58 protein-coding genes, 1 other RNA gene and 2 pseudogenes (1 of these 61 cut by a window edge) are annotated in these 55097 nt (G+C 63.5%); 17 read left to right on the top strand and 44 right to left on the bottom strand.

The features are described from left to right. Positions 1-342, bottom strand: partial view of an ABC transporter transmembrane domain-containing protein gene (locus tag X741_RS154575; protein ID WP_023766116.1) — the 5' end (the start) only. The gene continues 1458 nt to the left of window position 1, outside the view; the window shows 342 of its 1800 coding nt (coding positions 1-342); it begins with the start codon at positions 340-342; the stop codon falls past the left edge of the window. Between the two features lie 206 nt (positions 343-548). Here X741_RS154575 and rpmE point away from each other — a divergent pair, with 206 nt between their 5' ends. Further along, positions 549-770, top strand: a complete 222-nt coding sequence (gene rpmE / locus X741_RS154580; protein ID WP_010912060.1) for a 50S ribosomal protein L31 — start codon at positions 549-551, stop codon at positions 768-770. Positions 771-824: 54 nt separating this feature from the next. Here rpmE and X741_RS154585 read toward each other — a convergent pair whose 3' ends face one another. After that, positions 825-1532 (bottom strand): hypothetical protein, encoded by a 708-nt coding sequence (locus X741_RS154585; RefSeq protein ID WP_023777644.1) that lies wholly within the window; start codon positions 1530-1532, stop codon positions 825-827. Between the two features lie 160 nt (positions 1533-1692). On the opposite strand from X741_RS154585, the gene X741_RS154590 reads away from it, so the two are divergent. Further along, entirely contained in the window at positions 1693-2802 is a 1110-nt protein-coding gene (locus X741_RS154590) for an AraC family transcriptional regulator (protein ID WP_023777643.1), read from the top strand. A gap of 16 nt (positions 2803-2818) precedes the next feature. Here X741_RS154590 and X741_RS154595 read toward each other — a convergent pair whose 3' ends face one another. Then, entirely contained in the window at positions 2819-3460 is a 642-nt protein-coding gene (locus X741_RS154595; RefSeq protein WP_023777642.1) for a TetR/AcrR family transcriptional regulator, read from the bottom strand. Positions 3461-3571: 111 nt separating this feature from the next. Here X741_RS154595 and X741_RS154600 point away from each other — a divergent pair, with 111 nt between their 5' ends. After that, complete coding sequence (locus X741_RS154600) at positions 3572-4051, top strand: DUF1772 domain-containing protein (RefSeq protein ID WP_023777641.1); 480 nt, start codon at positions 3572-3574, stop codon at positions 4049-4051. Between the two features lie 57 nt (positions 4052-4108). Further along, on the top strand, positions 4109-4258 hold the full coding sequence (locus X741_RS1000000168230) for a hypothetical protein (protein ID WP_023777640.1): 150 nt from the start codon (positions 4109-4111) through the stop codon (positions 4256-4258). An 18-nt stretch (positions 4259-4276) separates the two neighbouring features. Here X741_RS1000000168230 and X741_RS154605 read toward each other — a convergent pair whose 3' ends face one another. From X741_RS154605 to X741_RS154615, 3 genes are all read right to left on the bottom strand, one after another. Beyond that, positions 4277-4594: a SelT/SelW/SelH family protein gene (locus X741_RS154605; protein WP_023777639.1), complete on the bottom strand. Its 318-nt coding sequence runs from the start codon at positions 4592-4594 to the stop codon at positions 4277-4279. Continuing rightward, positions 4591-5340, bottom strand: a complete 750-nt coding sequence (locus tag X741_RS154610; RefSeq protein ID WP_023766112.1) for a YebC/PmpR family DNA-binding transcriptional regulator — start codon at positions 5338-5340, stop codon at positions 4591-4593. The genes X741_RS154605 and X741_RS154610 overlap by 4 nt, the downstream gene beginning before the upstream one ends. A 203-nt stretch (positions 5341-5543) precedes the next feature. Next, positions 5544-5867 carry a helix-turn-helix domain-containing protein gene (locus X741_RS154615; RefSeq protein ID WP_023766111.1) on the bottom strand — a complete coding sequence of 108 codons (324 nt, stop codon included), beginning with the start codon at positions 5865-5867 and terminating at the stop codon, positions 5544-5546. A 51-nt stretch (positions 5868-5918) separates the two neighbouring features. Here X741_RS154615 and X741_RS154620 point away from each other — a divergent pair, with 51 nt between their 5' ends. From X741_RS154620 to X741_RS154630, 3 genes are all read left to right on the top strand, one after another. Then, on the top strand, positions 5919-6401 hold the full coding sequence (locus tag X741_RS154620) for an SRPBCC domain-containing protein (RefSeq protein ID WP_023777638.1): 483 nt from the start codon (positions 5919-5921) through the stop codon (positions 6399-6401). 24 nt (positions 6402-6425) lie between these two features. Continuing rightward, the gene (locus X741_RS154625; RefSeq protein ID WP_023777637.1) at positions 6426-6818 is read left to right on the top strand and encodes a VOC family protein; all 393 of its coding nucleotides are present in this window, start codon (positions 6426-6428) and stop codon (positions 6816-6818) included. Positions 6819-6944: 126 nt separating this feature from the next. Next, positions 6945-7418 carry an SRPBCC family protein gene (locus X741_RS154630; protein ID WP_023777636.1) on the top strand — a complete coding sequence of 158 codons (474 nt, stop codon included), beginning with the start codon at positions 6945-6947 and terminating at the stop codon, positions 7416-7418. On the opposite strand, the gene X741_RS154635 is transcribed toward X741_RS154630, so the two are convergent. The 6 genes from X741_RS154635 to ssrS form a co-directional block, all read right to left on the bottom strand. After that, the gene (locus tag X741_RS154635) at positions 7415-7702 is read right to left on the bottom strand and encodes a BrnA antitoxin family protein (RefSeq protein ID WP_023777635.1); all 288 of its coding nucleotides are present in this window, start codon (positions 7700-7702) and stop codon (positions 7415-7417) included. The genes X741_RS154630 and X741_RS154635 overlap by 4 nt on opposite strands. Further along, a complete protein-coding gene (locus X741_RS1000000170850; RefSeq protein WP_245272695.1) occupies positions 7683-7865 on the bottom strand; it encodes a BrnT family toxin in 183 nt (60 codons plus the stop codon). Before X741_RS1000000170850 ends, X741_RS154635 begins: the two co-directional genes overlap by 20 nt. 179 nt (positions 7866-8044) lie before the next feature. After that, positions 8045-8812, bottom strand: a complete 768-nt coding sequence (locus tag X741_RS154640) for a TerC family protein (protein ID WP_031249992.1) — start codon at positions 8810-8812, stop codon at positions 8045-8047. 70 nt (positions 8813-8882) lie between these two features. Next, a complete protein-coding gene (locus tag X741_RS154645) occupies positions 8883-9707 on the bottom strand; it encodes a YmdB family metallophosphoesterase (RefSeq protein ID WP_023777632.1) in 825 nt (274 codons plus the stop codon). Between the two features lie 70 nt (positions 9708-9777). Then, positions 9778-10365 carry a 5-formyltetrahydrofolate cyclo-ligase gene (locus X741_RS154650; protein ID WP_023777631.1) on the bottom strand — a complete coding sequence of 196 codons (588 nt, stop codon included), beginning with the start codon at positions 10363-10365 and terminating at the stop codon, positions 9778-9780. 95 nt (positions 10366-10460) lie between these two features. After that, positions 10461-10616: non-coding RNA, 6S RNA (gene ssrS / locus X741_RS1000000168220), on the bottom strand. Between the two features lie 147 nt (positions 10617-10763). Between ssrS and X741_RS154655 the strand changes: the two genes are divergently transcribed. The 4 genes from X741_RS154655 (at position 10764) to msrB (ending at position 13825) form a co-directional block, all read left to right on the top strand. Continuing rightward, complete coding sequence (locus tag X741_RS154655; protein WP_023777630.1) at positions 10764-11603, top strand: MoxR family ATPase; 840 nt, start codon at positions 10764-10766, stop codon at positions 11601-11603. Between the two features lie 78 nt (positions 11604-11681). After that, positions 11682-12128: a GNAT family N-acetyltransferase gene (locus X741_RS154660; RefSeq protein WP_023777629.1), complete on the top strand. Its 447-nt coding sequence runs from the start codon at positions 11682-11684 to the stop codon at positions 12126-12128. A gap of 6 nt (positions 12129-12134) precedes the next feature. After that, entirely contained in the window at positions 12135-13325 is a 1191-nt protein-coding gene (locus X741_RS154665; RefSeq protein WP_023777628.1) for a VWA domain-containing protein, read from the top strand. 95 nt (positions 13326-13420) lie between these two features. Then, positions 13421-13825: a peptide-methionine (R)-S-oxide reductase MsrB gene (gene msrB, locus X741_RS154670; RefSeq protein ID WP_013892492.1), complete on the top strand. Its 405-nt coding sequence runs from the start codon at positions 13421-13423 to the stop codon at positions 13823-13825. Positions 13826-13891: 66 nt separating this feature from the next. Here the strand turns inward: msrB and X741_RS154675 are convergent, their stop codons facing one another. The 13 genes and pseudogenes from X741_RS154675 to X741_RS154730 form a co-directional block, all read right to left on the bottom strand. Next, positions 13892-14185 carry a hypothetical protein gene (locus X741_RS154675; protein WP_023777627.1) on the bottom strand — a complete coding sequence of 98 codons (294 nt, stop codon included), beginning with the start codon at positions 14183-14185 and terminating at the stop codon, positions 13892-13894. Then, complete coding sequence (locus X741_RS154680; protein WP_023777626.1) at positions 14186-14626, bottom strand: hypothetical protein; 441 nt, start codon at positions 14624-14626, stop codon at positions 14186-14188. It abuts the gene before it with no gap. A gap of 192 nt (positions 14627-14818) precedes the next feature. After that, entirely contained in the window at positions 14819-15079 is a 261-nt protein-coding gene (locus X741_RS154685; RefSeq protein WP_010912082.1) for a DUF2312 domain-containing protein, read from the bottom strand. A 162-nt stretch (positions 15080-15241) separates the two neighbouring features. Further along, positions 15242-18789, bottom strand: a pseudogene (pyc, locus tag X741_RS01000000166490) (pyruvate carboxylase). Between the two features lie 294 nt (positions 18790-19083). Further along, a complete protein-coding gene (locus X741_RS154690) occupies positions 19084-20202 on the bottom strand; it encodes a branched-chain amino acid ABC transporter substrate-binding protein (protein ID WP_023766095.1) in 1119 nt (372 codons plus the stop codon). Between the two features lie 137 nt (positions 20203-20339). Beyond that, positions 20340-20687: a DUF6867 family protein gene (locus tag X741_RS154695; protein WP_023777625.1), complete on the bottom strand. Its 348-nt coding sequence runs from the start codon at positions 20685-20687 to the stop codon at positions 20340-20342. 105 nt (positions 20688-20792) lie between these two features. Next, a complete protein-coding gene (locus X741_RS154700; RefSeq protein ID WP_023777624.1) occupies positions 20793-21521 on the bottom strand; it encodes an ABC transporter ATP-binding protein in 729 nt (242 codons plus the stop codon). Beyond that, entirely contained in the window at positions 21521-23146 is a 1626-nt protein-coding gene (locus X741_RS154705; RefSeq protein ID WP_023777623.1) for an ATP-binding cassette domain-containing protein, read from the bottom strand. The genes X741_RS154700 and X741_RS154705 overlap by 1 nt, the downstream gene beginning before the upstream one ends. After that, positions 23146-24741: a high-affinity branched-chain amino acid ABC transporter permease LivM gene (gene livM / locus X741_RS154710; protein WP_023766092.1), complete on the bottom strand. Its 1596-nt coding sequence runs from the start codon at positions 24739-24741 to the stop codon at positions 23146-23148. The genes X741_RS154705 and livM overlap by 1 nt, the downstream gene beginning before the upstream one ends. A 4-nt stretch (positions 24742-24745) precedes the next feature. Then, a complete protein-coding gene (locus tag X741_RS154715) occupies positions 24746-25648 on the bottom strand; it encodes a branched-chain amino acid ABC transporter permease (RefSeq protein ID WP_023766091.1) in 903 nt (300 codons plus the stop codon). Between the two features lie 334 nt (positions 25649-25982). After that, positions 25983-26984: a 4-hydroxyproline epimerase gene (locus X741_RS154720; RefSeq protein ID WP_023766090.1), complete on the bottom strand. Its 1002-nt coding sequence runs from the start codon at positions 26982-26984 to the stop codon at positions 25983-25985. Positions 26985-27014: 30 nt separating this feature from the next. Continuing rightward, complete coding sequence (locus tag X741_RS154725; protein ID WP_023777622.1) at positions 27015-28265, bottom strand: FAD-binding oxidoreductase; 1251 nt, start codon at positions 28263-28265, stop codon at positions 27015-27017. Between the two features lie 141 nt (positions 28266-28406). Next, positions 28407-29300 (bottom strand): dihydrodipicolinate synthase family protein, encoded by an 894-nt coding sequence (locus X741_RS154730; RefSeq protein ID WP_023777621.1) that lies wholly within the window; start codon positions 29298-29300, stop codon positions 28407-28409. 102 nt (positions 29301-29402) lie between these two features. Between X741_RS154730 and X741_RS154735 the strand changes: the two genes are divergently transcribed. Beyond that, complete coding sequence (locus tag X741_RS154735; RefSeq protein WP_023777620.1) at positions 29403-30062, top strand: GntR family transcriptional regulator; 660 nt, start codon at positions 29403-29405, stop codon at positions 30060-30062. Between the two features lie 14 nt (positions 30063-30076). On the opposite strand, the gene X741_RS154740 is transcribed toward X741_RS154735, so the two are convergent. Continuing rightward, complete coding sequence (locus X741_RS154740) at positions 30077-30373, bottom strand: hypothetical protein (protein WP_023766087.1); 297 nt, start codon at positions 30371-30373, stop codon at positions 30077-30079. 284 nt (positions 30374-30657) lie between these two features. Continuing rightward, complete coding sequence (locus X741_RS154745) at positions 30658-32154, bottom strand: CoA-acylating methylmalonate-semialdehyde dehydrogenase (protein ID WP_023777619.1); 1497 nt, start codon at positions 32152-32154, stop codon at positions 30658-30660. 378 nt (positions 32155-32532) lie between these two features. On the opposite strand from X741_RS154745, the gene X741_RS154750 reads away from it, so the two are divergent. Next, positions 32533-33414, top strand: a complete 882-nt coding sequence (locus X741_RS154750; RefSeq protein ID WP_023777618.1) for a LysR family transcriptional regulator — start codon at positions 32533-32535, stop codon at positions 33412-33414. A gap of 30 nt (positions 33415-33444) precedes the next feature. Here the strand turns inward: X741_RS154750 and X741_RS0134490 are convergent, their stop codons facing one another. Continuing rightward, on the bottom strand, positions 33445-34014 hold the full coding sequence (locus tag X741_RS0134490; protein ID WP_031249988.1) for a hypothetical protein: 570 nt from the start codon (positions 34012-34014) through the stop codon (positions 33445-33447). Between the two features lie 195 nt (positions 34015-34209). On the opposite strand from X741_RS0134490, the gene X741_RS154755 reads away from it, so the two are divergent. Continuing rightward, complete coding sequence (locus X741_RS154755; RefSeq protein WP_023777616.1) at positions 34210-34653, top strand: hypothetical protein; 444 nt, start codon at positions 34210-34212, stop codon at positions 34651-34653. Next, positions 34650-36812, top strand: a complete 2163-nt coding sequence (locus X741_RS154760; protein ID WP_023777615.1) for a phosphatidylserine/phosphatidylglycerophosphate/cardiolipin synthase family protein — start codon at positions 34650-34652, stop codon at positions 36810-36812. Before X741_RS154755 ends, X741_RS154760 begins: the two co-directional genes overlap by 4 nt. Positions 36813-36832: 20 nt before the next feature. Here X741_RS154760 and X741_RS154765 read toward each other — a convergent pair whose 3' ends face one another. From X741_RS154765 to rsfS, 8 genes are all read right to left on the bottom strand, one after another. After that, positions 36833-38089: a D-amino acid dehydrogenase gene (locus tag X741_RS154765; RefSeq protein WP_023766082.1), complete on the bottom strand. Its 1257-nt coding sequence runs from the start codon at positions 38087-38089 to the stop codon at positions 36833-36835. Positions 38090-38181: 92 nt separating this feature from the next. Then, positions 38182-39321: an alanine racemase gene (gene alr, locus X741_RS154770; RefSeq protein WP_023777614.1), complete on the bottom strand. Its 1140-nt coding sequence runs from the start codon at positions 39319-39321 to the stop codon at positions 38182-38184. Positions 39322-39398: 77 nt separating this feature from the next. After that, on the bottom strand, positions 39399-39914 hold the full coding sequence (locus X741_RS154775) for an RNA pyrophosphohydrolase (RefSeq protein WP_023777613.1): 516 nt from the start codon (positions 39912-39914) through the stop codon (positions 39399-39401). A 50-nt stretch (positions 39915-39964) separates the two neighbouring features. After that, a complete protein-coding gene (locus X741_RS154780) occupies positions 39965-41146 on the bottom strand; it encodes a divergent polysaccharide deacetylase family protein (RefSeq protein WP_023777612.1) in 1182 nt (393 codons plus the stop codon). 194 nt (positions 41147-41340) lie between these two features. After that, a complete protein-coding gene (locus X741_RS154785) occupies positions 41341-42672 on the bottom strand; it encodes a S41 family peptidase (protein ID WP_023777611.1) in 1332 nt (443 codons plus the stop codon). A 1-nt stretch (position 42673) separates the two neighbouring features. Then, positions 42674-44029, bottom strand: a complete 1356-nt coding sequence (locus X741_RS154790; RefSeq protein ID WP_023777610.1) for a murein hydrolase activator EnvC — start codon at positions 44027-44029, stop codon at positions 42674-42676. Positions 44030-44197: 168 nt separating this feature from the next. Further along, positions 44198-44680: a 23S rRNA (pseudouridine(1915)-N(3))-methyltransferase RlmH gene (rlmH, locus tag X741_RS154795; RefSeq protein WP_023777608.1), complete on the bottom strand. Its 483-nt coding sequence runs from the start codon at positions 44678-44680 to the stop codon at positions 44198-44200. Positions 44681-44750: 70 nt separating this feature from the next. After that, the gene (gene rsfS / locus X741_RS154800) at positions 44751-45128 is read right to left on the bottom strand and encodes a ribosome silencing factor (RefSeq protein WP_023777607.1); all 378 of its coding nucleotides are present in this window, start codon (positions 45126-45128) and stop codon (positions 44751-44753) included. Between the two features lie 240 nt (positions 45129-45368). On the opposite strand from rsfS, the gene X741_RS154805 reads away from it, so the two are divergent. Beyond that, complete coding sequence (locus tag X741_RS154805; RefSeq protein ID WP_023777606.1) at positions 45369-46220, top strand: mechanosensitive ion channel domain-containing protein; 852 nt, start codon at positions 45369-45371, stop codon at positions 46218-46220. On the opposite strand, the gene X741_RS154810 is transcribed toward X741_RS154805, so the two are convergent. From X741_RS154810 to obgE, 5 genes and pseudogenes are all read right to left on the bottom strand, one after another. Then, positions 46221-47519, bottom strand: coding sequence for an MFS transporter (locus X741_RS154810; RefSeq protein ID WP_023777605.1), 1299 nt, complete (start codon positions 47517-47519; stop codon positions 46221-46223). 105 nt (positions 47520-47624) lie between these two features. Then, the gene (locus tag X741_RS154815; protein WP_031249985.1) at positions 47625-48212 is read right to left on the bottom strand and encodes a nicotinate-nucleotide adenylyltransferase; all 588 of its coding nucleotides are present in this window, start codon (positions 48210-48212) and stop codon (positions 47625-47627) included. Positions 48213-48462: 250 nt separating this feature from the next. Then, positions 48463-49757, bottom strand: a pseudogene (locus X741_RS01000000166485) (glutamate-5-semialdehyde dehydrogenase). Between the two features lie 3 nt (positions 49758-49760). Next, entirely contained in the window at positions 49761-50897 is a 1137-nt protein-coding gene (gene proB, locus X741_RS154820) for a glutamate 5-kinase (RefSeq protein ID WP_023777603.1), read from the bottom strand. 3 nt (positions 50898-50900) lie between these two features. Beyond that, positions 50901-51932: a GTPase ObgE gene (gene obgE, locus X741_RS154825; protein WP_023777602.1), complete on the bottom strand. Its 1032-nt coding sequence runs from the start codon at positions 51930-51932 to the stop codon at positions 50901-50903. A gap of 128 nt (positions 51933-52060) precedes the next feature. Between obgE and X741_RS154830 the strand changes: the two genes are divergently transcribed. Further along, entirely contained in the window at positions 52061-52924 is an 864-nt protein-coding gene (locus X741_RS154830) for an endonuclease/exonuclease/phosphatase family protein (protein ID WP_023777601.1), read from the top strand. A gap of 181 nt (positions 52925-53105) precedes the next feature. On the opposite strand, the gene X741_RS154835 is transcribed toward X741_RS154830, so the two are convergent. The 3 genes from X741_RS154835 to X741_RS154845 all read right to left on the bottom strand — a co-directional run bounded on the left by X741_RS154835 (position 53106) and on the right by X741_RS154845 (position 54866). Then, positions 53106-53693 carry a GNAT family protein gene (locus X741_RS154835; protein ID WP_023777599.1) on the bottom strand — a complete coding sequence of 196 codons (588 nt, stop codon included), beginning with the start codon at positions 53691-53693 and terminating at the stop codon, positions 53106-53108. Between the two features lie 118 nt (positions 53694-53811). Next, positions 53812-54081: a 50S ribosomal protein L27 gene (gene rpmA / locus X741_RS154840; protein WP_013892455.1), complete on the bottom strand. Its 270-nt coding sequence runs from the start codon at positions 54079-54081 to the stop codon at positions 53812-53814. Between the two features lie 98 nt (positions 54082-54179). Further along, entirely contained in the window at positions 54180-54866 is a 687-nt protein-coding gene (locus tag X741_RS154845) for a 50S ribosomal protein L21 (RefSeq protein ID WP_023777598.1), read from the bottom strand. Positions 54867-55097 lie beyond the last annotated feature (231 nt).

Genomic DNA, 55097 nt, shown 5'->3' with positions numbered 1-55097 from the left:
CGTCGTCACATGGGCAAAGACATCGCGCCTGATATCGGCGACGACGCGCTCGCCTAGCGTGATGACGAAATAGTAGCGGCCGGCCGAAGCCGCCGCCAGCACGGCAGCCATTGCCACAAGGGCGGCGAAATATTCGGCGATGAAGATGGTGTTGGCTGAGGAGAAACCATGGTCGATCATGCGCCGCACGGCCAGCGGCAGCGCCAATGTCGTTGCCGCCGCGATGGTCAGCGAGATGAGGGCACCGACAACCAGCGTGCGGTAATGCGTTATATAGGGGAACAGGCGGCTGAGCGGCTTGAGCGAGCGTCGACGCTCGTCTGCGCTGCTGGATTGCGCCATCTCGATGTTTCCTCTAGCCGCCTCGGTGTGTGCGCCTCAATATGCGCTCGCCGCGGCCTTGTGATTCAATTCCGGCTGATGTATAGGCACGCCGACCGTTTTAGAAGCCGTGGCTCCTCAATAGCTGCGGCTTCGAGTTTTAAAAAGGGGCGCATCGACGCAGGCCATTGGCCCGTCAGTGGCGCCGGCAAGCCAGGAACCGAACCATGAAGAGCGCTATTCATCCCGACTACCACACCATCAAGGTCGTCATGACCGACGGTACCGAGTACACGACCCGTTCGACCTGGGGCAAGGAAGGCGATACGATGAACCTCGATATCGACCCGACCACCCACCCGGCCTGGACCGGCGGCCAGCAGACCCTGCTCGACCGCGGCGGCCGCCTGTCGAAGTTCAAGAAGCGCTTCGAAGGTTTCGGCCTCTAAGCCCAGTCGGCATTGCCGCAGATCAAAAACCCGCCTTCGAGGCGGGTTTTTTGTTCAACGAATGGTGGCACGAACAAAGTCACCCTTGATGACAACCGAGGGTTTGGCGCCGGCGGTGCTGACAAGCGAACTGTCGACCAAGGACGCCGTCGCGGCGACCGAATAGCTGATCGCAACCCCCTGCCCGAAGGACAGCGTGGCATCCAGCGCCTTGCCGGTGATGGCGATGTTTTCGTCCTGCCTGACGCTGCCGAAGGCGAGATTGGTTTTCAGCGCGTCGCCTCTGAGGTCGACGGTCGAGGCATGCCCATCCAGCGAAATATCGGCCGCCTTGCTGGTTATGGCGATCGTGGAGAAATCCCCCGACATGTTGGCCTGCAGCGCCGCCTGGTCGATCGACACCGAACTCTCGGGCTGAATGTTGGCGTTGATCTCGACCCTGCAGTCGGAGGGATCCAGCCATGAGGAGGGGGCAACGTCGATACGCAATGTCGAGGCCTCCAGCTTCATGTCGCTGGCAAGGCTGCAGTCATTGGCGAACCAGCTCGAATACCAGCGCGCGAACCAGCCTTCGCGGCGGCTGCCGATCGTCGCCTGGTAAGGCGCAGAGGCCGAAGTGGTGAGCCTGACGGAACTGGCTTCGCCCGATATGACGACGGCGCTCACGCCGGCGAGATCAAGGGTCTTGCTGGCATCCCCGCTTGCTGGTGACGCAAGCACGACGCTGCAGAATGAAAGCAGGCCAAGAATTGCGGATTTCATTGATATCTCCGATCATGTGTGGCGGTCCCGGCTGGACCGTGGCGCTGTCGGAATGACCCGGGACGTCGATTTCCGCGACCTCGATCGCGATCCGGGACGACCGTGAACGCAATCCAGGTCATTGTCGGTCGCTGCCAGCCTTGGGACCACGCTTGCGATCATGATCTTCATTCCCCTGCCGTTCGTCGTCGCCCTGCTGCTCGTGATCCTGCTTGTGCAGATGATCCGCGCAAAGGAGACCGATCTGCGCGAGCACATCGCCTTCATGCTACTGATGGCCGCCTATGCCTTGCAGTCGGTGCTGATCGGCATCCGCTGGGGTTATGATGTCAGGGCCATGATGCCGGTCCAGTCGGTGCTGGCGACGCTGATCGCACCGCTTGCCTGGATCGCCTTCAGCGGCTTGACGAAGGAACGATCGGAGCATCGCCTGGCACGGCTGTGGCCGCATCTGCTGCCGGCCTGCCTGGTTGCCTTGCTGCTGATCTTCTGGCGCGAGCCGGTCGGCCCAGTGATCATCCTGGTGTTCCTGTCGTATGGGCTGGCGCTTCTCTGGCTTGCACTGGCCGGCCCGGATGTCCTTGTCGAATCGCGCCTCGACGGCGTCTCGCGGTCCTACCGGTCGCTGTGGGTGACGGCGCTGGCGATCCTCGCGTCACCGGTCACCGACATCATCATCAGTTTCGACATGCAATGGACCGGCGGATCTCATTCCGGCGCGGTGATTGCCGGCGGCAACGTGCTGGCGCTGTTGCTTCTCGGCGGTGCTGCCGCGGTCGCCAGCGAAACCGCCGCACCGGACGAAGACGAGGAAGAAGAGGATGAGCCTCGGGGGCAAACCGCGCCGCGGATAACCAGCGAAGACTCCGCGGTCGCGGCGGCGGTCGACGCGCTGATGCAGTCGAAGGCACTTTACAAGGATGTCGATCTCAACCTTGGGCGCATCGCCAGGCGGCTCGGCCTGCCGGCAAGGCAAGTGTCGTCGGCGATCAATCGCATTCACGGATCGACCGTGTCGCAATATGTCAACAACCAGAGGATCGACGAGGCCCGCCGCCTGCTGGCGACGACGGACGAACCGATCACCCGCATTATGTTCGACGCCGGTTTCCTCAGCAAATCGAACTTCAACCGCGAGTTCCTGCGCATCACCGGCCTGAGCCCGAAGGCCTGGCGGCTTGAGCACCAGCCGTCGGGCGGTGCGATGTTGGTCACATCCTTGCCGACCGCGTCCTTGCCGGCCACATCTTTGCCGGAGGGAGGAAGATGAACATGCGCAGGGCCACTCAGTCTCCGGTCAATTCCCGCAGCGCCATGCGCTTGTAGGCGGCGACCAGCCTGTCGCCCTCCTGCCGCTCGACCGAGATCGCCAGCCGCATCGCGGCTTCGCCCATCTGCCACACCAGAAACGCGATGGTCTCCAGCGCCACCGGATCGGCTCGCGGACGCAATCGCTTCAGCACCGCCAAAAGGAATTCAGCATTGGCCCGGCTGTCGGCGAGTTCCAGCTGGCGCAGCGCCTTGTCGGCCTGCGTGCCCGACCAGATGTCACGCATCACCGGCTCAGCCAGGAACAGCCGGTAGTAGATGTCGACCAATTCCGAGAAAGCCCGCCGCAGGCCTTCTGCATCACGGACATCCTTGAGCGCCGCTGAAATGCAGGCCTGGCTCTCGGCAGTGTAGCGCTCGGCCAGCGCCCAGATGATCGCCCGCTTGTCGGGAAAGAACTGGTAGAGCGAGCCGATCGAAACCCCTGCCCGTTCCGCCACCTCGCCCATGCGCATGGCATCGCTGCCCTGCTCGGCGATCAGCGCCGAGGCGGCGGCCAGCATGCGCTCGACCCGCTCGCGGCTGCGCTGCTGGGTTGGCGCGCGCCGTGGCGACGCAAGCTGTTCCTGCGGCGAAACAGGCGCTGCGGTGTCCTCCATGATGGCTCCGATTTCAACAAAATGGCCAGGCAATGGCTTGACTCGAAAAATACGAGGGTTTATCACGTTTTGCAAATGTGAGGATTATTCATATTTTCTGGAGCAACCGACATGATCGCGAAATCTCTCCCCACCTTGATCTTCTTCGCCGCAATCGGCTCCGGCGTCGTCGGCGGCGTGTTCTTTGCCTTTTCCAACTTCGTCATGCCAGCGCTCGCCCGCCTGCCTGCGGCGAGCGGCATCGCCGCGATGAACTCGATCAACGTCACCGTCATCACCCCGGCTTTCATGACCGCACTTTTCGGGACCGGACTGATCTGCCTTGTGCTTATCGCCGGCGCCATCATCGGTTGGAGCCAGCCGGGCTCGTTCTGGCTTCTCGCCGGCGCGCTGATCTATCTCGTCGGCAACCCGATCGTGACCATGGTCTTCAACGTGCCGCTCAACGATGCATTGGCGGCCGTCGACCCGGCCAGCAGCGAAGGCGCAATGCTGTGGTCCCGCTACCTTGATGAATGGGTGATGTGGAACCATGTCCGCGCCATCACGGCAATAGCCGCTATGGCATCTCTCTGGTTCGCCGCGCGTTGACGGCAGGAGTCATTTCCAGCGCCTGAAAAGTTCAGGACGATCGTCGGGAGACGCGTTTTGAAGGATCAATATTCGACTATGGCCTTCGGCATGGCAATCGGAGTTGGTATCGGCGCCGCGATCGGCACCGCCCTTGACGACTTTCCGGTGGGCATTGCCATGGGCATCGCGATTGGCGCCGCCTTCGGTGCATGGCGAGGAAAATGACGGCAGCGCTGGCGACCTCTACGCCTTTGTTTTCCGATCGGCATGACCGAGGTCGCGATCCGGGTCGATGACGTCGCGCACCAGCTGCTTCAGTTTGGCCGCATCCGGAAAGCCGCCGTCGCGCTTGCGGTCCCAGACCAGCACCTCGTTGCAGGAGATGGTGAAGATGCCGCCGGTGCCGGGCACCAGCGTCACTTCACCGAGATCCGTGCCGAAGGTGGAGAGCAGCTCCTGCGCCATCCAGCCGGCGCGCAGCAGCCATTGGCACTGCGTGCAATAGGTGATGCGGATGCCGGGCAGCCGCTTTTCGTCCACGCCGGGTTGAGCTGCGCTCATGCCGCGCTGAGCTTGGCCAGCGTCGCCTCATCGACTTCGAAGTTGGCGTAGACGCTCTGGACGTCGTCGTCATCCTCGAGCGTGGCGACCAGCTTCATCAGCGACTGTGCGCGCTCTTCGTCGACCGGAACGGTGTTCTGCGGCTTCCAGATCAGCTTGACCGATTCCGCTTCGCCGAGCGAGGCTTCCAGTGCCTTCGACACCTCGCCGAGGTTCTCGAAGGCACAATAGATCGTATGGCCTTCCTCGTCCGACTCCACATCGTCGGCGCCGGCTTCGATCGCCGCGTCCATGACCTTGTCGGCACTGCCGGCCGACACCGGATAGTAGATCTCGCCGGCACGATCCCACATGAACGACACCGATCCGGTTTCGCCCATCGCCCCGCCGGCCTTGGTGAAGGCGGCGCGCACGTTGGAGGCCGAGCGGTTGCGATTGTCGGTCAGGGCCTCGACGATGACGGCGACGCCACCGGGACCATAGCCCTCGTAACGTACGGCTTCGTAGTTTTCGGCATCGCCCATCGAGGCCTTGTTGATGGCGCGCTGGATGTTGTCCTTCGGCATCGACACCGCCTTGGCGTTCTGGATCGCCAGGCGCAGGCGCGGGTTCATCGAAGGATCGGGCGTTCCGCTCTTGGCGGCAACGGTGATTTCGCGCGCCAGCTTGGAAAACATTTTCGACCGCACCGCGTCCTGACGGCCCTTGCGGTGCATGATGTTCTTGAACTGTGAATGGCCAGCCATGGCACCCCTGTCGTGTTCGGCTAGAGCATGCTGCGACGAGGTGGCTCACCTCGCTTTTGCAAAATGCTCGAATTCAAAATTTCAGAGCGTCCCGGGTGCAACTCGCGGAAGCACGGCGTTCTCTGTCGGAATGGCCGGCTTATAGATAAATCGGCTCAATTCGTCCAGCCGCGCCGCGTTCGCAACGGGAGAGACAGCGCGGCTCACGCCTCGAGATCGGATTTCAGCCGGTCGATGATGCTGAGCGCGTGGCCGGCATACTGGCTGATCCAGCGATCGTGGATCTGCTTGATCGGCAGCGCGTTGAGATGGTTCCAGCGCTCGCGTCCCTCGCGGCGCGCCACGATCAGCTCGGCCTCCTCCAGCACCTTGAGATGCAGCATGACGGTGCAGCGGTCGATGTCGGGAAAGGCATCGCACAGCATCCCCGTGGTCTTCGGCTCTTCCTTCAGCTGGTCCAGCATTTCGCGCCGGCGCGGATGCGCCAGCGCCTTGAAAACATTGTCGTCTTGCGATCGGCTTGACATGTTATGTTTCTATAACATATCCTCGGGTCAAGCAAGGAAGGAGTTGTGGATATGTCTCTTGGATTCAAGGTTTCCGGACGCATCGGCAAGCCCGTCGCCGAAGTCTTCGACGCCGTCGTCAATCCGAAGAAGCTGAGCGGCTATTTCACCACCATCGGCGGCGCTAGCGCACCGCTTGAAGTCGGCGCGGGCGTCGTCTGGTGGGGCAAGGTGCCGGTCGAGGTCGACGAAGTGGTCAAGGACAGCCGCATCGTGCTGCGCTGGGATGCCACCGACGCCGACGGCAAGCCCGCCTACAAGACCCGTATCGAGATGAACTTCGAGCCGCTGGACGATGGCGGCACCTTCGTCACCATCGCCGAAAGCGGCTGGCAGGAGGGCGCGGTCGGGCTGAAGAAATCCTACCTCAACTGCGAGGGCTGGTCGCAGATGCTGGCCTGCATGAAGGCCTATGTCGAATATGGCATCAATTTGCGCGACGGCTATTACCGCAGCGAGATGAAGGGCGAACCCGCCAACGAGACCAATGTCTGATCTTAATCAGGACGGAGCCCCGCGATGACGAAAGTAACGCCATTCCTGATGTTCGAGGGCAAGGCCGAAGAGGCCATGACCCTTTATTGCGAGACCATTCCCGACAGCGAGGTCCTTGACGTCACGCGCTACGGCGCCGGCGAGGATGGCCCGGAAGGCGTGGTCAAGCTGGCGCGCGTGTCCATCGCCGGCCTGGAGGTCATGGCCTTCAACAGCCCCGTGCATCACGCCTTCACCTTCACACCCTCGGTCTCGCTCTACGTGGACTGTTCCTCCGAAGAGGAGCTGAACCGCATTGTCGAGATCCTGGCAAAGGACGGCGTGTTCCTGATGCCGCCTGACAATTACGGCTTCAGCCGCCGCTTCGCCTGGCTGAACGACAGGTTCGGCGTCTCCTGGCAGATAAATCTGGCCTGAGGCAACTTGGGGGTGAGGCAACTCCGGGATGGCGCTTGGCGTTTGCTGTCTGGAACCGCGTAAACGCCGGTCGCGGTGCGATGAACGACCTTTCGTGCGATGAACGACCTTTCGAAGGAGGCCACCATGGAAATCCGCGAAACACCAACCGCCGAAGCAGGCATGCTGATCCGGCGGCCCGTCGCCGAGGTGTTCGAGGCCATCGTCGATCCGGCCATCACCACCAAATTCTGGTTCACTGACGGCAGCAGCCGGCTGGACAGCGGCAAAGAGGTTCGCTGGGAATGGCGCATGTATGGCGTCTCGACGACGGTCAATGTCAGCGAGATCGTCAAGAACGAGAAGATCGTCATGCAATGGAGCGATCCGCCGACCACGGTGGTCTGGACCTTCACCGAAATGCCTGATGCGACCTTTGTCGAGGTCCGCAATTTCGGCTTTGCCGGCAATGGCGACGAGCAGGTGAAGGAAGCCGTCGGCTCGACCGGCGGCTTCACGCTCGTCCTGGCCGGCGCCAAGGCCTGGCTGGAGCAAGGCCTGACATTGGGCCTGATCGGCGACCGTCACCCAAAGGGCGTGCCGGGGAGTGAACCAACTTAGGTTCTACGCCGTTCCTGTTCGATCACATGATGGCGGAGCACGCGATTGATTTCGGTTTGATAACCGCCGCTCCCGACATGTTCCTTGAACCAAGATAGCACATCAGCATCGAGTCTGATGGTCACCGGCTGTTTGAGTGGTCGGTAAAGATGTCCGCGGCGAGCATGAACCCAATTCTCCGCCGGAACCTCCGGGATATCGGAAGTATCAATCTCGCTGTCAGGCAAGTCAGCCAGCTTGGCGAGTTGATCGCGCTGACCCCGACTAAGGTTCTTCTTGCTCATAGCGCCTCCTTTCATGCGGTTTCGCTTTCCGGGCGCCAACAATCCTAATCCGTTCTTCATCTTCGCGATCAGGATACGTGTGGACAACCAGCATGACCACTACGGCTCCGATCGCCCCGATCGCATGCCACCGTTGTTCGCCATCTTCAAAGCGGTCAGGCACTATGAGATGAAGCGGATCATCGAACACTTTTGGGCCAGATCGAACGCGATGCCGTGCTTGGCAAGGTTGCGCCTAGCTTTTTCAAAGTCCCATTCGAACTGCAAAACAGCACCGTCGATTTACAGTAATGTACGTACAATTTCGTAAGATATCCAGTTAGGCGTCCGGCAAGTGCCGCCTCAGTGCCGGTCGCCGGATTTCGCCTTCTTGCGTCGCCGCGCCAGCATGTTGAGGCCCTCGACCAGCGCCGAAAAACCCATCGCCGCGTAGATATAGCCCTTGGGCACGTGATAGCCCATGCCGTCGGCGATCAGCGTCATGCCGATCATCAGCAGGAAGCCCAGTGCCAGCATGACGATGCTCGGGTTCTTGGCGATGAAGTCCGCCAGCGGCCCGGCCGCAAGCATCATGACGCTGACGGCGACGATCACCGCGATGTACATGATGGCTATCTCGTCGGTCATGCCGACTGCGGTGATGATCGAATCTATCGAGAAGACGAGGTCGAGCAGCAGGATCTGGAAGATCGCGCCGGCAAGGCTGATCTGCAGCGTCTCGCCCATCATCGAGTCCTTGTGGTCGTCGGGATCGACCGTGTGGTGGATTTCCTTGGTTGCCTTCCACACCAGGAACAGGCCGCCGGCGATCAGGATCAGGTCGCGCCAGGAAAAGCCGTGCCCAAACGCCGTGAACACCGGCGTCGTCAGCTGGACGATGATCGAGATGGTGGCGAGCAGCACCAGCCGCATGATCAGCGCCGCCGAGATGCCGAGCCGTCGGGCACGGGCGCGTTGCGCCTCCGGCAGCTTGTTGGTCAGGATCGAGATAAAGATCAGATTGTCGATGCCGAGCACGATCTCGAGCACAACCAGCGTCAACAACGCGACCCAGGCCGTTGGATCGGAAACAAATTGAAAATGCGGCGCAAGGAACTCGATAAGCTGCATGGAGGTCGTCCCCTCTACGATCTAGAGCAGTGTCGCCGGCAGTTAGGTATTGCGAACGCCTATATCAATGTCACGTCCAGAAGGACGGAGCCGTTTCTTCCAGGCGCGGCCCGCGACGAAACGGCGCGATTTTCTCGGTCAGTCCCGTCCGGTCGGAAATGGTGACGCCGACGCCGCACAATGTCGCCGGTCCGTTCGCCGCCTCGAACCGGCCTTTCGGCACTTTCGACAGGAACCGGTTGAGCGGCTCCTCCTTGTCCATGCCGAGCGAGGAATCATAGTCGCCGCACATGCCGGCGTCGGACAAATAGCCGGTGCCGCCATTGAGGATCTGGTGGTCGGCGGTCGGCTGGTGGGTGTGGGTACCGACGACGAGGCTGGCGCGGCCATCGACGAAATGCGCGAAGCACATCTTTTCCGAGGTTGCCTCGGCGTGAAAGTCGATCACCACGGCATCCGCCTGCTCGCCGAGCGGACAGGCGGCAAGCTCGCGTTCACCGGCCTGGAACGGATCGTCGAGCTCGGGATGCATGAACACCCGGCCCATGATGTTGGCGACCAGCACGCGCGCGCCGCTCCTGGCGATGTAGACGCCGGAACCGCGCCCGGGCGTGCCCTTGGGGAAGTTGGATGGCCGCAGGAAGCGTTCCTCGCGTGGCGCGAAGGCCAGCGCATCGCGCTGGTCCCAGACATGGTTGCCGGTGGTGACGACATCGGCGCCGGCGGCGATGGTCTCGCGGAATATCTCCTCGGTGATGCCGAAACCGCCGGCGGCATTCTCGCCATTGACGATGACGAAATCGAGTTTGAAGTCCGAGATCAGGCCGGGCAGTTGTTCCCAAACCGCCGTGCGTCCCGTCTTGCCTACCATGTCACCGAGGAAGAGAAGTCTCATATGATCCCGCACCGAAAGTCAGCGAAGCAAAAGCTGCATGACGCCAGTGAAAGATCATGCGTCCATTTATCTACAATTTTGGCGTGAAGCGGCGCAACCCGGTCTCGGTGAGTATTTCCGGGATGATGATGTCGTGGGGTTCGTCCGGAACCTGCGGAACTTCCTGGCAGTCGAAGGCGATGCCTATCAGCCGGGGCGCATGGCCATTGTCGACCAGTCTGGCGATGGCGCGATCGTAGTAGCCTGCGCCATAGCCGATACGATGGCCGCGCGCGTCGAAAGCGGCGAGCGGCACCAGCATCACCGAGGGGTCGAGCACCTCGGCCTCGTGGTGCGGGCCGACCGTGCCAAAACCCATCTCGACCATCGGCGCACCGCGCACCAGCTCGCGAAAGACGATTGTCGTCCTGTCGAGAATGGCAGGCAGGCAGAGCCTTGCTCCTTTTTCGCGCAGGGCGAACATCAGCGGCCGCACATCGACCTCCGAGCGCATCGGCCAGAAGCCCGACACGATCTGGCCGGGTTCGATGGTGAGCTGGTCGCGCGCCGTCTCGGCCATTTCGAGCGCAACTTCCACACGCCAGAATTCATCAAGCGCATCGCGGCGGCCGAGAGCCTCGAGCCGCAGCTGTTTTTTCAGGTCTTTGAGAGATGTCATGCCGCGACGATAGAAAAGGTCAAATCTGGATGAAGTTTTAGGAGCGACGTTTTCTACCGCAACATCCACCGGAATGCGCGGAGATGGGCAAGAAGTGACGATCCACACAACCGGTGGAGAGAGCGATCCCGGGAACCTACAAAGTAGGTGGGCGCCGTGTGAGAAAACCCACGGGTCTTCCCAGGGACAGCTCCCTAAGGATCGTTAAGGCCCCGGGGAAAATGTTCTCCTGCCGGGAAGCGCAGACCGTCCCGCCCAATATAGGCCGCCGGTCGGCTAAGCGCCAGAGAATTGGCGTTCTTTCCCCGCGGGTCTTGCACAGTCGTCACGGACACCCCCACCCTTGCGCGGGCCGAGCCGCCTCCTTACGGTCGCCTGGAATGAATCAAGGAGCAGAAATGCGTTTCGAAGGCACGGAGGCCTATGTCGCCGACAAGGATCTGATGGTGGCGGTCAACGCGGCGATCGCGCTGGAGCGGCCCTTGCTGGTCAAGGGCGAGCCCGGCACCGGCAAGACCGAACTCGCCCGCCAGGTGGCGGCGGCACTCGGCCTCGACCTCATCGAATGGCACGTCAAATCGACGACGCGGGCCCAGCAAGGTCTTTACGAGTATGATGCCGTGTCGCGGCTGCGCGACAGCCAGCTCGGCGATACCAGGTTCAACGACATCAAGAACTACATCAAGCGCGGCAAGCTCTGGCAAGCCTTCGCCGCCGGCAAGAAGGTCGTGCTCCTGATCGACGAGATCGACAAGGCCGACATCGAGTTTCCCAACGACCTCCTGCAGGAGCTCGATCGGATGGAGTTCTTCGTCTACGAGACCGGCGAGACCATCCGCGCCGCCGTCCGTCCCATTGTCATCATCACCTCCAACAACGAGAAGGAGCTGCCGGACGCCTTCCTGCGCCGCTGCTTCTTCCACTACATCCGCTTTCCCGACGTCGAGACGCTGCACAGGATTGTCGACGTCCATTATCCCGGCATCAAGCACGATCTGGTGCGCGCGGCGCTCACCCAATTCTACGAGATCCGCGAAGTGCCGGGGCTGAAGAAGAAGCCGTCGACCTCCGAGGCGCTCGACTGGATCCGCCTGCTGGTCGCCGACGATATCGCGCCGGAGGATTTGCGCGCCGACCCGAAGAACGCGCTGCCCAAGCTGCACGGCGCATTGCTGAAGAACGAGCAGGACGTTCATCTTTTCGAGCGGCTGGCCTTCTTGGCGCGCAGGCAGGGTTAGCGCTTTCCCCGGCTGTGGACCGTTGCCGTTAGCCGAACAGGTGGGCAGCTTCGACCTGACCCCTTCGGAGGAAACGAAATGACCGAGATCACCGTCCGCCCGCTTGCCCAATCCGACCATGCCGACTGGCGGCGGCTGTGGACCGACTACCTGACCTTCTACGAGACCAAGCTGCCGGAAGAGATCTACGCCATCACCTGGAAGCGGCTGTTCACTCCGGGTGAGTTCGAGCCGAAAGGCTTCATCGCCACACTGGGCGGCAAGGCGGTCGGTCTCACGCACTACCTGTACCACCGCTCCGGCTGGTCGGAGAAAAACAACTGCTACCTGCAGGATTTGTTCGCCGACCCGGACGTCCGCGGCAAGGGCATCGGTGCGGCACTGATCGAGGCGGTCAAGCAGGAAGCCGGCAAGATCGGCGTCAAGAATGTCTACTGGATGACGCACGAGACCAACACCACCGCGCGCAAGCTTTACGACCACGTCGCCCGCCGCACGGGCTTCATCGAGTACGATTTGCTATAATCGGCCATGTTCATCCCTTTCTTCCTCGAACTGAAGGCCGCGCGCGTTCCCGTCTCGCTCAGGGAATATCTGTCGCTGCTGGAGGGTCTGGAAGCCGGGCTGGTCGACTTCGACGTCGAAGGTTTTTACTACCTCGCCCGCGCCGCCCTGGTGAAGGACGAGCGCCATATCGATCGCTTCGACCAGGTGTTCGCGCATATCTTCAAGGGCATCGAGGCGCTGGGCGGATCGGATGCGGTGGATGTCGCCAATATTCCCGAGGAATGGCTGCGCCGGCTTGCCGAAAAGCACCTGACCGAGGAAGAGAAAAGACTGGTCGAGGCGCTCGGCGGTTTCGACAAGCTGATGGAGACGTTGAAACAGCGGCTCGAGGAGCAGAAGGGCCGCCACCAGGGCGGTTCGAAATGGATCGGCACCGGCGGCACCTCGCCCTTCGGCGCCTATGGCTACAATCCCGAAGGCGTGCGCATCGGCCAGCATGAAAGCCGCAATCGCCGCGCGGTGAAGGTGTGGGACAAGCGTGAATTCCGGAATTTCGACGATGCCGTCGAACTCGGCACCCGCAACATCAAGATCGCGCTGAAGCGGCTGCGCCGCTGGGTGCGCGAAGGCGCCGAGGAGGAATTCGACCTGCCCGGCACCATCCATGCCACCGCCGAGCACGGCTATCTCGACGTGCAGACCCGGCCCGAGCGGCGTAACGCCGTGAAGCTTTTGATGTTCTTCGATGTCGGTGGCTCGATGGACGATCACATCAAAAGCGTCGAGGAGCTGTTTTCGGCCGCCCGCGCCGAATTTCGCCAGCTCGAATATTTCTATTTCCACAACTGCCTCTACGAGGGCGTGTGGAAGGACAACCGGCGCCGCCATGCCGAAACGGTCCCGACCTTCGACTTGATCCACAAATACGGGCCGGACTACAAGGTGATCGTCGTCGGCGATGCCTCGATGAGCCCTTACGAGATCGCCCATCCCGGCGGCTCGGTCGAACACTGGAACCCGGAAGCCGGCGCTGTCTGGCTCGGCCGTCTGCTGCGGCAATGGCCGAACGCGGTATGGCTCAATCCGGAGAGCGAAAAGAACTGGGGCTTTACCCATTCGATCGCGATGATCCGCGACATCTTCGGCGGCCGCATGTTTCCGCTGACGCTGGCCGGGCTGGAAGGCGCCACGAAGCAGCTTTCAAGGAAGCATTGAGTGCGCCAGAACTGGGCATGTCCGTAACAAATGCCTATCTTGGTGCGAATATGAGCTTGCAACCAATAACGAGCCGCCAAGGCTGAGGAGATCACATGGACACCCACACCTATCCCGTTACTCGCACCGACGCCGAATGGCGCGCCCGGCTGACGCCGGAGCAATATGCGGTCATGCGCGGCCACGGCACCGAGCGTCCGGGAAGCTGCGCCTTGCTCTACGAGAAGCGCGCCGGCACCTTTTCCTGCGTCGGCTGCGACCAGCCGCTGTTCGAATCCAAGCTGAAGTTCGAGAGCGGCACCGGCTGGCCGAGCTTCAACGATCCGGTGCCAGGTTCGGTCGAGAACACCATCGACCGCAGCTACGGCATGGTCCGCACCGAATGCCACTGCGCCCGCTGCGGCAGCCATCTCGGCCACGTCTTCGAGGACGGCCCGCCGCCGACCGGCCTGCGCTACTGCATCAACGGCGTGGCGCTGAAATTCGAACCGGCCGCCTGAACGGCAGCCTATAGCTCCGGAAAAGGGCGGCCCGGGCCGCCCTTTTTTAATGTCTGGTGCCGTTCTTCAGACGACCACGGTGGCAATAAGCCAGAGTGCGGAGCCCAGCAGCATCAGTGAGGCCTTGGCGCCGCTCTCGGCCGTCCGCCACACGGCCGACGTCAGGAAGATGTTATAGGGCACCGGCGCGAAATGCACCGCCAGAACCAGCCACAGCGGCAGCTTGAGGCCGAGCAGGACCAGCGCCAGCGCCGAAGACGCCATATTGATCAATGTCCCGGCGAGCATCATGTCGCGCCAGAACAGCCGGTCGAGCGGCACCTGGCCAAGCCAGCGCGAACGGAAGAAATCCGCGATCACCTAGCCCTGCCCCAGGACTTCAACAACGGCGCGCTCGACACGTGAGCATTCCGTCACCAGCCAGTCGGTCATCGCCGGCCAGTTGTCCTCGGCATAGCAGTTCACCCGCCACATCGAATTGATGCCGAGGCCCTCGCAACTTTGCTCCGGTCTGAGCTTCAGCCTGTCTTCGATCGCCGGCTGGAACGGCTTCAGCCGCGACCAGCTTTGCGTGGCGCCGAACTTCTCGTTGCGGCCGAAGAAGACGCCGACATGATTCTGCGCGGGCGCGACATACATGGACAGGACCAGGGCAAAATCGGGCAATCCGCGCTGCCAGAACCAAGGCCCACGCCGCGCCAGCCGCGCCCTTTCTTCCGGATGCCGTTCAGCGAACTGCGACCAGAAGCCGCGATGGCGGAATTCCGAGGCGCGACGGCCGCCAAAGTCGAATTCGCTCATGGTTCGATGCCGCTCCAGCATCACCCAGGTTTAGATCGTTGCCGAGCCCTTAGAGGCTGTTTCGAAATTCGCTCTGGCGAGTCATATGGTGGTGGTTTCGAGAACCGGAGCGGAGCGGACATTGGTCCATGAGCACCGGAAGCGCAGAAAACGCCATCAGATGGCCGCCAGAGTAGAATTTCCAAACAGTCTCTACACCATGCCGAGCGCGGCCATATACAGATCGAGGATGGCGTCTTCCTCCTGGCGCTCGGCCTGATCCTTCTTGCGCAGACGGATGATGGTACGGATCGCCTTGGTGTCGAAGCCGGTGCCCTTGGCCTCGGCGAACACTTCCTTGATGTCGTCGGCGATCGTCTTCTTTTCTTCCTCGAGCCGCTCGATGCGCTCGATGAGGGCACGCAGCTGGCCGGCGGCAACAGTCTGGCTGGTCTCGGTGATATCGTCGGCCATGTTTTTCTCCAAAAAATCGGTTCTGCGCCGCGACTCGGGGACCGTGCCACGGCGAATTTCAGCGGTTCGATGCCCGACCGGGGGCACGGGGTCAAGCGGTTATCGAACAGCGCGCCAAGGGCTGCCGACAGAAGCCGACAGCCTGCCCGCTTGAGTGAGCCTTCAGGCGAAGGCGATCAGCAAATCCTTGGCATCGATCTGGTCGCCGGCCTTGACCAGCACCTCGGCGACCGTGCCGTCGCGCTCGGCATGCAGTGCCGTCTCCATCTTCATGGCCTCGATGGAGAGCAGCACGTCGCCGGCCTTCACAGCCTGGCCGGCGGCGACCGCAAGCGCGGAAACCACGCCCGGCATCGGCGCGCCGACATGCGCCTCATTGCCGGGTTCGGCCTTGCGGCGCGCCTTGGCGGCGGAGGCGCCATGCGCCCGGTCCGGCACCTTGACGCGACGCGGCTGGCCGTTGAGCTCGAAGAACACGGTGACCATGCCCTTGTCGTCGACATCGCCGATGGCCAGGCACCGTATCACCAGCGTCTTGCCCTTCTCGATGTCGACGAAGATCTCGTCTTCCGATTTCATGCCGTAGAAATAGGTCGGCGTCGGCAGGACGCTGACCGGGCCGTAGGCTTCCTGCGCCGCGGCGAAGTCGGAAAACACCTTCGGATACATCAGCCACGAGGCGAACTCGTATTCCGAGAGTTTGCGCTCGAGCTTCTCCTCGATCTCCTTGCGGCTGGCCTTGAGATCGGCGGGCTTCAGCAGCGAGCCGGGCCGCGCCGTGATCGGCTTATCGCCCTTCAGCGCCTTTTTCTGCAGCGCTTGCGGCCAGCCGCCCGGCGACTGGCCGAGATCGCCGCGCAGCATCGAGACGACCGAGTCCGGGAAGGCGATGTCCCTGGCCGGGTTCTCGACATCGGCGACCGTCAGATCCTGGCTCACCATCATCAGCGCCATGTCGCCGACAACCTTGGACGACGGTGTTACCTTGACGATGTCGCCGAACATCAAATTGACGTCGTGATAGGTCTGCGCCACCTCGTGCCAGCGCGTCTCCAGCCCAAGCGAGCGCGCTTGTTCCTTGAGGTTGGTGAACTGTCCGCCCGGCATTTCGTGCAGGTAGACTTCCGAGGCCGGTCCTTTCAGGTCGCTTTCGAAGGCGGCATACTGGTTGCGCACCGCTTCCCAGTAGAACGAGATTTTGCGGATCCATTGAGGGTCGAGGCCCGGATCGCGCTCGGTACCCTTCAGCGCCTCGACGATCGAGCCCAGGCAAGGCTGCGACGTGTTGCCGGAGAAGGCATCCATCGCCGCGTCGACGGCGTCGACGCCGCTCTCCACCGCCGCCAGCACCGTCGCCGCCGACAGGCCCGACGTGTCGTGGGTGTGGAAATGGATCGGCAGGTCGGTCGCCTCGCGCAGCGCCTTGAACAGCACGCGGGCAGCGCTCGGCTTCAGCAGGCCGGCCATGTCCTTGACCGCGATGATGTGGGCGCCGGCGGCCTGCAATTCCCTGGCCAGCCCGACATAGTATTTCAGGTCGTACTTGGCCCGCGCCGGATCGAGAATATCGCCGGTGTAGCACATCGCCGCTTCGATCAGCTTGCCCTCGGCGCCGACCGCGTCCATGGCGACGCGCATGTTCTCGACCCAGTTCAGGCAGTCGAAGACGCNATCGCCGCTTCGATCAGCTTGCCCTCGGCGCCGACCGCGTCCATGGCGACGCGCATGTTCTCGACCCAGTTCAGGCAGTCGAAGACACGGAACAGGTCGATGCCGCCGCTTGCGGCCTGCTTGACGAAATGCTGCACGACATTGTCGGGATAGTTGGTGTAGCCGACGCCATTGGCGCCGCGCAGCAGCATCTGCAGCAACACATTGGGTGCCGCCTCGCGCACCAGCGACAGCCGCTCCCACGGGTCCTCGGTGAGGAAGCGCATCGCCACGTCGAAGGTCGCGCCGCCCCAGCATTCCAGCGACAGAAGCTGCGGCAGGGCGCGCGCATAGGTGCCGGCGATGCCGGCTATGTCATGCGTGCGCATGCGGGTCGCCAGCAGCGACTGATGGCCGTCGCGCATCGTCGTGTCGGTGACCAGCACTTCCTTCTGCTCGCGCATCCAGGCGGCGAACTTTTCCGGGCCGAGCACATCGAGCTTCTGCTTGCTGCCGGCGGGGACGTTGCCGTTGAGATAGGGCACCACGGGCGGCGCCGCATCGGCCTTCGGCATCGGCCGGCCGCGTGTCTCGGGATGGCCGTTGACGCTGACGTCAGCCAGGTAGTTGACGAGCTTGGTCGCCCGGTCCTGCCGCTTGACCTGCTGGAACAGCTCCGGCGTCGTGTCGATGAACTTGGTCGTATAGGAATTGTCGGCGAAGCTCGGGTGATTGATGATCGCTTCGAGGAAGGTGAGGTTGGTGGCGACGCCCCGGATGCGGAACTCGCGCAAGGCGCGGTTCATGCGCGCGATGGTCTCGGCAGGCGTCGGCGCCCAGGCCGTCACCTTCTCCAGCAGCGGATCGTAGAAGCGGGTGATGACCGCGCCGGAATAGGCGGTGCCGCCATCAAGGCGGATGCCGAAGCCGGTGGCGCCGCGATAGGCGGTGATGCGACCGTAATCCGGGATGAAATTATGCTCGGGATCCTCGGTCGTGATGCGGCACTGCAAGGCGTGGCCGTTCAGCCTGATGTCCCTCTGCGCCGGCACGCCCGATTCCGGCGTGCCGATGGCGAAGCCGTCGAGAATGTGGATCTGGGCTTTGACGATATCGATGCCGGTCACCATCTCGGTGACGGTATGTTCGACCTGGATGCGCGGGTTGACCTCGATGAAATAGAACTTGCCGGTATCGGCATCCTGCAGGAACTCGACCGTGCCGGCGCCGATGTAGCTGGTTTCTCGCGCGATCTTCAGCGCGTGGCCGCACAACTCCTCGCGCTGCGACATTTCGAGATAGGGCGCGGGCGCACGCTCGACGACTTTCTGGTTGCGGCGCTGGATCGAGCAGTCGCGCTCGAAGAGATGCACGGCGTTGCCGTGGGTGTCGCCAAGCACCTGCACCTCGACATGGCGGGCCCGCTCGATCAGCTTTTCGAGATAGACCTCGTCCTTGCCGAAGGCGGCTTTCGCCTCGCGCTTGCCTTCCGTAACCTCGCGGGCGAGATCGGCCTCGGCGCGGATGGCGCGCATGCCGCGTCCGCCGCCGCCCCACGAGGCCTTCAGCATCACCGGATAGCCGATCTCCTTGGCCAGTTTCTTGACCGCGTCCATGTCGTCGGGCAGCGGATCGGTGGCGGGGATCACCGGCACGCCGACCTCGATGGCCAGATTGCGCGCCGCCACCTTGTTGCCGAGCCGGCGCATCGTGTCCGGCTTCGGCCCGATGAAGGTGATGCCGGCCTGCGCGCAGGCCTCGGCGAATTCGGGGCTTTCCGACAGAAGCCCGTAACCCGGGTGGATCGCATCGGCGCCCGAAAGCCTGGCGACGCGGATCACTTCCTCGATCGACAGATAGCTCTCGATCGGCCCCATGTCCTTGGTGAGATGCGGGCCGCGCCCGACCTGGTAGCTCTCGTCGGCCTTGAAGCGGTGCAGCGAATATTTGTCTTCCTCGGCCCAGATCGCCACGGTTTTGAGGCCCAGCTCGTTGGCCGCGCGAAAGACGCGGATGGCGATTTCTGACCGGTTGGCGACGAGGATCTTCGTGATGGCCAAGGACTGGGCTCCAGCAGCGGAAGGGAAGAGAAACCGGCGCCATGATTAGCGTGAAAATGCTGCAGTGCAAACAAAATCAACGCGCATTTAAACCGATTTAAATCAATTATCCGGCCAACACTCGCACGCATTCGCTCGAACGGGCGGAACAAGGGCGACAATTTCGATCCTGGATGCGATCTCTCCGGCCTAAGGAGAGCCGGCGAAGAAAGGTCATCGGCCACCGGAATGCGCCAAAGAAAATGCCCGGCGCGTGGCGCCGGGCATCATTGGTCTCAGATCTGTCTGAGTGGATTACGACTTCGGGAACCAGGAATACTTTCCGTCGTCCTTCTTCTTCCACTCGTACATGATGTAGCCTGGCAGCTTCGGGTCGCCCTTGGCGTCATAGGCAAGATCGCCCAGAACGGTCGGGAACGGACCATTTTCATGCATCGCCTTGGCAACGGCCTGCGGGTCGTTCGTCTTGGCGGCAGCGGCCGCCTCGGCGACCACCTGCACGGCGGCGTAGGCGTAGAGCGTGTAAGCTTCCGGCTCGAAGCCCTGCGCGCGGAACTTCTCGACGAGTTCCTTGTTGGCCGGGATCAGGCGTGGGTCGGGGCCGAACGTGTTGAGCGTACCGGCAACGGCGTCGCCCGCGATCGCCGCAAGCTCGTCCGTCACGATGCCGTCGCCCGACATCATCGGTGCCTTCAGGCCCTGGTCCGCGGACTGGCGGATGATCAGGCCGGCTTCGGTATGCAGGCCGCCCCAGTAGATCAGGGTGACGCCGGCTTCCTTCATCTTGGCGATCAGCGCCGAGAAGTCCTTGTCGCCGACATTGATGCCTTCATACATGACTTCCTTGACGCCAGCGGCATTCATTGCCTTCTTGGTTTCGTCGGCAAGGCCCTGGCCATAGGGGGTCTTGTCATGAATGACGGCGACCTTGGCATCCTTGAAATTCGCGGCGATGTAGGCGCCGGCGATGGCGCCCTGCTGGTCGTCGCGTCCGCAGGTGCGGAACACGTTCCACAGGCCGCGCTCGGTGAACTTCGGGTTGGTCGCGGCCGGCGTGATTTCGACGATGTTGTTTTCGGCGTAGACTTCCGAGGCCGGGATCGAGACGCCCGAGTTGAAGTGGCCGATCACGAACTTGACGCCGTCGCCGACGAACTTGTTGGCGACCGAGATGCCCTGCTTCGGATCGGAGACGTCGTCACCGATTTCGAGCTTGATCTGCTCGCCATTGATGCCGCCCTTGGCATTGATCGCAGCGACGGCCGCCTCGGCGCCCTTCTGCAACTGTGCGCCGAAGGCCGCGTTCGGGCCGGTGATCGGACCGGCGACGGCGAACAGTACGTCAGCCCACGCATTGCCGCTGAACGCGATAAGCGCGGTCAGGGCCACGGCGGACAAAAGTGACTTTTTCATTTAAACGCTCCCATTAACGGAGTGGGCGTGGATGAAGCTTTCATGCGATGCCCACCCTTATCGCAGAAAGCATAGTTTGCCGATTTTCAGGCACTTGTCACGCCGTTTCATCCCTGACGCGGCGTTAATGATGAACGTCAACCTTTCGGTTTCCAGCTCAAAATCGAAGCTCTTTCGTAGAGCCAATTATACTGTGTGACCATCTGGTTGGTTCGTGTGTATTGATAGCCGACGAAGCCCAATATCATCAGCACGATGGTGTCTACGACATAGTAATGCAGCGAGAACATCGTGCCGTCGAACAGCGCATGATGGATGAAGCGGATGCCGATGCCGAGCCCCAGCAGATAGGCGAACAGCTGAATAAAGCTGCGCCACGTCTGGGCGCTGGCCTTGCCGGTCATCCAGGCAGCCCAGCCGCCGAGCAGGCAGGTGACGAAGAAGAACTGCCAGATCGACGGTTCCTCATAGAGAATGCCTTGCATGGTGAAGTCTCCCTGGCATGATCCCGACAAGTTCCAGACTTTCGGACAAAGATCATGTGACAAACAATTTGGAGCGGAATGCCGGATGCACATCCCGCTCCAAACTCAATGATGTCCGCCTTCGAGATAGGCGGCGCGCACTTCCGGATTGGCGAGCAGTTCCTTGCCGGTGCCGCTCATCGTCACATTGCCATTGACCATGACGTAGCCGCGCGTGGCGAGCTTGAGCGCGCCGAACGCGTTCTGCTCGACCAGGAACACCGTCAGCCCTTGCGTGCGGTTCAACTCGCGGATGGCGTCGAAGATCTGCTTGACGATCAGCGGCGCCAGCCCCAGCGACGGTTCGTCGAGCAGCAGCAGTTTCGGCCGGGCCATCAGCGCGCGTCCGATCGACAGCATCTGCTGCTCGCCGCCCGACAGCGTGCCGCCACGCTGGGCGATGCGCTCCTTCAGCCGCGGGAACAGCGTGAACACTTTCTCGACGTCCTCGTCGTAATGTTTGAGGTTGTCGAGGCTGGCGCCCATCTGCAGGTTTTCCATCACCGTCATGCGCGGGAAGATGCGGCGCCCCTCCGGCGATTGCGCGATGCGCATGCGTGCGATCTCGTGCGTCGGCAACTGGGTAATGTCGGTGCCGGCGAAGGTGATCGTGCCCGCGCGAGCCCGTGGCGCGCCGAAGATGGTCATCATCAGCGTCGACTTGCCGGCGCCGTTGGCGCCGATCAGCGCCACGATCTCACCCTCCCTGACGGTGACGTCGACGCCATTCAGCGCCCGGATGTTGCCGTAGTAGGTCTGCACACCCTTGATATCGAGCAGCGTTGTCCCGGCCATCACTTGCCCCCTCCGCGCTTGCCTGCGGCAGGCTTGGCAGCAGTCTTCCCGGAAGCCGCGTTTGCGGTCTTCGAAGCCACTTTTGCGGTCTTTTCTGAAGCCACGTTTGTGGTCTTCGAAGCCGCTTTTGCAGCCTTCCCGGAAGCATGGCTGGTCGCCACCCTGCCCGCATCGACGCGGCGCGAGAATTCCGTATCCTTGCCCTGGCCGAGCAGCTTGGCCTGCTTGACCCATTCCTCGCGCGCGATGCGTCCATCGAAGGCGAGATAGGCTTCGACCGCCTCGACATCGGCCTTCTTCCAGGCGCCGATCTGGTCGAAATGGAAGATCCCGTGTTCGTTGAGCTTCTTCTCGTTGACCGTACCGATGCCTTTGATGCGGGTCAGGTTGTCGGCCTTGCCGCCACGTGGGGCAGCGAGGCGGTTCGAAACGCCTTCGGCCTTCGCCGCGGGCGCCTTGCCCATCGTTTTCGTCTCGGCCGTTTTCGTCGCGGCCGTTTTCTTGGCCGCCGGTTTCTTCGCTGTCGTTTTCGCCGCCGGCTTGGCTGCCGGAGCCGGGTTGGCGACGATTGGCCTGCTCGTCACGCTCGCCGCGCGCGCATCGACCTGTGCCGCCTTCGAGGCGCCCTTGGACACCGTGACGCGCTCACCTTCGCTGTGGCTAACCGTGTCGCTCACCGGCCCGGCGAGATACGACGATGACGTGCCCGGCCCATGCGCGGAATCCGGACCGGTGTCTAGCTGTTCGATGACGTCCTCGTCGCCGACTTCGGTCAGCACCGTCTCGACCTCCTCGTCGTCGACGCCGAGATAGGCAGCGATGACGCGTGGATCGGTTCGCACCGACTGCGGGTTGCCGTCGGAGATTTTGCGGCCATATTCCAGCACCACGACGTGGTCGGAAATCTTCATGACCACCGACATGTCGTGCTCGATCAGCAGGATCGAGGTGCCCGATGTATTCTTGATGTCCATCAACAGCGCATTGAGCGCCAGCGATTCCTTCGGGTTGAGACCGGCTGCCGGCTCGTCGAGGCACAGAAGCTCCGGCCCGGTGCACATGGCACGCGCGATCTCGAGCCGCCGCTGCGCGCCATAGGGCAGATCGCCGGCCGGATCGTCGGCACGGTCGACGAGGTCCGCCTTCTCCAGCCAGTGCTTGGCGAGCTCCACCGATTCGGCCGAGGCCTTGCGATAACCACTGAAGCCGAACAGGCCAAGCACCGTATAACCGGATGCCTTCATCAGCTTGTTGTGCTGGGCAACCAGAAGGTTCTCCAGCAGCGTCATACCCGAGAACAGGCGTATGTTCTGGAAGGTGCGCGCCACCTTGGCGCGCGCCGGGATCTCGTGGTTGGGCAGCCGCTCCAGCAGGTAGCTCGAGCCGTCGGCCCGGTTGAGCGTGATCATGCCTTCCGATGGCTTGTAGAAGCCGGTGATGCAGTTGAACACGGTGGTCTTGCCGGCGCCGTTGGGACCGATCAGCGCCGTGATCTCGCCGCGCCTGGCGGTGAAGGACAGGTCGCCGATGGCGACCAGGCCGCCGAACTTCATCGACAGGTGTTCGACCTGCAGGATAGCGTCGTTCATGCCGGTGTTGGTCTTCTCGATCGGGTTCGCATTCATCAGCCGTGTCCTTCCTTGGTAAAGGACCCGGAGACCGCCCTTCGCTCTTTCAGGAAAGCCGTCGGTTCGCGACTGCCGACGAAGCCACGCGGCTTCCACAGCATGACGATGACCATGGCCATGCCGAACAAAAGCATGCGGTATAGTTCGGGCGTGAAGTCCGGCCCGAAGATCTGCTTGAGGAAGTCGAGTTCGCGCAGCGCCTCGGTGCCGCCGATCATCACCATCGCGGCAACCGCGATGCCGACCAGCGATCCCATGCCGCCGAGCACGACGATGGCCAGGATGATGGCCGATTCCAGGAAGACGAAGGATTCCGGGCTGACGAAGCCTTGCCGCGCGGCGAAGAAAGAGCCGGCGAAGCCACCGAACATGGCACCGGTTGCAAAGGCGGTCAGTTTGGTGGTGGTGGTGTTGATGCCGAGCGAGCGGCAGGCGATCTCGTCCTCGCGCAAGGCTTCCCATGCACGGCCGACCGGCAGACGGCGCAGCCTGATGGTGACGAAGGCGGTGAGCAGGCAAAGGCCCAGGATCAGGTAGTAGAGGAAGATCTTGTAGTAGGCGCCTGATTGGGCGATGCCTAGCACCTTGGCAATGTAGTTCGGGTCTGACACGTTGAACGACATCAGGCCGAAGAAGCTGACCTTGGGAATGCCGGAAATGCCGGCCGACCCGTTCGTGACCTCGCGCCAGTTGATCAGCACCAGGCGAATGATCTCGCCGAAAGCCAGCGTGACGATTGCCAGATAGTCGCCGCGCAGGCGCAGCACCGGGAAGCCGAGCAGCACGCCCCACAGCGCCGCCATGGCGCCCGCGGCCGGCAACAGGATCCAGAAAGACAGGCCGAAATGCGTGGCGAGAAGTGCATACGCATAGGCGCCAAGTGCGTAGAAGGCGACGTAGCCGAGGTCGAGCAGGCCAGCGAGGCCGACGACGATGTTCAGGCCCCATGCCAGCATCACATAGATCAGGATCTGGATGCCGAAATTATCGACCCATTTCAGCGAACCCTGCATCCCGCCGACAATCGACCAGGCGTTCAGCGACAGCACCGCGATCACCAGGATCGGGTACAGCACCAAGGCCGTGATGCCCAATTTGGTGAAGTTGGCATGGATGAAGGCGCGGAAGTAGTAGATCACGCAAGCCAGCACGTAGATGACCGCAACGGCGCGCAGGAATTGCAGATAGCCAGCCGGTTCTGCTCCCACCCATCCGGCGAGAGAACTGTTCAATGCAAACAGCAGCACCGCCGCGACAACGGCCGCGATAAACCACGGCAGTTGGAAGAACCGTGACGCCACGCTGGCCGGCAACAGGCCGGTGGCAACATTGGTTATCTTCTGGCTGGCCATGAACGGCTGGCCGTAGGCGACATAGAGGAAGCGTCCGACGGCCGTGGCGATGACCACGGCCGCGAGCAGGCCCCAGCGCGTCGTCACGACCAGTTCATTGGACATGTTCTGGCCGGTCTTCAGCCCGATGAACAGCACGAACAGGCCAAACGAAATAGCGCCGGCATAGAACGCTTCCTTAAGGGCGCGTTGGACAGGGGTGGCGACGGTGTCGCGCTCGGGAGATACGGTGACCGCCATGATCTCAGACCTTTTCGACTTCTGGCCGGCCCAGAATGCCGGAAGGCAGGAAGATCAGCACGATCGCCAGGATCGAGAACGCCGCGACGTCCTTGTAGTCGATCGAGAAATACGCCGACCACATGCTTTCGATGAAGCCGATCAGCAGCCCGCCGAGTACGGCGCCCGGCAGCGAGCCGATGCCGCCGAGCACTGCGGCCGTGAAGGCTTTCACACCAGGCGTGAAGCCGTCGGAGAAGGCAACAACCCCGTAATACATCAGGAACAGCGTGCCGGCGACGGCGGCGAGGGCGGCGCCCATGATGAAGGTGATCGAGATGGTGCGGTCGACATCGATGCCAAGCAGCGCCGCCATCTTGCGGTCCTGTTCGCAGGCGCGCTGGGCGCGGCCAAGCGAGGTCTTGTTGACCAGGTACCAGAACAGCGCCAGCAGCAGCGCGGTGACGATGACGATGATGATCTGCTTCAGCGACACGCTGACACCGTTGATGTTGTAGACCTCGGAGACCATCGGCGGGATCGGCTTGTTGCGCGGTCCTTGGGTCACCTGGACGAAGTTCGACAGTGCGATCGACATGCCGATAGCGGTGATCAGCGGCGCCAGGCGGAACGAGCCGCGCAGCGGCCTGTAGGCGACTTTCTCGATCGTCCAGTTGTAGAGGCTGGTGAGCAGCATCGCCACGATCATCATGACCAGCAGTGCGATGACCACGGGCACCGAGTAGAACAGCGCGCCGAGGATGAGGAACACGATCAGCGCCGCGAAGGCGCCCACCATGAAGATATCGCCATGGGCGAAGTTGATCATGCCGATGATGCCGTAGACCATCGTATAGCCAATCGCGATCAGCCCATAGATCGATCCCAGCGTCAGCCCGTTGATAAGCTGCTGGACAAAATACTGCATGTGTACATGGCTCCCCTGGAATGTCGCCCATGCAGACGCATTCCTTTTCGTATTTCCCCTAGTCGTAAAGTTTCGAGGCCGGATTGCAACGTGATTTTTCAATCGTCATGCGTGTTTTGGCGGCACGCCGTCCGATTGCCCGTTTTTTCGCTCCCGACCCCTGGACTATCGCGGACCCTACCATTGGCATAACGCAATGTCTTTGACGATTCGACCTCATCATGCGCCCCGCTTCGAAGAAATCGCCGTCAAAATTAGGTGATGAGAAGAATCGTTGCGTTCCTGACAGAATTCCCTTTTGCGTTTGCGCGCCTTCCCTAGCGTGATGAATCGACTATTTGACGATGAACCCATGCGCGAACGGATCGCGGTCATCGATGAAGATCGTGTTCAATCCGGTCGTGCGCGCCCAGCCGCCGATCGAGGGAATGATCGCCGGCTTTCCCGCGACCGTGACCTCCTTTTCGACCTTGCCCTTGAACAGCGAGCCGATGATCGATTCATGGACGAAGCTGTCGCCGGCCTTGAGCTTGCCCTTGGCGTGAAGCTGCGCCATGCGTGCCGAGGTGCCTGTGCCGCAGGGTGAGCGGTCGATCGCCTTGTCGCCGTAGAAGACGGCGTTGCGGGCGTCGGCTCCCGCGACCGTTGGGCTGCCGGTCCACAGCATGTGCGACAGCCGGTTGATGCCTGGGTTCTCAGGATGCACGAAAGTGTATTTCTCGTTGAGCCGCTGCCGCACCACCGGGCTCCAGGCGATGAAGTCGCCGGCGGAATAGTCGGCCATGTCGCGGTAGTTCGCCTGCGGCTCGACGATGGCGTAGAAATTGCCGCCATAGGCGACATCGACGGTGATCTCGCCAAGCCCGGGACACTCGACCGTCAAACCTTCGGCATGAAGGAAGGACGGCACGTTGGTGATGCGCACCTCCTCGACATATTCGCCGACCTGTTTGTATTCGGCGATGACCAGGCCGGCCGGCGTGTCGAGCCTCAGCACGCCTGGCGTCTTCGGCTTGATCAGCTCGTGCTCGATCGCCATCGTCACCGTGCCGATGGTGCCGTGGCCGCACATCGGCAGGCAGCCGGAGGTTTCGATGAACAGGATGGCGATGTCGCAATCCTCGCGCGTCGGCGGGTAGAGGATCGAGCCGGACATCACGTCGTGACCGCGCGGCTCGAACATCAATCCGGTGCGGATCCAGTCATACTCGGCGAGGAAATGCGCGCGCCGTTCCATCATCGTCGAACCCTGCAGCAATGGTCCGCCGCCGGCGACCAGCCGCACCGGATTGCCGCAGGTGTGGCCGTCGATGCAGAAGAAGGATTTCTTGGCCATGTCGTTCCTCGAAAATCAAACCCGAAAAAATCAAAACCGTTGTGGACTGAAGGGGGCCAGATCGACAGGTGGAGTCTGCCCCAGGACGAGCCCCCGGATCAACCGCCCGGTGGCGGCCGCCTGGGTCAGGCCGAGATGGCCGTGGCCGAAGGCATAGACCACCGGCCGGCTTCCTTGCGCCTTGCCGATGACCGGCACCGAATCCGGCAGCGAGGGCCGGAACCCCATCCATTCGCGCCCGCCCGAGGGATCGAGCCCCGGCAGGAATTTCTGCGCCTTCCGCAGCAGCGCCTTCGACCTGGCATAATTGGGCGGCCGTTCGATGCCGCCGAGTTCGACCGCACCGCCGACGCGCAAGCCGGTTTCCAGCGGCGTGATGACGAAGCCATGGCCGGAGAAGATCAGCATCCGCTTCACGTCGAAGGCGCTCGTCGGCAAGGTCGTGTTGTAGCCGCGCTCGGTTTCGAGCGGAATGCGGTCGCCGAGCTGCCTGGCCAGAAGGTGCGACCAGGCGCCGGCGGCGATGACGAGCTGCCTCGCACGCCTTGTGGATCCATTGGCCAGCGTCAGCGTCGCACCATCCTGGTCCGCCGCGACACGGTCGATCCGAGCCATTTGAAAACGCGCGCCCTTGGACGCCGCATAGGCCCACACCGCCTTGCCGAGCAGCTTTGGGTCGGCGACCGTCTTCCAGCCCGGCACGAACGTGCCCTTGACGAAGCGTGGCGACAGGCCCGGCTGCAGCGTCGCAAGGTCCTCGCCCTCGACATGGCGGAAGCCGATGCCAAAACGTTCGCGCGCGGCCCAGCCGGACAGCCCGGCCTGAAACTCGGCTTCGCTTTCGTAAAGTTCCAGCGAGCCGTCCTCGCGCAGCATCGATCGCGTGCCGGAGCGGCCGAGCAACCCCATCCACTCCGTTTCGGCGAGCTTCATCATGCCGGCCTGGGTGGCGAGGCTCGCCTCGTATTTCTCCGGTGCGCCGGCCCGCCAGAAACGGATCAGCCAGGGCAGGAGCTTCGGCAGGTAGGCCGGCGGGATGCTGAGTGGCCCGAGCGGATCGGCCAGCCATTTCGGCAATTGCCGGATCATGCCCTTGTGGGCCAGCGGCAGCACGTCGGAGAAGGCGAAGGCGGCGGCATTGCCGGAACTCGTCTCCTCGCAGATGCCGGTACGGTCGAAGACCGTGACGTCGCGCCCGGCCTCGGCGAGCGAAGCGGCCGCACAGATGCCGATGATGCCGCCGCCGATGATGGCGATGTCGATTGCAGCATCGCTATTCATGGCTGCGTGCCGTAGTGCATGTGCCAATCCCGCCCCTTACAGCCAGCCCCCTCATCCGACCCTTCGGGCCACCTTCTCCCCGGCGGGGAGAAGGTGGCCGCGAAGCGGCCGGATGAGGAGGACTGCGGCGACATATCCCGCCTAGAACTGCGGCAGCGTTGGCCGCACTGCCAGCGCGTCCTTGATAATCTTTTCGACCGCCTTGCGGCGCCCGCCCGACAGCGGCTGGCGCGGCATGCGCACGCGATCATTGGTTTGAATGGCGAACACTTCGGCAAGCTTGATGTTCTGCACCAGATAGGTCGAGACGTCGAGATCGAGCAGCGGCCGGAACCAGCGGTAGATCGAAAGCGCCTCCTCGCGGCGGCCCTGCTTCATCAGCTGGTAGATGGCGACGGTCTCGCGCGGGAAGGCGGTGACCAGGCCGGCCACCCAGCCGATGGCACCGACCGACAGCGCCTCGAAGGCCAGATTGTCGACGCCGGTGAACAGGTCGTATCGGGTGCCCAGACGATTGATGATCTCGGTCGAGCGGCGGATGTCGTCGGAGGATTCCTTGACGGCGACGAAGCGCTTGTCCGACGCCAGTTCCTCCATCTGGTCGACGGTGACGTCGACGCGATAGGCCAGGCGGTTGGAGTAGATCATCACCGGCAGGTCGCCGGCCTGCGCAACTGCGCGAAGGGCCGCCACCGTCTCTTCCTCATTGGTATGGTAGATCGGGCTCGGCACCACCATCAGGCCGTTGGCGCCTTCCTTGGCGGCGCGCTTTGCGATGCTGGCGGCCTCGCGGGTGCCGGCTTCGTTGACCGTCAGCAGCACCGGCTTCTTGCCGGCGACTTTCTGGGCCGTCTTCAGCACCTCGATCTTCTCGTCATGCGACAGCATCGGCCCTTCGCCGAGCGAGCCGCAAACGATGATGCCGTCGCAGCCGGCCTCCATCTGCAGGGCAAAGCAGCGCTCCATCTCGGCATGATCGAGACGATCGTCGGCGGTGAATTTGGTCGTGACGGCGGGGAAAACTCCGGTCCACATGATCATTGCTCCATCTGATATATCAGCCGTATATCTGCTAAGAAAGCCGCTGTCAATGCGGAATCCGTTATGATATATCCTGGATATATCAGGAGACAGCCTTTGATATCCAAGGAAGCAAGCGCCTTGTCCGAGCCGGCCGCGACTCGGGCCTATCGCGTGCTCGAGCACATGATCGTCACGCTCGAACTGGCGCCGGCGAGCTTCGTCACCGAGGGCGCCTTCATCGATAGGCTGGCGCTCGGCCGCACGCCGGTGCGCGAGGCGATCCAGCGGCTGGCCTGGGAAGGGCTGCTCGACGTGCGTCCGCGTGCCGGCATCGCGATCGCGCCGCTGCATCCCGGCGACTGGCTGCGCGTGCTCGACGCCCGGCGCGGCGTCGAGGTGGTGCTGGCCCGCTCGGCCGCACGCTTCGTCACCCGCGAGGCCGCCGACCTGTTTCACGAGGCAGCCCTTGCCATGCAGAAGGCGGTCATCTCAGGCAACGTGCTGGCCTTCATCCAGGCCGACAAGGCGCTCGACGAAGCGCTGGCGATGGCCGCCGACAACCCCTTTGCCGCGCGGCTGGCCGCCCCTTTGCAGACCCACAGCCGCCGCTTCTGGTTCCGCTACAAGGCCGACACCGGCCTCGCCGAATCGGCCGAGCACCACGTTGCCCTGATCCGCTCTATCCTTGACGGAGACGAAGAGGCCGCGGCCAAGGACGCCAAGCGGCTGATGGCGCTGCTGCGCGGCCATGCCGAGGCGGCAGCGACGCGCTGAGCCTGCTTGTCAATTCAGGCGCCGGGCATCCCCGCCATCACGGCACCGTCCCAACCTTCGCCCGCCGTGATGACGCAGCTCTGGCCATGGATGTCGGTGGCCAGGATGGTCCAGGTGCCCTGGTCGGACACGAAGATCTCGAGTATCACGCTCGGGTTGACCAGGCCGTGCGCCGCCTGGCTTTCGTGGAACTTCTCACCAAGCGCCTTGACCATGTCCGTACGCGCCGCGCATTGCGGCGCTGCCGATGCCTGAGCGGCGAAAAACGCGGAAGCCGCCGCCAGAGATATCGTTGCCATAAGACGTGCCATCTGACACCTCCCTGCGCCAAACGATTGCCCCCGAAGCTGTCGCCAGCGCCGTTGGTTGATCTGCCGCGCCTCCAGGCCTCCAGGCGGCAGGACTGCAACCTAAGACGGCAACGCGCCCCAGGTTCCATCACATTAGCGTTCACGTGGATACCGACCGCGACCGGGCAAGAAAAAGGCTCGGGTTCTGAGCCCGAGCCTTTGCTGTCAGCCTTCAAAGCAATGAAGAGACGCCGCCCGCGCGCCCGCAGCCGAAGGCGAGGACGCGCAAGCAGCAAAGCGTCCGGCTAGTTCATCGTCGGGATGACGAATTCGGCGCCGTCCTTGATGCCGGACGGCCAGCGTGAGGTTACCGTCTTGGTCTTCGTGTAGAAGCGGAAAGCGTCCGGACCGTGCTGGTTGAGATCGCCGAAAGACGACGCCTTCCAGCCGCCGAACGTGTAGTAGGCGATCGGCACCGGGATCGGCACGTTGATGCCGACCATGCCGACCTGGACACGGCTAGCGAAGTCGCGCGCGGCGTCGCCGTCACGGGTGAAGATGGCGACGCCATTGCCCATCTCATGGTCGTTGGCAAGCTTGATCGCGCTCTCATAGGTCGGCGCGCGCACCACCGAGAGCACCGGCCCGAAAATCTCTTCCTTGTAGATACTCATGTCGGCCGTGACATTGTCGAACAGGCAGCCGCCCATGTAGTAGCCGTTCTCATAGCCCTGCATCGAGAAGCCGCGGCCGTCGACGACCAGCTTGGCGCCTTCCTTGACCCCGGTGTCAACGTAGCCTTTCACCCGCTCCAGCGCCTGGCGCGTCACCAGCGGGCCGAAATCGGCGGCCGAATCCGTCGACGGGCCGACCTTCAGGCTCTCGACGCGCGGAACGAGCTTTTCCATCAGCCGGTTGGCGGTGTCGTTGCCGACCGGGACAGCCACCGAGATCGCCATGCAGCGTTCGCCCGCCGAGCCGTAGCCGGCTCCGATCAGCGCATCGACGGTCTGGTCCATGTCGGCGTCGGGCATGATGATCATGTGGTTCTTGGCGCCGCCGAAGCACTGCACGCGCTTGCCGGCGGCAGTGCCGCGCGAATAGATGTAATGCGCGATCGGCGTCGAGCCGACAAAGCCGATGGCCTTGATGTCGGGATCGTCGAGGATGGCGTCGACGACTTCCTTGTCGCCATTGACGACGTTGAGGATGCCCGCCGGCAGGCCGGCCTCGAGGAACAGCTCGGCGATGCGGATCGGCACGCCCGGGTCACGCTCGGAAGGCTTCAGGATGAAAGCGTTGCCGCAGGCGATCGCCGGGGCGATCTTCCATAGCGGGATCATCGCCGGGAAGTTGAACGGCGTGATGCCGGCGACGACGCCGAGCGGCTGGCGCATCGAATAGACGTCGATGCCGGGGCCGGCGCCGTCGGTGAACTCGCCCTTCATCATGTGCGGAGCACCGATGCAGACCTCGACCACTTCGAGGCCGCGCTGGATGTCGCCCTTGGCGTCGGCGATGGTCTTGCCATGCTCGCGCGCCAGGATGTCGGCCAGCTCGTCATAGTCGCGGGCGACCAGTTCGAGGAATTTCATCAGCACGCGCACGCGGCGCTGCGGGTTGGTGGCGGCCCATTTCGGCTGTGCCGCCTTGGCGTTCTCGACCGCCGCGCGCAATTCCGCCTGCGAAGCCAGCGCCACCGTACCGCGCACGGTGCCGTCCATCGGCTGCATGACGCCCTGCTTGCGGCCGCTGGTGCCGGCGACATGCTTACCGCCAATGAAGTGACCGTATTCGATCATGATGTCTCTCCCTTTGTTTGTGATGGAGCATTGTCCGCCTTCGGCCGGCGAATGGCAACGCGAGCGAGAACGCAACCGTTGTGCGAAAAATAGATAACAGTTGACGGGAGAGCATCAATTCTCGCAAATGATGGGGCGTCGTCTTACACCAGGAATGATCAACGTTGAGTTCCTTAGCGCCCCCCTCTGTCCTGCCGGACATCTCCCCCTCTAGGGGGGAGATTGCGCTGTCATATTCGCCTTCGCCAATCATGGGGGCTGTCAAGGAGGGACTGTCGGCGACGCTGCCAATCTCCCCCCTAGAGGGGGAGATGTCCGGCAGGACAGAGGGGGGCGCCACAGAACGCTACGCTGACCATTGTCATTCGGACCACTCTCATGAACTGGGATGACGTCCGTATCTTCCTCGCCGTGGCCCGCGCTGGGCAGATCCTTGGCGCCGCCAAACGGCTGGAGCTCAATCATGCCACCGTCTCGCGCCGCATCGCCGCCCTCGAGGATGCGCTACGCACGAAACTCTTCCGCCGCCTGACCACCGGCAGCGAGCTGACGCCCGCGGGCGAGCGTTTTCTCGACATTGCCGAGCGCATGGAGGGCGACATGATCGCCGCGCGCTCGACCATATCGGGCGAAGGCGACGACGTCTCGGGCACGGTCCGCATCGGTGCGCCCGACGGGTTTGGCGTCGCCTTCCTGGCCAAGCGCCTCGGCGAACTGACCGCGCTGCACCGCGAATTGACGATCCAGCTCGTGCCGGTGCCGCGCTCCTTCTCGCTGTCGCGCCGCGAGGCCGACATCGCCATCACCGTCGAGCGGCCGACCGAGGGCCGGCTGGTGGCGGGAAAGCTGGTCGACTACACGCTCGGCCTGTTCGCCTCTCGCGGCTATGCGCAAACGCATGGCCTGCCCAGGACCGCCGCCGAGCTCGGCCAGCACACACTGATCGGCTATGTGCCCGACCTCATCGTCAGCCCCTCGCTCGACTACGCCGCCGAGTTCAGCGCGGACTGGCGCACCAGCTTTGCCATTTCCTCCGCACTCGGCCAGGCCGAAGCGGTGCGGTCGGGCGCCGGCATCGGCATCCTGCACACGTTTGTCGCCCGCTCGATGCCGGAACTGATGGCCGTCGATGTGGTGGCACCCATCCGCCGCGCCTACTGGCTGGTCTATCACGAATCGGTCAGGCCGCTGCGGCGGGTCCAGATCGTCGCCAGCTTCATCACCAAGGCGGTGGAGCGGGAGCGGGGCCTTTTCACCTGATTTCACCAACCGGCGAAGGCAATGCGCCATTCAAGGCGGGTAGAGAACGAAGGAATTCACCACGCGCTCAACCTCGTCCGCCAATGGTGCCCATCGCTGCGCCACCTCCTCGGCGCTCTCGGCCATCAACGAGCAGTTGACATAACCATAGCGCGCCCCCCGAACTGAAAACGCAAACCTGGAATGGCCGTGCAGAATGTTATTCTCGTTCCTAACCGTGAAGTCCAGATCGGCAAGGCGCACAGGATAGCCGTCCGGAAACCTTGCCAGCTTGTCATTGCTGAAATCGGCTGTGTTGAACGGTTCGCCCATCATCCTCTGCCAAGTGCCCATCGGCCAGTCCTCGATGAACTTGCGCGGATCGGGCGGCGAACCGGTTGGATTGTAAAGCGAGCCCGACACCATGCAGGAAAGGCCCTCATTTTCTGTGGAATCAACAGCCAGCAACATCGCTTCGCCAGAAGGCGGCTCACTGGTCCATTCTTCGGGAAAGGTCAGCGAGATCCAGTTATTTCGGTCATGGACGGTATTGTCGGCGGCATTCGCCCCCGCGACGCCAGACAGAAATCCAACAAACGTAACGATAAGGCAACGCTGCATCACTGGTGCTTACACTCCGGGTGCCCGAGTGAGTATTATCGGGCAGATCAATCCAGCATTGCAATACATGACCGAGGCTGTCGGCGCCGCCTTGCGCTTGCCACAAAACCAGCCAGTGTGGCATCAGGCATGCGGCCACCGCTATGAGCGGGGCCGCCGGGTGGGGAAATCGTCAGAAAGCTGGCGCGGATAAAAATGCGAGCCGTTCTTGCCATCCTGCCGCTGCTTTTCGTCTCGGCCTGCGCCAACCCATGGACAAAAGTGCCGGAAGCCGAATTGCCCAAGCCCATCCGTTACGCCATGGCGCGCCCCTCGCCCTTCGTCATCGGCAATTACTGCGGCCCAGGCACCCGCACCGGGGATCTCTCGGCCCGGCCGGTCGACCGCCTCGACGCGGTTTGCCGGACCCATGACGCCTGCTACATCGCCCGTCACAACCATTGCGACTGCGATGGCGCTCTTGTCGCTTCGGCCAGGGCGATCCGCGATGACAAGACGGCGCCCCGCAAGATGCGCAGCGAAGCGGAATTGCTGATCGCCACCTTTGCCATTCCGATCTGCACGGTTTTTCCGCAAGGCTTCATGCCACCGCGAGACCCGACGCAGTTGCGTGCCCTGAAGGCCGGAGCAACGGATTGAACGGCCGTGCATCGATCATCCTAGCCGTGTTCGGGCTGGCGCTCACTGCCCTTGCCGGCTGCGCGGGCCCAGGCCGGAACGCCTGCGAGTTCCTGCCGGGACAGGCAGCCTGCACCCGTCCCGCTCTGTCGGCCGGCACGCGCGGGCCGCAGGTCGCTGCGGCACAATTTTTCGGAGACGCCGGCACCAGCGACTATGAAAGACGGTTCCTGGCGCTGCTTGCCCACAACCAGCTCGGCGCCATGGATCGCGCCAATGGCACCGGACCGTTCGGGCGAAACCGCCGCGACGTCCAGAACCGCGACTTCCAGGCGACCTACACGACGCTGCAGCAACTGGCCGGACCCGTGGCCAAGCCGCGTCTGCCGCCGTCCGGCGGCGACGTCGGCGAGGGCCGTTTCGACGGACGCTGGCGGGTGTCGCGGCAGACGCTCTACATCGACGCTGCGGCACGACCCTCGGCGCCCAAGATTTTCGATTTCTCCGGCCTGCAGGCACGCAGCGTCGAGATCGTCGTGCGCCAGGCCGGCAAGCAGGCCGCCGAGATCGAAGGGTCATGCGACGGCGCGCTGGTCATTCGCGCCGGCGGCGGCTCACGCACCATCGCCGCGAGCACCGCATTCCGCTTTCGCCTGTCCGGCGCGAACGACACGGCCAGCCTGTTTCCAAGTGACAGCCTGAACCGCTGCAACGCGAGGATTCGCTCCAGCCTTGCCCCGGCAGGCGCACCGCTCGCCATCCGGCGCGAAGAGGCCGCCGATCCGGCGCTTGCCTCCTTCGACAGCCGCTACCAGCGCTGCCCGGTTCCCAACGACGCCAGCCTAGACGCGCTTGAGCGCGTCTTCTACGCCAGCCGCTGGCTGTCGCAGACCTGCGCCGTGCCGATCGGCACGCCGCGCCTGCTGCGCAAATCGCGCGACGGCTTCAACGCCAAGGTCGAGGCGCTGATGGGCGCGCCGCTGTCCGACGCGGCCATCGACAAGGGTGACCCGGAACTGCCGCTCGATTTCTCCAGGGCGCCGAGGCTGAAGCTGATCTATCTCTCGTCGCTCGAGTTCAAGGCGGATTTTTCCGGCCGCATCATCGAAAGGCTGATCCGCCACCACGCAGCGCTTGGCACCAAGGTACGCATCATGGTTACCGATGTGCTGGAGCGCGAGAAGGACGACGCCATGCTGCACCGGCTGGCGGCCGAATTCCCCAATGTCGAACTGCAGGAATACCGCTGGCGGGCGGACCATGGCGCACCGATCGACGAGCAGATTTCACAATTGCACAAGGTCCATCACGTCAAGATGCTGGCGGCGCTGGCGTTGGATCCCGCGCGCTCGCGCGTCATCATCGGCGGCCGCAACATCCATGACGGTTTCCTGTTCCACCAGCCGATCGATCTGTCGCGCTATCCGGACCTCGAGCAATACGGCAAGACCGACGGGTTTTCGCTGAACTACTACTCGAACTGGAGCGACTTCGACATCGAGTTCGCCGACCCGACAATTGTCGATACGCTCGCCGCGCATCTGTCGACGATATGGTTGCGCGACGCCGACACCAACCTGGCGCGCCCCTTCTCTATCCCGGTCCGTTCCAAGGGTGGCCGCCCCTCAGGCAATGCCCGACATTTCATTTCGGTGCCCTATGAGGACAGCCATGCGCTGGAGGATTATTTCGTCGAACTGGTCGATGCCGCCAGCCATCATATCCAGATCGTCAATCCCTACCTGAACCTGACGCCGAGCCTCGCGCGAGCCTTCGACCGGGCGCTGGCGCGCGGGGTCAAGATCGACATCGTCGGCCGCATCGATCTCAAGGGCGATATCGGCGGCAAGTTCCTCACCGCGCTCAACAAGCTGTTCGTCGAAGAATATGGCGACCGCATCAACATCCGCGAATTCAAGGCGCCCGATGTGGTGCTGCACTCCAAGATCATGATGATCGACGAGAGGCTGGTGGCCATCTCCTCGGTCAATCTCAACAACCGCAGCTTCTTCCATGATTCGGAGAACGGCATGGTGGTGCTCGACCCCGCCTTCTACGTCAGGATGAAGCCGGTCTATGACGCTTACCTCGCCCATTCCAACCCGGTCGCCGCCAATGTGACGATCCCGTGGGCCTACCGGCTGCTGTTCGACGACGTCTGGGTCAGGCAGGCGTTCTGACCCGTGCACCCAGGACGCCGCTATTTGAGATAGCGCTCCTGCGCCAGGGCGCGGACATCGATATCGGGCACTCGGCTCGAGATGATGTCGGCCAGCACCTTGGCCGAACCGCAGGCCATGGTCCAGCCGAGCGTGCCGTGGCCAGTGTTGAGATAAAGGTTGGACAGCTCGGTGCGGCCGATCAGCGGCGGCCCGTCCGGCGTCATTGGCCGAAGCCCGCACCAGAACGTCGCCTCGCGCATGGCGCCGGCACCGGGAAAGAGATCGCCGACCGAGTGTTCGAGCGTGCGCCGCCGCGATTCGTGCAGCCTGAGGTCGAAGCCGGAAATCTCGGCCGTGCCGCCGACGCGGATGCGGTCGCCGAGCCGCGTGATCGCCACCTTGTAGGTCTCGTCCATGACGGTCGACACCGGCGCCAGCGCGGCATCCTTGATCGGCACGGTGATCGAATAGCCTTTGACGGGATAGACCGGGATCGGCCGCTTCATCCGGCGCATGAACCCCGCCGAATAGCTGCCCATCGCCATGACATAGGCGTCGGCCGCCTTGAAACCCTTGCTGGTGCTGAGATTGGCAACGCGGTTGCGGCTGCGGAGGACGCGCCAGATCGTCATGTCGTATTCGAACTTCACGCCCCGCGCCACGCAGAGCTCGGCCAATTTGTCGGTGAACATCTTGCAGTCACCGGTCTCGTCATGCGGCAGCCTGAGGCCGCCGACGAACTTCTCGCGCACGCTGGCCAAGCCCGGCTCGGCCGCGATGCAGCCGTCTTGGTCGAGGATTTCGTAGGGCACGCCGTATTTCTTCAGCACCTCGACATCGCCTGATGTGCCGTCGAGCTGCTTTTGCGTGCGGAACAGCTGCAGCGTGCCCTGGGTCCGCTCGTCATAGGTGATGCCGGTCGCTTCGCGCAGCGCCTTCAGCGTGTCGCGGCTGTACTCGGCCAGCGGCACCATGCGCGACTTGTTGATCGCGTAGCGCTCGGCCGTGCAGTTGCGCAGCATCTTGACCAGCCAGGTCCACATATGCGGGTCGAAGGCCGGCCGCACGACCAGCGGGCCATGCTTCATCAGCAGCCATTTGATCGCCTTGAGCGGAATGCCGGGCCCGGCCCAGGGCGAGGCATAGCCGGGCGAAATCTCGCCGGCATTGGCGAAGCTGGTTTCCAGCGCCGGGCCTTTCTGGCGATCGACCACCGTCACCTCGTGGCCGGCCTCAGCAAGGTAATACGCCGTGGTCACGCCGATGACGCCACCGCCCAGCACCATGATTTTCATTGCATCACGCTCCACGCCGCCACTAACACCGGGCATGCCATTCCCTGTCTGCCGGATTTTGCCGCGCCCGCCAAGAGGCTAGCCTCTAGGGGCTAGCTATCGACGTATCGGCGGTGAAAGCGCGTGCCGAGGCTGGCCAGGATTTCATATCCGATGGTGCCGGCATGGCCGGCCGCATCGTCGACGCTTTGCGAAGGACCCAGCAACTCGACCAGGTCGCCCTCGCGCAGTTTGCCGGGCGGCAGGGCCGAAATGTCGAGTATGATCGAATCCATCGACACACGCCCGAGGAAAGGCAGACGCACCCCTTCGAACCAGGCCGCCGAGGCCGAGCGGCGCAACCAGCCATCGGCATAGCCGAACGAGATCGTCGCCAGGCTGCGCGGACCTTCGGCGTGGTAGCTGTGGCCGTAGCCGACGCCGGTGCCCTTTTCGATGCCGCGCGTCTGGGCAACCTTGGCCTGCAGCCGCACCACGGGCAGCATCGGATTGGGCGCGCCAGGCGTCGGATTGATGCCGTAGAGCGCCGCCCCCGGCCGGGCCAGATCGTAGTGGTAGCGCGGCCCAAGGAAAATGCCGGAGGAATTGGCGAGCGAGGCAGGCGCCTCCGGCAGCAGGGCTCGTAGCCGTTCAAACGCCAGCCGCTGCTGCTCGTTGGCCGGATGGCGCGGCTCGTCGGCGCAGGCCAGATGGCTCATCACGTATCTGACGTCGATGCCCGCGAACGCGCCGGTATCCTTTACCACCGCCTCGACCTCGGCAGGCGCCATGCCAAGCCGCGACATGCCGCTGTCGACCTGGATAGCGGCCGGAAACTGGCGGCCGGCGCCATGCGCCGCCGCGCGCCAGGCCTTCAACTGCGCGCCGCTGTTGATGACCGCGCACAGGCCGGCGGCCACGGCTTCCGGCTCCGAGCCCGGCGGCAGCCCGTTCAGCACGTAGATGTCTGGCCCGGCGCCGATCGCCTTGCGCAGGCTGATGCCTTCGGCCAGCAGCGCGACGAAGAAGGTGTCGCAGCCATCCTTCATCAGCGCCGATGCCACCTGCGCCGCACCGAGACCGTAGCCGTCCGCCTTGACCACGCCGGCGCAACGCACGCCGCCCAGTTGCGCTTTCAGCCGCCGATAGTTTTCACGGATCGCGCCGAGATCGATGGTGAGAATGGCTCCCGCCGCCGCTTCGCTTACGGCAGCGGTATCCCCGGGCAACGACCTTCTGGAGGCGTCGTTCATGGCGACCCTTCTCGTGGCGGACAGACATCAATAGGACCGCAGGACCCGCGCGGCAACCGCAGCTGCGTCTCGTCCTCCTATGCCACCAGGTGCCGGAACGCCGCCACCACATCCTCATAGACATGGCGCTTGAACGGCACGATCAGGTCGGGCAGATCCTGCATCGGCCGCCATGCCCATTCGTCGAATTCGGCGGTGTGGCCTCCCGGCGGCGGATTGATCTGGATTTCGCTGGTATTGCCATGGAAGCGGAAGGCGAACCATTTCTGCGTCTGGCCGCGATAGCGGCCCTTGAAGGCGATGCCGACGAGGTGGTCCGGCAGATCATAGTTGATCCAGTCCGGCGCCTCGGCAATGAGCGAGACGCTGCGCATGCCCGTCTCCTCATAGAGCTCCCGCTCCGCCGCTTCCAGCGGCTCCTCGCCCTTGTCGATGCCGCCTTGCGGCATCTGCCAGAGCTGCGTGGTGCCGGCAAATTCGCTGTCGGGTTCCGCAATGCGGTGCCCGACCCAGACCAGGCCCTCGGCGTTGAGGATCATCAGCCCGACACAGGGGCGATAAGGCAGCGTTTCGCGGTCGATCTTTTTGGCCATCCGACGCTCTCTCCGGTCGTTCCAGTGGGTTCGTTGCGATCAGCGGATCGTCAGCCTTTTTGCGGATCAATGGCCACCGCTGAAATCGGCACGATCTCGATGCCGCGCTTCTTGGCTTCGGCCACCCAGGACGACACCGTGTCGACCGTCAGGTCGAAGGCCGAGCCGATGCCGACGGCAAAGCCCTTGGCCCGCGCTGTCGCTTCCAGGCTGTCGAGCTTCTTCAGGATTTCGCCGCGATCCTGCACCGCATCGATCGCCATGTCGCCGGCGACGAAGGGCACGCCGTCCTTCAGCGCCAGGTCGGGTGCGAGGCTGCGCGCCGACGAGCCGTCGTCGACATAGGCGAGGCCGCGCTTGCCGAGCTCGGCCATGAACGGTTCCATCGCCCTCGCGTCGGCCGAGAAACGGGCGCCCATATAGTTCATGACGCCGGTATAGTTCGTGGTCCGCGACAGCGCCCAGTGCAGGCTTTTCAGGTTCTCGTCGGCACTTGCCGCCACCGTCAGCGTGTTGCGGCCCGGATTGACGCTGGGATAGTCGAACGGTTCGAGCGGCACCTGCATGACGATCTCGTGGCCGCCCTGCCTGGCGGCCTGCATCCAGCGGCCGATGCTGTTGCCCTGCGGAGCAAAGCCCAGCGTCACCTCCGGCGGCAGCTTGGCGATCGCCGCCTGGGTGCCGGTCTGTGAAACCGCGAGCCCGCCGATGACGATCGCCACCCGCGCCCCGCGCGCGCCGGACCAGGGTCGCGCATAGACGTCAAATGGCCGCCTTCCATCGGCGGCGCGCATCGGCAAGGGCCCGCTATCGCTGGTTTCGATCAGCGCCTTGTCGGGAAGATGCGCGATCTTCAGATTCTGCCCGATGCTCGACGGATCGCGAATGACGATCCCCGCCTTGGGCGGGCCGTCGCCCTCTTCCGTCTGCACATGGATGATCTGCGGTCCGCCTGTCTTGGCTGGCGTCTGCGCCTTCGGGACGGCGGCCGGCGCCAAGGCTGGAGGCGCGGCGGCGGGTTCGGCAGGCGCCGTCACCTTCGGCGTCGAGACGGCAACCTCCTGCGGCTTGCGAAACGGCTTTTCCCTGAGCGCGATCGCGCCGGAAACGCCGACCACGACCAGCACGACAATGGCTGAGGCGACCACGCCCGCGCTGATCTTGCCGGCGGCGCGCGGCGCCCGGACGGTCTGTCCAAGCGGGCGTTCGATGTCCTTGCCGATATCAGCCAAGCCCTGTCCCCGGGGCGCATCGTTCCGAAGGGTAGCCCTTCGAGAAGACCTGCGCGAATTCATCAATCCTGGCGCACCCCTTGGCGCCGCATCTGGAGGCCCCATCTTGCCCCCGAATCAAACTGCCGGAACCCAAGGGTCCCGGCAGCATCGCATTGGTTGGTTCAGGCGGCCAGACCTGGCCGGCCGAACCACTACTGGTTGAGCACGGCCTTTTCCGGATTGGGCGGGAAGGCCGGATCGGTCTTCTGGCCGCGCAGCAGCTGCTCGGCATAGATGAGCTGCAGGTCGTCCTTCGGATCCGGCGGCACATAGGCGGCCGAGCCCGAACCGGTCTTGCTCTCGTCGGCGCCCTTGATGTGGCCCTTGAGATCGGATTCGCCGCGCGTCAGGTCCCTGCCCTGCAGTTCCGGCGGCAACGGCTGGTCGACCTTGATGTCGGGCGTGATGCCCTTGCCCTGGATCGACTTGCCCGACGGCGTGTAATAAAGCGCCGTCGTCAGCCTGAGCGCGCCATTCTCGCCGAGCGGAATGATGGTCTGCACCGAACCCTTGCCGAAGGACTGCGTGCCCACCACCGTGACGCGGCGCAGGTCCTGCAGCGCGCCGGCGACGATTTCGGAAGCGCTGGCCGAGCCGCCATTGACGAGTACGATCATCGGCTTGCCGTTGATGTCGTCGGTCTGCTTCGGCTTGGCGTCGAAGCGGGTGACGTCCTTCGGATCGCGTCCGCGCGTCGAGACGATCTCGCCGCGCTTGAGGAAGGCGTCGGACACGCTCACCGCCTGGTCGAGCAGGCCGCCCGGATTGAGGCGTAGGTCGAGCACATAGCCCTTGAGCTTATCGTCCGGCACCTGCTTCTTGATGGTGTCGATCGCGTTCTCGAGGTCGTCATAGGTCTTTTCGGTGAAGGAGGTGATCTTCATGTAGCCGATGTCGTTCTCGACCCGGAACTTGACCGCCTTGACCTTGATGATGTCGCGCACCACCGTAAGCTCGATCGGCTTGTCGGCGCCCTGGCGCAGGATGGTGAGCTTGATCGGCGTGTTGACCAGGCCGCGCATCTTGTCGACCGCGTCGTTGAGCGTCAGGCCGCGAACCTCTTCGCCATCGATCTTGGCGATATAGTCGCCGGCCAGCACGCCAGCCTTGGCGGCCGGCGTGTCGTCGATCGGCGTGATCACCTTGACCAGGTCGTTCTCCATGGTGACCTCGATGCCGAGGCCGCCGAACTCACCCTTGGTCTGCACGCGCATGTCCTGCGCCTGTTCGGCGTTCATGTAGGAGGAGTGCGGGTCGAGCGAGGAAAGCATGCCGTTGATGGCGTTCTCGACCAGCGACTTGTCGTCGGGCGGCGTGACATACTGTGCCCGCACCCGCTCGAAGATGTCGCCGAAGATCGCCAGTTGCTTGTAGGTCTCCGACCCCGCAGCGTTCGCCGACGAGCCAGGAGCGCCGTAAACAAGGCTCATGGCGGACGCGCCCATCAGCGCACCGGCAAACAGAAGCGACAGTTTCCGCATCATTTCACGTCCTTCCAGAAAAACGGTCCGCCCACCATGGGGCCGGATCGACGGGTTTTCCATCCTTACGGAACTCGACATAGAGTTCCGGCGTGGCATTTCCATTCTTCGAAACCGAGGTACTCGCTACCCGGGCTTCTCCCATCGCGCCGACCGGCTCTCCTGCGAGCACCGACTGGCCAGTCACGACGCTGATTCTGCTCATCCCCGCCAGAACGACATGATAACCGTCGCCGGCATTGAGGATCAAGAGTTGACCGTAGGAGCGAAACGGCCCCGCATAAAGCACATTCCCATCCGCCGGAGCGGTGACGATGGCTCCCGATTGTGTCGCAAGCATGTCGCCAAGCATCAAGGCGCCGCTACCGTCATCGGCGCCGAACCGGCGCTTGATTCGGCCGGTGACCGGCAGCGCGATCTGCCCTTGCAGTGCTGAAAAGGGGGCAGTCGCGGTGAGTTGATTGGCTTCGGGGACCGGCAGCGACGCCGTCTTGTCGCCGCCCGTCTGATCGGCGCCCGGCGTGGCCGCCTTTGCGGCATCCGCGGCCTTGCGGGTCTTCTCGGCCTGCGCTTCGAGCGACACGATCAGATCCTTCAGGCTGCTGGCCCTGGCGGCCAGCGCCTCGGATTTCTGCTGCTCGGCCGCCATCTGCGCCTTTGTGTCAGCCTCGAGCTTCTGCTTGGCCTCGAGCAGCATGCCGAGCCGCTTCTTTTCCGCCGCCTGCTCGCCGACCGCCTCCGTCAGCCGCGCCCGTTCAGCCTCGATCGAGGCCGTCACCCGGGTCTGCTCCTTGAGGTCGGCCAGCAGGCTGTCGGTTTGCTGGCGCAATTCCGGGACCACGGCGCCGAGCAGGATGGCGCTGCGCACCGACGACAGCGCGTCCTCCGGCTTGACCAGGATCGCCGGCGGCGGGTTCAGGCCCATGCGCTGCAAGGCACCCAGCACTTCGGCCAGCACGTCGCGTCGTGCCATGAGCGAGGCGCGGATCTTCTGCTGCTGGCCCTTCAGCCCCTCCAGCTTGGCGCCGATATCCTCGATGTCCTGGCCGAGCTTCTGTTCGGTCATCGCCGACTGGATCAACGCGGCGGTGATCGAGGCGTGGTCCTTCTTGACCGCGGCGATGTCGGCGGCAAGCTTGGCCAGCCGTTCCGACGACAGCGTTATTTCCTTGGAAACCTGTTCGTATTCGGCGCGGCTCTGGTCCGGATCGGGAGCCATGTCGAGCGTGTTCTCGGCCCGCGCCGCATGGAGCGACAGAAGAATCGCCGCCGCCGCGATGCCGCAGCGCACGCGCCAAGGGCTGCGTGTTGAGGAGCCCCCTGTTGATAGACTCAGTGTCGATTTCCAGCCTTCAGACATTCGCGATCGACTCTATCTGCGGCTTCGTTAACGAACCATCAACCATGTTAACGCGTGTCGCCCAAAGTTGCGCGGTGCTTTTGGAACAACGACATGCACAAGGAAAGCGGTTCCTTCATCGCGATCTTGCGCGGCATTGGGGCGGAATTCGGTGCGGAGCGGCAGCTTTCAGGATCTGTGATAGGGGTGGCCCGACAGGATCGTCGCCACCCGGTAGAGCTGTTCCCCCAGCATCACCCGCACCAGCTGATGCGGCCAGGTGAGCGCGCCGAACGAGACCACCAGTTCGGCCTGCTCGCGCAGCGACGCGTCGTGACCATCGGCGCCGCCTATGGCGAGCACCAGCGCCTTGCGCCCGCCATCGCGCAACCGGCCGATGCGATTGGCGAAATCCTGCGAGGAAAGGCTCTTGCCGCGCTCGTCGAGCAGGATCAGCGCCGTGCCGGGCTGCAGTTGCGCCTGCAGCCGGGAAGCTTCGTCGCGCTGGCGCTCGGTGGCGCCCTGCGCACGGCCCTCGGCGATCTCGGTGACGCCGGCGAATTCGAGCCCCACGGCAGGGCCGCTCTTGGCGAAGCGCTCGAAATAGCGCTCGGCCAACTCCCGCTCGGGGCCGGCTTTCATTCGGCCCACGGCATGAACTGAAATCTTCATCCCGCCTCTATAAGCCGCCAATGCATGTCACCCAAAGGAAATCCGGTTCTGGGCGACGACACAGGGCAGCTTAGTGAAGGGTCTCTTCCTCGAGATCCGGCGCCTGCCACATCTTTTCGAGATTGTAGAATTCGCGGACTTCGGGACGGAAGACATGGACGATGATATCGCCCGAATCGATCAGGACCCAGTCGGCGCCGGACAACCCCTCGACGCGCGCGGTGCCGAGGCCGGCATCCTTGAGCGCCTTGAGGAGATGATCGGCGACAGCCGAGACATGACGGTGCGATCGGCCAGACGCGACGACCATGTAGTCGCCGAGGCTCGATTTCCCCTGAATGTCGATTGAGACAATATTTTCGGCCTTGGAGTCTTCCAGACTGGCAAGGACTGTCTTGATGGCACGGGACACGGCGTCGTCTACGCTGATCCTGGCCGGCGAAGGCACGATATCGGCCCTCTTCCGCAGTGCTGTTCTCAGTGTATTTCCTTTCGCAGCAAGAACAACCAAATCACCCCAAAAGCGGATGACACCACTTAGATAGGCAGAGTTCCGTTGCAGTTTCAAGACGGAGCTCCAATTCACGCGAACTCTCCGGCTGCGCGGTTGTTCCATGCGAGAGGCAAAAAGGTCGGAACCCAGCCTTCCCGCATCGGTTATCGGCTCACGACCAACCGGAACCCTGCCATGCCGATCGACCCCCAAGACACTCTGCTCACCCTCCAGGCCGGCCTCGCGCAACTCAGTACGCTGATCGTCTCCTATTCCTTCTCCGCCATCGGCGCGGTCATCCTTCTGGTTGTCGGCTACATCATCGCCGGCCTCGGCGAGCGCTCGATCTTTGCCGGCCTCGGCCATATTAACGGCTTTGACCAGACGCTGCGGCATTTCCTTTCCAAGATCGTCCGCTACGCCATACTGGTCCTCGTCGTCATCATGGTGCTCGGCCAGTTCGGCGTTCAGACCGCTTCGATCATCGCCGCGCTCGGCGCCATTGGCCTGGCCATAGGCCTGGCGCTGCAAGGCACGCTGCAGAACATCGCCGCCGGCATCATGCTTCTGGCGCTGCGTCCGTTCCGCATCGGCGAATCCGTCGAGGTTGGCTCCATTGCCGGTTCGATCGAGGAAATCGGCCTTTTTGCGACAAAACTCAGGACCGCCGACGGCGTTTATATCCTGGCGCCCAACTCCACGCTGTGGAACCAGCCGGTGCGCAACTTTTCGCGCAACGGCGTGCGCCGTGGCGACATCACCTTGAGCATCGGCTCGTGGAACGACATCGACCGGGCTCAGAAGACACTGCTTGCCATTGCCGCGGCCGAGCGCCGCATCAGGCGCCAGCCGGCACCGATCGCCTTCGTTGCGGCATTGGGCGACAGCACCGTCTCGATCACCTTGCGCTACTGGACATCGTCAGCGGATTTCTTCGCCACCCAGGCCGATCTCACCAAGCGCGCCAAGCAGGAATTCGATTCGGAAGGCATATCGATCCCGCTGCCGGCACCGGAAGCACCGGCGCCGGAAGCCCGCCGGCAATAATCAATTGCTTCGAGGTCGGTCCTGTTCGTCCGGCGCATAGGCAAGTTCGACCGGCAGCGGCGCTTGCGCCGTCATCGGCGCGAAGCTGCCGGTCTCGGTGGCCGGCACAGGCCGCGTCGTGAACACGCGCAGCAGCACGAACAGGCAGAAGGCGCAGGCAATGACGATTGCCACATAGATGAAGGCCTGTGTGCCGAAGACGGCCGACAGCGCCGTGACGATTCCCGGCACGATGAAGCCCGACAGCGACCAGGCAAACAGGAGCGAGCTGGACAATGCCACCATGTCGTCCTTGCCGGCACGGTCGGCGGCGTGCGCGCTGGCCAGCGAATAGATCGATTCGGAGGCGCCGTCCCACAAGACATAAATAACCAGCAGCGCCGCCAGCGCACCGCCGTCGAAACCGAGCGCAAGTATGCCCGCCGCCGCGGCCAGCGCCGAGGCCCCGATCAGCACATAGCGGCGGTCGGTACGGTCGGAGATCCAGCCGAGCGGAAGCTGCAGGATCAGCGTGCCAAGCGGCATCACCGAAAGCAAAAGCGCCACATCGGCCTGGCTGTAGCCCTTGGCCGTGGCATGGATCGGCGCGAAGCCGGAAATCGACATCGACAGGCCGCCGACCGCCAGCATGCCGGCAACGCCGACGGGTGAAATCCGCCAGGCCCGGCGCAGCGCCACCGAGGCTGCCTGGGGCGCCGGCGGCTGCGCCAGCCGCGTAATGCCGACCGGCAGGATCGACAAGGCGGTGAAGGCGATGCCGATCAAGGGCGCATCCGCGGCTCTGATGTCGATGAAAGCCAGCGCCGCATAGCCGACACCGAGCCCGGCGACATAGGCGACGTAGAAGAAGGCCATCACCCGGCCGCGTATCGCATTGGCGATGGCATCGTTGAGCCAGCTCTGCGCAACGATGAACAGGCCGCAAATGGCAAAGCCGTAGAGGGCGCGTGCCCCGATCCACGGCAGCGGATGGGGTCCGGCGCCGATTGCGGCGTTGGACAGCGCGATCAGCGCCGACAGCACCATGAAGGCACGGGCATGGCCGACCCTGCGCACCAGCGGCCCGGTCAGGATGCAGCCGGCGAGACCGCCGGCCGACAGGCCGGTGACGATCAGCCCGGCCCAGGTCGGGTCGAAACCTTCGGCACCGAGCCGGACCGGTATGTAAGCGAACATCAGCCCGTTGCCGATGGCAATCAGCGCCATCGAAACGATGACGCTGGCGATCGCGATCAGCGGCGTCGGCGCGCTGCCCTGCTCCGGATCGACTGCGGGTTGGCGCTTCACGAGAGTGGTCATGTTCAGACAAGATCGCCCACTCCACGGCGAAAAGCCCCTGCAAAAGCGACATCGGCGGTCTTCCCTTCTCCCCTTGCGGGAGAAGGGAGGAACCCCGTGGCACCCCTATCCCTTTGCCATCCGGCGGATCGCGCTCGACGACAGCGACGAGCGCGGGCCGTGGATGAAGGTCCAGGCCGGCGCTTTCATGCGCGCAAGCCGCGGCGCATCGCCTTCGTCGACGCGGGCATAGTCGAAGGTCTTGGCGACGACCGACGACAGGAACGACAGCGTCGCCCCCGGTCGGTCGATGACCGCGATCGGGAAGGTCAGCACGATCTCGCGCCAGCGCTGCCAGTGATGGAAGTCGCGCAAACTGTCGGCGCCCATGATCCAGACGAAATCGACGCCGGGATTGCGCGCCTTGACCAGCGCCAACGTGTCGGCGGTGTAGCGCACATGATGCGCCGCCTCGAAGGCGGTGACCTTGATCTTCGGGTTTTTGGCGATCTGCTCCGACAATTGCAGCCGCTCGGTCAGCGGCGCCAGTTCGCGCGTGTTCTTCAGCGGATTGCCCGGCGTCACCATCCACCACAACTGGTCGAGCGCCAGGCGCCTCAGCGCGATCTCGGCGACCAGCGCATGGCCGGCATGCGGCGGATTGAACGAACCGCCGAACAGACCGACGGCCAGGCCTTTTTCGGCATGCGGCATTTTGAGGTAGGCGGAGGGTGCTGGGGGTGGGGAAGGAGATAGCATCGCGCTAAGCACCCCCCTCTGCCCTGCCGGGCATCTCCCCCGCAAGGGGGGAGATCAGCAATTTCGGCGAAGAGGTAAATCTTGCAGCGTTGAAGGTTGGCGAAATCCGAAATGCCAGCCAATCTCCCCCCTTGCGGGGGAGATGTCCGGCAGGACAGAGGGGGGTGCCTGGGCGCAACGCTTCACGCCCTAGCAGCAAAAAACGTCACGGCCTCACCTGTCCCGACCCGCGCACGCGGTATTTGAACGATGTCAGCTGTTCGACGCCGACCGGTCCGCGCGCATGCATCTTGCCGGTGGCGATGCCGATCTCGGCGCCCATGCCGAACTCGCCGCCATNCCGCCATCGGCGAACTGCGTCGAGGCATTGTGCAGCAGGATCGCCGAATCGATCTCGTTGAAGAACCGCTCCACCGCTTTGGCATCCTCGGCGACGATCGCCTCCGTGTGATGCGAGGAGAAGGTCTCGATATGGTCGATCGCACCGCTGACGCCGTCGACCAGCTTCACCGCGATGATGGCGTCGAGATATTCCGTCACCCAGTCGGCATCATCAGTCGGCTTGGCGTCGAAAAACAGCTTCAGCACTTCGCCATCGGCATGGATCTCGCAGCCGGCGGCGCGCAGCGCGTCGAGGATCGGCACCAGATGCGTCGACGCCACGGCACGGTCGACCAGCAATGTCTCGGCGGCCCCGCAGACGCCGGTGCGCCGCATCTTGGCGTTGACGGCGATCCTGACCGCCATGTCGAGATCGGCCGAGCGGTCGATATAGAGGTGGCAGATGCCTTCGAGGTGGGCAAAGACCGGCACGCGCGCCTCGTTCTGCACCCGCCCGACAAGGCTTTTGCCGCCGCGCGGGATGATGACGTCGAGCGTGCCGCCAAGCCCTTTCAGCATCTCGCCGACAGCGGCGCGGTCGGTGGTCGGCACCAGCTGGATGGCATCTTCCGGCAGGCCGGCCGCCTTCAGGCCTTCGACGAGGCAGGCGTGGATGGCGGAAGACGAATTGAGTGAATCCGAGCCGCCGCGCAGGATCACCGGATTGCCGGCCTTGAGGCAGAGCGCGCCGGCATCCGCCGTCACGTTCGGGCGGCTCTCATAGATGACGCCGACGACGCCGAGCGGCGTACGCACGCGCTCGATCTGCAGGCCGTTCGGCCGCTCCCAGGCGGCGATGACGTCGCCGACGGGATCCTTGAGTTCCGCGATCTCGCGAATCCCTTCGGCCATGGCACGGATACGCACCGGATCGAGCTTCAGCCGGTCCATGAAGGAAGCGGAAAGCCCGGACTCATGGCCATTCGAGACATCGATGGCGTTTGCGTCGAGAATCTCCTGCTCGCGGGCGACGATCGCCTTGGCCATTGCGAGGAGGGCGGCATTCTTGGCGGCGGTGGTGGTGATGGCCAGCGGTCGGGCGGCAGCGCGGGCACGGCGGCCGATATCGGCCATCAGCGCCACGGTGTCGTCCCCGGATTTTTCATGCAGTTTCAGCATGGCTCATCCTCCGCTTATGTCGCCTCCGGCGTGATTGACCACCAAATCGTCACGGTGGATCATCGCCGAACGCGCTTCGTAGCCGAGAATGGTTTCGATCTCGGCTGTCTTCAGGCCAGCGATCCTTACGGCATCGGCGGCATCGTAGGCAACCAGTCCGCGCGCGATCTCGCGGCCCTCGGGCGACAGGATCGCCACCGTGTCGCCCCGCGAGAAATTGCCGCTGACCAGCTTGACGCCGGCCGGCAGCAGGGACTTGCCGGACAACAGCGCGCCGATGGCGCCGGCATCGACCGTCAGCCGGCCGGCCGGCTCGAGTTGGCCGGCGATCCAGGTCTTGTAGCCCTTGACCGGATTGGCGCTCGGCCGGAAGAAAGTGGCGCGTTCGCCACGCTCGATCGCCATCAGCGGCGACAGCCGCGTCCCCGATGTGATGATCATCGCCGTGCCGGCGGCCGTGGCGATCTTGCCGGCATCGAGCTTCGTGCGCATGCCGCCGCGCGACAGTTCGGAAGCGGCGGCTCCCGCCATGGCTTCGATATCGGATGTGATGCGGTCGACCACGGGGATGAACTTGGCTTGCGGGTCGCGCGCCGGCGGCGCGGTGTAGAGCCCGTCAATGTCGGAGAGCAGCACAAGGAGGTCGGCGCCCATCATCGTGGCGACGCGCGCGGCCAGCCGGTCATTGTCGCCATAGCGGATTTCGGAGGTGGCGACCGTGTCGTTCTCGTTGATGACCGGCACCGCCTTCATCTTGAGCAATGTCGAGATCGTCGCCCTGGCGTTGAGATACCGCCGGCGTTCCTCTGTGTCGCCAAGGGTCAAGAGAATCTGGCCTGACTTCAGGGCGCCCTTGCCGAGCGCATCCGACCAGGCGCCGGCGAGCGCGATCTGTCCGACGGCGGCCGCGGCCTGGCTTTCCTCCAGCTTCAGCGCACGCTTGCCGAGGCCAAGAATGGTGCGGCCAAGCGCGATGGCGCCGGAGGACACGACGAGGATTTCCGCACCGCCATTGGCCAGCACCGCGATATCGTCGGCGAGCGAGGCCAGCCAGTCGCGCTTCAGACCCGCCGCGCGGTCGACGAGCAACGCCGAGCCGATCTTGACGGTGATGCGCCGGTATTTCCTGAGCGACTGCATGCCTTACTTTTCCCAGCGCGTCTCGGCCACGGGAAGAGCTTGCGCGCGAGCCTCGGCAATCACCGTCATCAGGGCGCGCTGCACCGCCTCGACACCTTCGCCGGTGACGGCGGACAACAGCATCGGCGCGCGCCCGGCGGCGCGCTTCAGCGAGGCCACCTTCTTCTTGCGCTCATCGGCATCAAGCGTATCGACCTGCGAAAGAGCCAGGATCTCGGCCTTCTCGATCAGGCCATGGCCATAGGCATCGAGTTCGGCGCGCACGGTCTTGTAGGCCTTGCCCGGATTTTCTTCCTGCGCCGAGACCAGGTGCAGCAGCACGCGCGTGCGCTCGACATGGCCAAGGAAGCGGTCGCCGATGCCGACGCCTTCATGCGCGCCTTCGATGAGACCGGGAATATCGGCGATGACGAATTCGCGCGCGTCGATGCGGGCGACGCCGAGGCCGGGATGCAGCGTCGTGAATGGATAGTCGGCGATCTTCGGCTTGGCCGCGGTGACGGCGGCCAGAAATGTCGACTTGCCCGCATTGGGCAGCCCGACAAGGCCGGCATCGGCGATCAGCTTCAGCCGCAGCCAGATGTTGAGCTCTTCGCCCGGCAGGCCGGGATTGGCGCGGCGCGGCGCCTGGTTGGTGGAGGTTTTGAAATGCTGGTTGCCGAAGCCGCCATTGCCGCCCTTGGCGAGCAGGAAGCGCTGGCCGACGACGGTCAGGTCGCAGATCAGCGTCTCGTTGTCCTCCTCGAACACTTGCGTTCCGGCCGGCACCTTGAGCGTGACGTCGGCGCCCTTGGCGCCGGTCATGTTGCGGCCCATGCCATGGACACCAGTCTTGGCCTTGAAGTGCTGCTGGTAGCGATAGTCGATCAGCGTGTTCAGCCCGTCGACCGCTTCCAGCCAGACATCGCCGCCGCGACCGCCATCGCCGCCGTCCGGCCCGCCGAATTCGATGAACTTTTCGCGCCGGAACGACACCGAACCGGCGCCCCCGTCACCGGAGCGGACATAGACCTTGGCTTGATCGAGAAATTTCATGGATCGCAGTTTCTTTATTGGCCTTGCGGCATTGCTCTAAACCTTAGGCCTTGCTCTAAACCAAGGCGCGGCGAAGGGCGAGGCCGTTTTGTGACAATGGCCGCATGGGGTTGGCCGGAGATGGCGGAATGAAGCTTGTAACCTACAACATCCAGTACGGCGTCGGTCTCGACGGGCAGTACGATGTCGGGCGCATCGCCGAGGCCGTGCGCGACGCCGACGTCATTGCGCTGCAGGAGGTTACCCGCAACAATCCGAGGAACGGCGGCCGCGACATGGTCGCCGAGATCGGCGAGGCGCTGCCCGACTACTTTGCCGTCTATGGCAGCAATTTCGAGGCCAATATCGGTTCGCGCATCGAGGATGGACGCGCCATCACCACGACCTTCCAGCTCGGCAACATGGTGCTGTCGAAGACGCCCATTCATCTGTCGCGCAACCTGCTTCTGCCGCGCAGCCGCAGCTTCGAGATGATGAACTTCCAGCGCGGCGCGCTGGAAGCGCTGATCGAGACGCCGCTCGGTTTCATCCGCTTCTATTCCATCCATCTCGATCACCGCAGCCCGGTCGAACGCGCCAGCCAGATCCAGTTCCTGCGCCAGCGCCTGTTGAACTACGCGCTCGAAGGCGGAGCATTGTCCGGCGTCGCCGAGATCGGCCTGCCGGAACTGCCGCATCCGGAAGCCTTTGTCGGAATGGGCGATTTCAACATGCTGGCCGGCTCGCCCGAATATATCGAACTCGCCGGCCGCCCGGACCATGAATTCGGCATGCCGTTGACCGCCGACTTTGCCGTCGATGCCGCTGTGCGCCTCGATGTGGCCGATCTCGCCACCTGGGTCGATCCCAAACGGCCCGAGGATGCCAGCCGCCACAAGCGCATCGACTATATCTTCACCAGCGCCTCGCTTGCCCGATCCCTGAAGCGCCTGTGGGTCGACCGCCAAGCGGTCGGCTCGGACCATTTGCCCGTCTGGGCCGAACTGGGCTGACTTAGGCTTCGTTCAAAACCTTTGGTTTGCGGCACGCGCCGAGATGGGGCGAGATTCAGGTCAGGCCGAGTCGAAAACGATGGTTTCCGAGAACCGGAGCGGAGCGGACATGAAGTCCGTGAGCACCGGAAGCGCAGAAAACCATCGTTTGCAGGCCGGCCTCACCTGAATATCGCCCCATCTAGAAATGCACCCAGTTCCGCAGGCTGATCCAGGTCTTGCGATCCAGCCGATAGCGCTCGACCGGCACCTGGCCGGCGACGATCGAGTTCAACATTCCCTGGCCGGCATACTGGAAACCGCATTTATGGATGACCCTGCGCGAGGCCGGATTGATGACCCGTGTCGAGGCATGCAGCACCTGGATCGAGGTCTTCTGGAAGGCGAGATCGACCAGCGCGTGGGCGGCTTCCGTCGCATAGCCCCTCTTCCAGCAGGGCTCGCCGATCCAGTAGCCGAGCTCCAGCCCGCGATCGGTGGTGTTCAAGCCCGCGCAGCCGACGAAGGTGTCGGTGCCGGCCAGCGTCAGGGCATAGACGATGCCTGCGCGACGCGACTTGGTCATGGCGAGGAAGGCGCGTGCCTCGGTCTCGCCATAGGGGTGCGGCATGCGCGCCAGCATTTCGGCGACATGGCGGTTGTCGGCAAGTTCCACCAGTTGCGCGACATCGCTTTCGCAGGGCGCCCGCATCACCAGCCGCTCGGTGACCAGCACCGGACAGTCTATCGCGTAACTTTCGTCGTCGGTGTCTTCCGCTTCGGCAACCATTAGAAGTCCTCCAGGCACAAGAAAAAGGGGAGATGGAAACCCATCTCCCCTGATCCTTTTCCTGGTTTTGCCAGACACCGGTCCCGAGATGGGCGCCGGTGTTCTAGTGCGGAACCGGCTACTCCGCGGCTTTGGTAATCGGGTTGACCGATACGTAGGTTCGGCCGTTGGCTTTCTTGTTGAACATCACGGCGCCGGATTCGAGCGCAAAAAGGGTATGGTCCGTGCCCATGCCGACATTGACGCCGGGATGCCAGGTCGTGCCGCGTTGACGAATGATGATGTTGCCCGGGATGACGGCTTCGCCGCCGAACTTCTTCACGCCCAGACGCTTGGAATGCGAGTCGCGACCGTTGCGCGACGAGCCGCCAGCTTTCTTGTGTGCCATCTAACTAACTCCGTTGCGCCGCAAGGCGCCTAAAAGGCCTTATGAACGCGTTCGCGTTCCGTTTCAAGTCCGATCCGGCGACCCAGTCGCCGGAAAAATTACTTCTTCGCCAATTCCTTGGCCTGTTCGCGCCAGTCCTTGATCTGGTCGGCGCTGAACGGCATGTGCTCGTCGATCTTGGCGACGTCCTTTTCGGTCAGCTTGGCGAGCTGAGCGAAGGTGATGATGCCCTGCTCGGCGAGATCCTTGGCGGCGACCGGGCCGATGCCCTTGATCACGGTCAAATCGTCCGGCTCGCCCTTCGGCGCCTTGAACAGCGGCGCGGCGGCCGTCTCGGCCTTCGCCTCGTCCTTCGGAGCGGCTTCCTTCTTGGCCTTGGCTTCCTTCGGCGCGGCCTCGGCCTCGGAGGCCAGTTCGGCCTTGGCTTCCTTCTTCGGCGCCTTCACCGCTGCCGTCTTCGTCGGCTTTGCGCCACCCAGCAGGATCTCGGAGATCCGCACGGTGGTCAGAAGCTGGCGATGGCCGATCTTGCGGCGCGAATTCTGACGGCGGCGCTTCTTGAAAGCGATGACCGTGCGGTTCTTGCCCTGCTCGACGACTTCCGCCGTGACCAGAGCGCCATCGACGAACGGCGCGCCGAACGTGACGTTTTCGCCCTCGCCATGCGCGAGCACGTGGCCGATCTCGACGATATCGCCGACATTGGCTTCGACTTTTTCGATCTTCAGGAGATCGTTGGCGGCGACGCGATACTGCTTGCCGCCCGTTTTGATGACTGCGAACATTTTTTGCCTTTCGCTGTTCGGTCGGCCTTGATGAACCGCCTCTGGCGGTTCGGCCGTCTTTTTGTCAGTCTGCGGGTTCAAAAAACAAGCGGCGCGGAAGAACCCTCCACGCCGATTGCGCGCTGTCCCTAACCGAAGGTTGAGCGCGAGTCAAGGCAAACGGCCCGTTTCCCTGACCCTGGCGTACCGGCTGGCACCGCCTGTCGGGGACGGATGATCTCGATCCCGGCC

The sequence above is a fragment of the Mesorhizobium sp. LNHC221B00 genome (assembly GCF_000502935.1).
In the GTDB taxonomy this organism is placed as follows: Bacteria; Pseudomonadota; Alphaproteobacteria; order Rhizobiales; family Rhizobiaceae; genus Mesorhizobium; species Mesorhizobium opportunistum.
Note: the sequence above shows the minus strand (reverse complement) of the source record. Positions and strands in the feature narration are given on the sequence as shown.

Excerpts from the sequence above, each read along its gene's own strand:
- rpmE (WP_010912060.1), top strand. The coding sequence starts at position 549 with ATGAAGAGCGCTATTCATCCCGACTACCACACCATCAAGGTCGTCATG.
- X741_RS154585 (WP_023777644.1), bottom strand. The coding sequence starts at position 1,532 with ATGAAATCCGCAATTCTTGGCCTGCTTTCATTCTGCAGCGTCGTGCTT.
- X741_RS154590 (WP_023777643.1), top strand. The coding sequence starts at position 1,693 with ATGATCTTCATTCCCCTGCCGTTCGTCGTCGCCCTGCTGCTCGTGATC.
- X741_RS154595 (WP_023777642.1), bottom strand. The coding sequence starts at position 3,460 with ATGGAGGACACCGCAGCGCCTGTTTCGCCGCAGGAACAGCTTGCGTCG.
- X741_RS154600 (WP_023777641.1), top strand. The coding sequence starts at position 3,572 with ATGATCGCGAAATCTCTCCCCACCTTGATCTTCTTCGCCGCAATCGGC.
- X741_RS154605 (WP_023777639.1), bottom strand. The coding sequence starts at position 4,594 with ATGAGCGCAGCTCAACCCGGCGTGGACGAAAAGCGGCTGCCCGGCATC.
- X741_RS154610 (WP_023766112.1), bottom strand. The coding sequence starts at position 5,340 with ATGGCTGGCCATTCACAGTTCAAGAACATCATGCACCGCAAGGGCCGT.
- X741_RS154615 (WP_023766111.1), bottom strand. The coding sequence starts at position 5,867 with ATGTCAAGCCGATCGCAAGACGACAATGTTTTCAAGGCGCTGGCGCAT.
- X741_RS154620 (WP_023777638.1), top strand. The coding sequence starts at position 5,919 with ATGTCTCTTGGATTCAAGGTTTCCGGACGCATCGGCAAGCCCGTCGCC.
- X741_RS154625 (WP_023777637.1), top strand. The coding sequence starts at position 6,426 with ATGACGAAAGTAACGCCATTCCTGATGTTCGAGGGCAAGGCCGAAGAG.
- X741_RS154630 (WP_023777636.1), top strand. The coding sequence starts at position 6,945 with ATGGAAATCCGCGAAACACCAACCGCCGAAGCAGGCATGCTGATCCGG.
- X741_RS154635 (WP_023777635.1), bottom strand. The coding sequence starts at position 7,702 with ATGAGCAAGAAGAACCTTAGTCGGGGTCAGCGCGATCAACTCGCCAAG.
- X741_RS154640 (WP_031249992.1), bottom strand. The coding sequence starts at position 8,812 with ATGCAGCTTATCGAGTTCCTTGCGCCGCATTTTCAATTTGTTTCCGAT.
- X741_RS154645 (WP_023777632.1), bottom strand. The coding sequence starts at position 9,707 with ATGAGACTTCTCTTCCTCGGTGACATGGTAGGCAAGACGGGACGCACG.
- X741_RS154650 (WP_023777631.1), bottom strand. The coding sequence starts at position 10,365 with ATGACATCTCTCAAAGACCTGAAAAAACAGCTGCGGCTCGAGGCTCTC.
- X741_RS154655 (WP_023777630.1), top strand. The coding sequence starts at position 10,764 with ATGCGTTTCGAAGGCACGGAGGCCTATGTCGCCGACAAGGATCTGATG.
- X741_RS154660 (WP_023777629.1), top strand. The coding sequence starts at position 11,682 with ATGACCGAGATCACCGTCCGCCCGCTTGCCCAATCCGACCATGCCGAC.
- X741_RS154665 (WP_023777628.1), top strand. The coding sequence starts at position 12,135 with ATGTTCATCCCTTTCTTCCTCGAACTGAAGGCCGCGCGCGTTCCCGTC.
- msrB (WP_013892492.1), top strand. The coding sequence starts at position 13,421 with ATGGACACCCACACCTATCCCGTTACTCGCACCGACGCCGAATGGCGC.
- X741_RS154680 (WP_023777626.1), bottom strand. The coding sequence starts at position 14,626 with ATGAGCGAATTCGACTTTGGCGGCCGTCGCGCCTCGGAATTCCGCCAT.
- X741_RS154685 (WP_010912082.1), bottom strand. The coding sequence starts at position 15,079 with ATGGCCGACGATATCACCGAGACCAGCCAGACTGTTGCCGCCGGCCAG.
- X741_RS154690 (WP_023766095.1), bottom strand. The coding sequence starts at position 20,202 with ATGAAAAAGTCACTTTTGTCCGCCGTGGCCCTGACCGCGCTTATCGCG.
- X741_RS154695 (WP_023777625.1), bottom strand. The coding sequence starts at position 20,687 with ATGCAAGGCATTCTCTATGAGGAACCGTCGATCTGGCAGTTCTTCTTC.
- X741_RS154700 (WP_023777624.1), bottom strand. The coding sequence starts at position 21,521 with ATGGCCGGGACAACGCTGCTCGATATCAAGGGTGTGCAGACCTACTAC.
- X741_RS154705 (WP_023777623.1), bottom strand. The coding sequence starts at position 23,146 with ATGAATGCGAACCCGATCGAGAAGACCAACACCGGCATGAACGACGCT.
- livM (WP_023766092.1), bottom strand. The coding sequence starts at position 24,741 with ATGGCGGTCACCGTATCTCCCGAGCGCGACACCGTCGCCACCCCTGTC.
- X741_RS154715 (WP_023766091.1), bottom strand. The coding sequence starts at position 25,648 with ATGCAGTATTTTGTCCAGCAGCTTATCAACGGGCTGACGCTGGGATCG.
- X741_RS154720 (WP_023766090.1), bottom strand. The coding sequence starts at position 26,984 with ATGGCCAAGAAATCCTTCTTCTGCATCGACGGCCACACCTGCGGCAAT.
- X741_RS154725 (WP_023777622.1), bottom strand. The coding sequence starts at position 28,265 with ATGAATAGCGATGCTGCAATCGACATCGCCATCATCGGCGGCGGCATC.
- X741_RS154730 (WP_023777621.1), bottom strand. The coding sequence starts at position 29,300 with ATGTGGACCGGAGTTTTCCCCGCCGTCACGACCAAATTCACCGCCGAC.
- X741_RS154740 (WP_023766087.1), bottom strand. The coding sequence starts at position 30,373 with ATGGCACGTCTTATGGCAACGATATCTCTGGCGGCGGCTTCCGCGTTT.
- X741_RS154745 (WP_023777619.1), bottom strand. The coding sequence starts at position 32,154 with ATGATCGAATACGGTCACTTCATTGGCGGTAAGCATGTCGCCGGCACC.
- X741_RS154750 (WP_023777618.1), top strand. The coding sequence starts at position 32,533 with ATGAACTGGGATGACGTCCGTATCTTCCTCGCCGTGGCCCGCGCTGGG.
- X741_RS0134490 (WP_031249988.1), bottom strand. The coding sequence starts at position 34,014 with ATGCAGCGTTGCCTTATCGTTACGTTTGTTGGATTTCTGTCTGGCGTC.
- X741_RS154755 (WP_023777616.1), top strand. The coding sequence starts at position 34,210 with ATGCGAGCCGTTCTTGCCATCCTGCCGCTGCTTTTCGTCTCGGCCTGC.
- X741_RS154765 (WP_023766082.1), bottom strand. The coding sequence starts at position 38,089 with ATGAAAATCATGGTGCTGGGCGGTGGCGTCATCGGCGTGACCACGGCG.
- alr (WP_023777614.1), bottom strand. The coding sequence starts at position 39,321 with ATGAACGACGCCTCCAGAAGGTCGTTGCCCGGGGATACCGCTGCCGTA.
- X741_RS154775 (WP_023777613.1), bottom strand. The coding sequence starts at position 39,914 with ATGGCCAAAAAGATCGACCGCGAAACGCTGCCTTATCGCCCCTGTGTC.
- X741_RS154785 (WP_023777611.1), bottom strand. The coding sequence starts at position 42,672 with ATGATGCGGAAACTGTCGCTTCTGTTTGCCGGTGCGCTGATGGGCGCG.
- X741_RS154790 (WP_023777610.1), bottom strand. The coding sequence starts at position 44,029 with ATGTCTGAAGGCTGGAAATCGACACTGAGTCTATCAACAGGGGGCTCC.
- rlmH (WP_023777608.1), bottom strand. The coding sequence starts at position 44,680 with ATGAAGATTTCAGTTCATGCCGTGGGCCGAATGAAAGCCGGCCCCGAG.
- X741_RS154805 (WP_023777606.1), top strand. The coding sequence starts at position 45,369 with ATGCCGATCGACCCCCAAGACACTCTGCTCACCCTCCAGGCCGGCCTC.
- X741_RS154810 (WP_023777605.1), bottom strand. The coding sequence starts at position 47,519 with ATGACCACTCTCGTGAAGCGCCAACCCGCAGTCGATCCGGAGCAGGGC.
- X741_RS154815 (WP_031249985.1), bottom strand. The coding sequence starts at position 48,212 with ATGCCGCATGCCGAAAAAGGCCTGGCCGTCGGTCTGTTCGGCGGTTCG.
- proB (WP_023777603.1), bottom strand. The coding sequence starts at position 50,897 with ATGCAGTCGCTCAGGAAATACCGGCGCATCACCGTCAAGATCGGCTCG.
- obgE (WP_023777602.1), bottom strand. The coding sequence starts at position 51,932 with ATGAAATTTCTCGATCAAGCCAAGGTCTATGTCCGCTCCGGTGACGGG.
- X741_RS154830 (WP_023777601.1), top strand. The coding sequence starts at position 52,061 with ATGAAGCTTGTAACCTACAACATCCAGTACGGCGTCGGTCTCGACGGG.
- X741_RS154835 (WP_023777599.1), bottom strand. The coding sequence starts at position 53,693 with ATGGTTGCCGAAGCGGAAGACACCGACGACGAAAGTTACGCGATAGAC.
- rpmA (WP_013892455.1), bottom strand. The coding sequence starts at position 54,081 with ATGGCACACAAGAAAGCTGGCGGCTCGTCGCGCAACGGTCGCGACTCG.
- X741_RS154845 (WP_023777598.1), bottom strand. The coding sequence starts at position 54,866 with ATGTTCGCAGTCATCAAAACGGGCGGCAAGCAGTATCGCGTCGCCGCC.